Source organism: Aeromonas sp. L_1B5_3 (assembly GCF_963866575.1).
Classification (GTDB): Bacteria; Pseudomonadota; Gammaproteobacteria; order Enterobacterales; family Aeromonadaceae; genus Aeromonas; species Aeromonas jandaei.
In genome coordinates, this window is record NZ_CAWMDN010000131.1 from 1 (window position 1) to 57,671 (window position 57,671).

Genomic DNA, 57,671 nt, shown 5'->3' on the forward strand with positions numbered 1-57,671 from the left:
CGGAGGGGTGGCAGAGCGGCTGAATGCACCGGTCTTGAAAACCGGCGATGGGCGACCATCCGTGGGTTCAAATCCCACCTCCTCCGCCATATTCAAAGAGAAAGCCCAAGCGGTCACCCGCTTGGGCTTTTTCGTATCTGCGATTTCTGGCCTTGAACGAAGGCGCCGACAAAGCGCCCCGGCACTTTTATGTCCTAGACCAGAATGACCTGCACATTTTTGGCTTTGATCTGCTCGATAACCTCTTTATCCGCATCCTTGCCGGTGATCAGAATGTCGATCTTGCTGGCGGCGCAAAACAGCATGCCTGCCCGTTGCCCCACCTTGCTGCTGTCGGCCAGTACCACCAGTCGGCCGACGTGGTTGAGCATCTTCTGCTCTGCCATGGCGGTCAGCATATCCATCTTGTAGAGACCATCTGCGGTGACACCCTTGCCGCTGGTAAACATCCAGTGCCCGGCATAGAGGGAGGAGATCTCGTCCTGCGGTGCCAGGGTGATGGATTGCGACTTGTTGTATTGACCGCCGATGATCACCACGCCGTCATGGTCATTCTCGATCAGGTAGTTGGCGAGCGGGAAGTAGTTGGTGATGACCTGAACATCCTGTCCGCAGATCTCCTGACCCAGCACGAAGGCGGTGGAGCCACAGTTGATGACCGCGCTTTCCCCCGGTTTGATCAGGGCTGCTGCCGCCTGGGCGATGCGCACCTTTTCGCTGTGATTGAGGCTTTCATTGCTGTCGAGAGGAGACCAGTGGGCCTTTCTGGCCTGCATCAGGGCTTCGGCCCCGTTGCGCACCTTGCGCAGCTTGCCGGAATCATTGAGCTTGTTGATATCGCGGCGCGCAGTGGCCGGAGAAATATCAAAGGCTTGCATTATGCTGTTGACCGACAGATGACGTTTCTGATTGAGCAATTCCAAAATGGCGTTATGGCGATGTGCTTCTGTCATATCATGCCTGATGATGATTGAATCTGATTGGGTGGTGATTATATCGCGCATGGGTGTCGATGACAGCAACCTTGTTAACTCTTCTGATAACGGGCGTTCAGGCGATCGCCAGACCGGCTTGCCGAGCGTGTTCGACCAGTCGCCCCTTGGCCGTTTTCAGGTTGCTTGCCCACGCTTCATCCTTGGCCCACATCTCCAGCACCAGGGGGCCGTTGTAACCGATTTTTGCCAGAGTGTTGAAAATGGCGGCAAAGTCGACCTCTCCTTCGCCAATGACCAGATCACGGAACTGCCCGCTGCAACTGGCCGTTACCTTGCGGGTGTCTTTGAGGTGGATCTGCACGATATGGTCTGCACTCAATTGCAGCTCGGTGCAGGTGTCATAGTTCCAGCCGGTGATATTGCCGACATCCGGATAGGCCATGAAGTAGGGGGAGGGGATCTGCTTTTTCAGCACCTCGAATTTGCTGAGGGAGTTGAGATAGGGGGTATCCATGATCTCCACACCCAGCATGATGCCTGCCCGTTCCGCCATTTTGGCAGCCGCCTTCATCCCGTTGATGAAGTGGCGGTGGGTCTCATCGCTTTGCGGTTCGTAATAGACGTCGTAGCCTGCCAGCTGGATGCAGCGAATGCCGAGCTTGTACGCCAGATTGATCGCTTTTTCCATGATGATGGCCGCCTGTGCGCGGATGGCCGGATCCTGCGAACCAAACGGAAAGCGGCGATGGGCGCTCAGGCACATGGAGTGCAACGGCAAGCTGTGCTGCTCGCACAGGCGTCTGAGCCGATAGATTTCGCTATCTGACCAATCGAGCCGTTGCAGTTTTTCATCTGATTCATCAATGGATATCTCGATGAAATCAAAGCCAAGCTCCTTGGCCGACAGAATTTTCTCTTGCCACTCCAGTGCAGAGGGCATCGCTTTTTCATAAAGGCCGAGGCGTAAGGCATGGTCAAAGTGGTGCATACAAGCTCCTGCATTCAGATAGGGAAATAGCGGTTCAATACCTCGAGGATCCCGCCCTCGTCGTTGCTCTCGCAGGTGACCCGGTTGGCCATCTGCTTGACCTCCTGCTCGGCATTGGCCATGGCGATCCCCATCCCTGCGAGGCAGAGCATGGAGGTGTCGTTGTGGTTGTCGCCGATGGCGACCAGTCGCGCCGGGCTGATCCCTTGCTGGTCCAGATAATCCTGCAGTCGCGCTCCCTTGCTGTTGCCGCGGCGGGCAAAATCGACCCGATTGGCCCATGACTGCTCGCCACTGAAGTGTTCGCGTACCCAGGGGTGATGTGAGAAGGCCTGAATGGCGGTGATCTCTCCCTCGGCCACGAACTTCCAGACATGGCTGCTGTTGGCCAGCTCCTCTTCAAACGAGTCAACACTGGCTACCTGCGGCTGGATCGGCGGCGCAAAGCCGCTGGCCCACTGCTGCAGGGTCGCCACGTAGCGCACCGGCTGATGAGCGGAGTAGACCATGCGGTCAGTGACATACATGACGAGGTTGAGCCGGTGCTCCCTTGCCAGCGCGATAAAGCGTTGTGCCAGTTCATGGGGAATGGCGTTCTCTGCCAGCACGGCGCGCCGGTCGTAGTCGTAAACGTAGGTGCCGTTGCAGCAGATGATGGGAGTGGTCAGCCCCAGTTCGTGGTGATAGGGGTGGGCGGCTGTGTGGTGTCTGCCGGTGACCAGCATGACGGTGGCCTGCTCCTTGATCCTCATGATGGCCTCTTTGACGGCCGGCATGATGGTGTGAGCACTGGTCAGGGTGGTGCCATCGAGATCGAGGGCCAGGGCGTGATAGCGCATCGTCTGATCTTCTTGTTATCCGGTGAGGTGGGGGCAGTAGAGGGGGTGATTGAGATGACGCCTTGCTGGCCCATCTCCATCACCCTCCCTCGTATTACCCGACGTCTGACAGGGCGTGCTTACAGGAAGGATTTGTAAGGCAGCTCCGGCTCGTCGATGAAGATGTCATCGAACCCGCGCGGGTGCTGATAGTGCAGCTTGCTCTGGTCGGTCGGGAAGGTGTATTTGCCACCGACTTGCCAGAAGAAGGGGCTGAAGCGATAGCCGAGGCGATCCTTTTTCATGTTCCAGAGCACTTCGATCTCGCGGGGGTCGCTTTGGAAGTTGGCCCAGATATCGTGGTGGAACGGGATCACCACCTTGGTGTTGAGGGACTCCCCGGCCCGCAAGATGTCTGATGAGGTCATCTTGTCGGTCACGCCGCGGGGGTTCTCGCCATAAGAGAGCAGCGCCACATCGATCTGGTAGTCATTGCCATGCTTGGCGTAGTAGTTGGAGTAGTGAGAATCACCCGAGTGGTAGAGGTTGCCCCCGGATGTCTTGACCAGATAGTTCACCGCCCGATCATCCATGCCATCCAGAATGCTCTTGTCGGTGGAGGAGACCCCCGCCGGCAGGGTGACCAGCGCGGTACGGTCAAAGGCATCGAGTACCTGGATCACGATATCGCCCACCGGGATCTCGTCACCTACGCGGGCCACCACGCAACGCTCGGCAGGCACCCCCCAGCGCAACCAGAGGTCGACACAGGCTTTCGGGCCGATGAATTTCACATGCTCCCCACAGTTTTGCAGCACGGCAGCCGCCACATTGACGTCGATATGGTCGGCATGATCGTGGGTAGCGAGCACTGCATCGATATCTTTAATCCCGAAAGGATCGAGCACGAAAGGTGAGGTTCTCAGGTTGGGTTGCAGCTTGCGCACGCCCCCCATCCGCATCATCTGGTGCTGCTTGTTCATGTAGGGATTGCCATGGGTTCGCTTGCCCGTGCCGCACCAGAAGTCGATGGAGATGTTGGTATTGCCGGCAGACTTCAGCCAGATACCGGTGCAACCCAGCCACCACATGGCGAAGGTATTCGGTTTGACCTCTTCATGCTCAATCTCTTCATTCAGCCAGGTGCCCCACTCGGGGAAGGTGCTGAGGATCCATGATTCACGGGTGATTTCTTCAATCTTGCTCATCTCACATACCTTTCTGATTTGGATGGTTCACACAGTGGTGATTCATCGGGTGATGACATGACTTGCATGGTTGCGAGTCAGTGATTTGCTTTGATTGGTTGTGACTATATTACCCGTCCTTGTGATTATCAATGATTGCGGTGATTGTTTTGTGAGATTAATTGCGGCACATCACAATCAAGAGATGAGTATGTTTTTAAGTGGTTGTATTTATTGTGTTTACTTATTTTCCGCCTATTTATAGGGATTCTTTGAATCCTTTCATGCAGCTTTGAATACCCTTTTAACCGAAATTTCACATCCAGATGGTGGAAAAAAGAGATTCTCCCGACCTCGATCTTCATCACAATAAATCATGATGTGATTATGTATGATTATTTTGGATTTAATAGTGAGTGGTGGCAGTTGAATCTGCTCGCGGGGCGTCAGGTAAAGCAATGCCCATATGAATGGTGAGATGTCCGCACCAATCCAATAGCCATGAGTTGTCCTCATCTGGACGGAGCATAAATATGGAAACCCTCTACAACGCTTTTTACATCTTTTACAGTCAGGTGATGACCAAGGCACCCCTGCTGTTGGGGCTGGTGACCTGTATTGGCTACCTGTTGCTCAAGCAGGATGGCACGACGGTCGTCAAGGGCACCGTGAAGACCATCGTCGGTTTCATGCTGGTGCAGGTGGGCGCCAGTACGCTGGTGGCAGGCTTCAAGCCGGTGGTGGACAAAATTGCGGAATATCATCACCTCACCGGTTCAGTGATTGATCCCTACACCACCATGATGGCGACCATGGAAACCATGGGAGAGAACTACTCATGGGTCGGCTATGCGGTATTGCTGGCTCTTGCCCTCAATATTCTGCTGGTGTTGCTGCGGCGCTATACCGGGATCCGCACCATCATGCTGACCGGCCACATCATGTTTCAGCAGGTAGGCCTCATCGCGGTCTTCTATATGGTGATGGGGGCCTCGATGTGGGAAACCATCCTCTATTCCGCCGTTATCATGGCGCTCTATTGGGGGATCTCCTCCAACATCATGTTCAAGCCGACTCAGGAAGTAACCGGTGGAGCGGGGTTCTCCATCGGTCACCAGCAACAGGTCGCCTCCTGGATTGCCACCAAGGTGGCGCCGAAACTGGGCAATAAGGAAGAGAGCGTCGATCACCTGAAGCTGCCAAAGTGGCTGCACATTTTCCACGACAGCATCACGGCGACCGCCATCGTGATGACCATCTTCTTCGGTATCATCCTGCTCTCGTTTGGCCTCGATAATCTGCAACAGATGGCGGGTCAGACTCACTGGTCCATCTACATTCTCGAAACTGGTCTCAAGTTTGCGGTCGCCATTCAGGTCATCGTGGTGGGAGTGCGGATGTTCGTTGCCGAACTCTCCGAGGCCTTCAAGGGGATCTCCGAACGGGTCATTCCCAACGCCGTCCTGGCAATCGATTGCGCCGCTATCTACGCCTACTCGCCGAATGCCATGGTCTTTGGCTTCATGTGGGGGGCTATCGGTCAGTTCCTTGCTGTGCTTGCCCTGCTGGCATTCCAGGCGCCCATCATGATTATCCCAGGCTTCATTCCCATGTTCTTCTCCAACGCCACCATAGGGGTGTTCGCCAACCACTTTGGCGGCTGGCGCGCAGTGATGAAGATCTGCTTCGTCATGGGGATCATCGAGGTGCTTGGCTCTGCCTGGGCTATCCACCTGTTCGCGGTCAATGGCACCAGCTTCAACGGCTGGATGGGGATGGCTGACTGGGCGCTGGTATTCCCGGTGATCATGCAGGGCCTCTCGCTATCTTCCCTGTTCTTCGTGGTGTTACTGGCTGGGGCCGGGCTCTATATGTACTTCGCTTCCCGCACCCTGCGGATGGAGGAGGATATGGCTGTCCCGAGTGCTGACGTGGCAGAAGAAGCGGCCGATCAGCCAGCCTCGCCAGTCGAGAGTGCCAAAGGGGGACATGCAGTGCGGATCCTGGCGGTATGCGGTAACGGTCAGGGCTCATCCATGATGATGAAGATGAAGATCGGCAAGTTTCTCGAGCAGCGTGGCGTGCCCCATATCATGGACTCCTGCGCCGTGGCCGATTACAAAACCAAGCTGCAGACCACCGACATCATCGTCTCTTCCAAGCATCTGGCCGGCGAGATGAGCCCCGGTGAGGGCAAATTCGTGCTGGGCGTACAGAACATGCTCAACCCCAATTCGTTTGGTGATGAACTGCTGGGCATCATCAAGAACAACTTTGCAAATTAAGCCGATGAGCCTCGCTGCATGTGGCCGCGGGCAAGGAGAACAAGATGAAATTCAAACAATCTCTGATGGAAAACAACTCTGTATTGCTCAACGCGGCCGCCAGCGACTGGCGCAACGCCATCAAGCTGGGCACCGACATGCTGATCCGCTCCGGCGCCGTGGAGCCGCGTTACCACGATGCGATCATCGGCAGCATTGAAAAGATGGGGCCCTATATCGTGATTGCCCCCCAGTTCGCGATGCCCCATGCAAGGCCAGAGGATGGAGTCAATCGCACGGCGTTTGCACTGGTCACCCTGACCACGCCGGTGAAGTTTGAGGGGGAAGAGGAGCCGGTGGACGTGCTGGTGACGCTGGCGGGCAGCACCTCGGATGAACACATGGAGGGGCTGATGGAGGTGACTCAGGTGCTGGAGGATGAAAACAGCGAGAGCGGGATCAACCTCGACAAGCTGCGAGCGTGCCAGAGCACCGCAGATGTATTCAACGTCATTGATCAGGCGCTGGCGCAATTGGTCTGAGGCACCCAACGCGGCCCCGCAAGGGGCCCAGGAGAACGAAATGTACAACTCATTGAAAGAGGCGGTACTGGAGGCCAACCTGCTGTTGCCCCGATACGGTCTGGTTACCCTGACATGGGGCAACGTATCCCAGATAGATCGCAGCTTGGGCGTGGTGGCCATCAAGCCGTCGGGGGTTTCTTACGACAATATGACCGTTGACGATATCGTGGTGGTTGATTTGGCTGGCCAGATCGTCGATGGGCATTTATCCCCGTCCAGTGATACCGCAACCCATCTGGTTTTATATAAAGCGTTTAAAGGCATTTCCGGTATTGTGCACACCCACTCCCGTCATGGCACTATTTGGGCGCAAGCGGGAATGGATATTCCCGCCTTGGGTACCACACATGCCGATTATTTCTATGGCGATATTCCCTGCACCCGTCCGCTGACCGAAGATGAAATTCGCGTTGATTATGAAAAAAATACCGGCAAGGTCATTGTCGAAGAATTTCAGCGACGGGCGCTGGATCCGCAGGCCTTGCCAGGCGTGGTCATCACCGGTCATGCCCCCTTCTGCTGGGGCAAGAGTGCGGTGGATGCGGTGCACAATGCGCTGGTGCTGGAGGAGGTCGCCACCATGGCGCTGGCAACCAGAGCGTTGAATCCTGCCATCCATATTGCGCAGGAGTTGTCTGACAAACACTATTTCAGAAAACATGGTGAGAATGCCTATTACGGCCAGCGCTAATTAGTTGACCCGTTATTTAAATTGCCCATCTATTTATATTAGTGACGTCAGGTTACGGCCCTTTATCGACTTTAAATCAATGGGCCAATTCATTCTGCCAAGGTTTTAAATTGAGGAAATATAGTATGACCAAACCCATGTTACAGATTGCTCTGGATTCTACCGATCTTGCTACCGCCGTGGATATTGCCGATCGCGTCGCCAGTTATGTCGAAGTGATCGAGGTCGGCACTATTCTGGCTTTTGCAGAAGGGATGTCTGCGGTACGCACCATGCGCGAGCGTCATCCTGATCACATAATCGTGTGTGATATGAAGACCACAGACGGTGGTGCCATTCTGGCTCGCATGGCCTTCTCGGCCGGAGCTGACTGGATCACGGTATCGGCCGCCGCACATGTCGCTACCATTGCTGCCTGCAAGAAAGTTGCGGACGAGTTTGGTGGGGAGATCCAGATCGAGATCTATGGCAACTGGACGCTGGATGATGCCAAACAGTGGGCCGATATGGGGATCACCCAGGCTATCTATCACCGCTCGCGGGATGCCGAGCTGGCCGGGGTCAGCTGGACCCAGGCCGATTTGAGCAAGATGCGGGCACTCTCCGAGCTTGGGCTGGAGCTGTCGATCACCGGCGGTATCGTGCCGGAAGATATCCATCTGTTTGAAGGGATCCGGGCCAAGACCTTTATCGCCGGGCGGGCATTGGCATCGGAAAGCGGTCAGGCCACCGCCGAAGCGTTGCGCCGAGAGATAAGCAAATATTGGTAACTGGAGCAGGTTATTAGCGGATAAAGGCCCCGGAAATACTCCGGGGCCTTGTCGCAGCAGGGTTAGATCCGCCCCTGATAGCGCAGGGGGAAGCGGCCCTGACTGTCGGGCTGGCCGAGGAAGGGGAGCCCCTGCTGCATCTGCTCTGGCAGGGCCGGGCCCGGTTTCAGGCTGCCCTGAAACAGGTATTGGCCATTGGGTTGCAGCTCGAGGCGACCGCTGGTCTGTACCGCATCGGAGCCCTGCTTGAGCTCGGCAACCAGTCTGGAGTCGAGGCAGGTGAGTTTCACCTCGGGATCGGCCAGCTCCAGCTTGCCCGCCGGGGTATCGGCGCTGGCGTTATACCAGTCGAGGTTGCCGTAGAGGTTGTCACACCAGGGGTTGCCTTGGGCAAACTGATCCACCTTGAGTTGCAGCTGACCGGTGAGGGTGGCCGGGAAGGGGAGTGGCAGCGGGATGCGCGCCATTACCCAGGGGGCCGGGGCATTGAGGGTCAGGTCGCGGCCGAAGGCGGCACCATTCCAGCCGACAACGCCCTGACCGTTGAGGCCGTTACGCTCGCCAAAGCGAATGGCCACTTCGGGGGCGAAGCGTAGCAGTGACCAGCCATTGAGATCCCAGCGCAGCTGGCTGATAGATTCGCTGGCATATTGCAGCCGGGCGATCTGGCCGCTCCACAGGGTGCCGCTCACTCCTTCCATCTTCAGCAGGCTGGCAACGTTGGCTGGCAGCGGCAGATAGCGCACCACCTGCGCCGCAGGCAGGGTCGCCAGCAGGAAGATGAAGTAGGCTGCCAGAAACAGGCTGGCAATCAGGATGCGTTTTTTCATTGGGGGCGACTCAACTGCAAACGTCTGACCTTGACCAGACCCGGGGCCAGCTCCTCGCGGGCCAGCTCGATGATTTGAACCTGAATGCCGTGCTGCTCCACCAGGGTGGCGAGCCAGAGCAGCAGATCATCGAACGGAACCGTATCGATCCACACCTGCAGCTCCTGCCCCTGTGGTTGCAGGCGGGCAATCTTGATCTTGTGGTTGAAGGCGGTACGGTTGACGACCCCCTCCAGGGTGCCGCTGGTGTCTATCTGGCGACCCTGCCCCCCCTGCATGGCCAGCACCTCCTCCCCCTTCTCCTTGAGCCAGGCGAGGGTCTGTTGCTGGTTTTGCACCTGACGTTCGCGCTCGGCGATGCGGTTGTCGAGAGGATGCCAGACGCTCCAGTAGAAGAGGCCGACCAGCAGCAGGATGCTGCCTGCCACCACCAGTCGCTGTTCCCGTGCGGTGATGCCCTGCCACCAGCTCTGCAATTTTTCCATCATGATGATTTACCCTTGAGCACCAGCGCCCCTTCAACCTTGCCCTCGGTGCTGCGCACCTCGCCCTGCTGCACCTCGAAGCGCTTGCCCGCCAGCTCGCGGAACCGCTCTATCTCGGCAAAGCCGGGGGCGGTCACCTGCAGCCGCAGCTCGCGGCGGCTGGCATCAAAGCGCATTACCTGCGGCTTGAGGCCGGGCACTTCGGCAAAGGTGGGGGCCAGTTCGGTGAGCATCAGCAGCATGCCGTTTTGCGGTGCCTGACCCATCAGCCGCAGGTGCTGGGTCATCTGGCTGCGCACATTAACAATGCGGCTTTCGTTAGGGAAGATGCGGCTGTAGACCTGACGGATCTCCAGCTTGAGCGCCTTGTCCTGCTCTGCCAGCTGATGCAGCTGGACACCACGCTGGACGAGTGCCACCAGCAGCGAGAGGGCAGCGGTAATGGCCACCTTGCGCCACTGCAACCAGTAGCGGGCATATTCGGTCTGTGGCCGGTAGGGGCCGGTAAGCAGGTTGGCGCGGCAGGTGAGGGCCCCCTTGGCCAGCAGCAGCATGGGGAGCTCGGGCTCGGCCGGCTGCCAGTTGGCCGCCGTAATGGCGGGCGCCGGGGTATGGCTGTGAATGGTGACGGGTTCGGCTTCGGCGGCCAGCAAGATGGCCAGCAGCGACTCGTCGGCCACAATTCCCTGACAGCCGTTCTGGCGGATCAGCCACTCGGTACCGAGCTGCAGGGCAGACCAGCCCTCTGCAGCCTGCGGCAGTGCCAGCACATCGGGCAGCAGTTGCTGACTTCTAAGGCCGGCAGCGTCGAGCCAGCCGAGCCACTCGGCCATCTTCTGGCGATCCACCGCCATCAGATCGACCTGCGGGCCGTCGTGGGCCAGCACCACCAGATGCAGCTCATCCACGTCGGAGGCGATCTGCTCTTCAAGCAGATAGGGCAGGGCCGCCGCCGACTGGCGGTTGTAGCGTCCCGGCAGGGTGACGCGGCGGAAGATCAGATCGCTGCCCGGCACCAGGGTGACCACGGGGCGGCCGCCAGCGCGCTCCTGCAGCTCGCCCAGCGCGTCAGCTGAAGGGAGCTCGCCGGAGGCGATGATCTCCTGCTCCTGACTCGACCAGACCAGCCAGGCGACCGGTTGTTGTTTGGTGGTCCCCAGACGGATGACCAGACTCTCGCTCACGCATCTCTCTCCTGCGATACCGGTTCGCGCGGGCCAGGCCAACGCAACCGGTGCGCAGCCCGCAGGCTGCATCCAATGTTTGCCCTGCCGGGAGTCGCTCCCGTCAGCGCTTGTTTATTCGGCGCCGCTATTGAGGCGGCGCAGCATGACCAGCTTGTTATCCTTGCCCCGCTGGAAGATGCTCTCCAGCCAGGCACGACTGTCGCCGATTTCGGCGACCACGCGGGCCTCGAAAAAGTCGCTCTTGACCACCAGCGCCTCCTTGAGCCCCTTGACGGTTTCAAGAGGTATGGGCAGCTGATCCGTCATCAGCTTGCTATCTTTCCACCCCTTTTTTGGCCGCTCGGTCAGTACCCGCTTGGCGTCATCGCTGCCAATCTTGCCCAGATAGAGCGCAGCCAGCAGCTCGGGGCGTTCCGGCAGCAGGGTGTTGATATTGATCTTCAGTTTGTCATTGGGCAGCGTGCAGACATAGGGGGCCAGTTTGGCATAGACCCTGGCCGTTACGCCGCGCACCGCCCGCAATTCATCCTTGCCCAGCATCCACTGGTTGGCGGTGAGGTAGGGAGGCTTGAGCCCCTCGTAGTAGGCATCCTCGGCGCCGAGGCTGGAGACCAGCACCGTATCCTTGTCTGTCCAGTCGCGAATGGCGTCGGTGAGCTGGGCCGCCTCGTAATCATCCATCGCCAGCTCCTTGAGCAGGGCGCGAAACACCTGCACCGGATAGGGCTGCTGTTCCAGCTCTTCCCCGTTGTTGCCCGCCTGATTGGGTACGCTCAGGCTGTTGAGGTTGAAGCAGGATTGCAGGTCGGTCACCTCGCCCTTGAGCTGGCCATCATCGACCGGAAACACCGTGTTCTTGCTGGCCCACTTCTGGCCGAGGCTCACCACCTCGGGGTCATCCTTGAAATCCTGCGCCAGCACCTTGCTCACCAGCGCTTCCGCCGAGAGGGCATACCACCAGGCTTGCTTGCCGGCGGTGACATTGCTGGTGCGGCGCAGCTCGAGCTGCAGACGGCCGCTCATGTTGCTGGCGATGATCACCATCACCGAGAGGATCAGCAGCACCACCAGCAGGGCCATGCCGCTCTGGCGACCGGGGCGTACAGGGTTAGTTCGCATTGGCGCTCCCCCCGTTCTGGTTGCTGCCATTGCTGTTGCTGCCGCTGTTATTGCCGTTATTGCTGTCGCCGCCCGGATTGGGATTGCTGCTCTGGCTGTTCTCTTCGGCGCGCTGGCCGCCGGCACCAATCAGAAATTGCCGGCGAATGGTGCCGTAATCTTCCAGATCCAGCTCGACCGCGAGCCCGTAAGGGAGCACGCTGCGCTGGGTCCACTCCTCCTTCCAACTTCCCTTGTCGTAGAAGTAGAGGCGAAAGGCGGTGACGCCGGTCAGAAGCGGCTGGGTGCGCGGCTCGGTGCCGATCACCGGATCCGGATAGAGGTAGCTGAGGCGCTCCAGCTTCTGATCCTTGAGTCGCCAGCCGACCCGCTGCAGATGGGAGCGGGGCAGCATGCCGTCCGGGTTGAGCCAGCCGCTGCGCATAAAGGCCATGCCCCAGTCATCGCTCTGCTGGCCAAAACGGGAGGCGGCCAGCAGCACCTTGTTGTTCTCTCCCTCGATGCGGCCGCTGCGCGGCACCATCTGGGTGACATCCCGCTCCAGCAGGGTGAAGGCGAGCTGCAACTCGGAGAGGCGGGCCTCCTTGCGCTTGGCTACCTCGTCGCTGGTGAGCACCCCCTGCAGCACCTGATAGGCGCCCATGCTGAGAGTGGCGAAGATGGCGATGGCCACCAGCATCTCCAGCAGGGTAAAACCACGGTGACGGGAAGGGCGGGTGTTGCTCGGGCTCATCGGTTGATATAGGTCCGCATCATGGCGATCGGGTTTTCGGCCTTGGCCTCGGTGCGTACTTCCATCTCAAGCGCCTTGAAGTTGCTGTCGCTGGTCGCGACGCCGCGATAGCGCCAGTACCAGGTCTGCCCGGCCATCTGCTCATCCCCTTCTACCCAGCTGTCGCCGGGCCACTTGTTCTCGAGCTTCTGCTGTACCAGCTGGTTCTCCACCACCCAGGTGGCGAGGGTCTTCTCTTCCAGATAGTTGAGGGCCGAGAGGTGCTCGCTGGCGGTCTTCATCACCGCGAGACCCGCGATGGCAAAGACGGCCAGCGCCACCATCACTTCGAGTAGTGTCATACCGCGGGCGTTCACTCTGTCACCTCTTCATCCTCATCGCCGGTGAGCAGGGTCAGGCGGCCGAACTCGTCCCCCTTGACGATGCGGGTGTAGCGCACCTCGTCATCCTGCTGGCTGAAGGTGAGGGTAAAGGGAGTCAGCTCGCCACCGGGGAAGATAAGGAGCTGCGGGGTGCGCTCCTTGTCATCCCGCTTCTTCTCGCGCTCTTCATCGGGATCGGGCTGCCAGCCAAATCCCTCCAGCTCCAGGGTCAGCACCATGTTCTCCGGCAGTTGCACCTGACCCAGCTGCTTGTCACCGGTCAGGGCCAGCCACTTGCGATCCTTGGCCTGACGCTGCATGAACTGCCAGCCATTCTCCTCGACGCGAATGCCCACCAACCGGCCATCCATCACCGCGTACTCCTGCGCCAGCTGCAGGGTTGCCATCAGGCGGCGCGCCTGCTTGTCGATCTCCCTGTCACCTTTTGCGCCACCCATGCTGAGGGTGACGGCGGTGGCCACCAGCCCCATCAGCATGGCGACCAGCAACACTTCCAGCAGGGTAAAGCCGGATTGGCGGTGAGAGGAGAAAGCGGACTTCATGCAGTCAGCTCACAATGAGTGCGGTGAGGAAGCATCACTTATTGGAAATCCTTCAGGTTCCAGTTGCCGATGTCGTCATCGGTACCGGCTTCGCCATCCTGACCCATGGAGAAGATGTCGATCTTGCCGTACTGGCCCGGGCTTAGCAGCTGATACTGGTTGCCCCAGGGATCTTGCGGCAGGCGCTTGATGTAGCCGCCATCGCGGTAGCTGCGCGGCGCCGGGTCGATGGAGGGTTTGGTCACCAGTGCTTCCAGACCCTGTTCGGTGGTCGGGTAGCGGTTGTTGTCCAGCTTGTACATGTCGAGGGCATTTTCCAGCGCCACGATATCGGAGACCGCTTTCTGCTGGTCAGCTTTCTCCTTGTTGCCCATCAGGTTGGGCACCACCAGACTGGCCAGAATGCCGAGGATCACGATGACCACCATGACTTCCAGCAGGGTAAAACCGGATTGACGACGCTTTTGCATTACTTTGACTCCCTCACAGATGAGATGGCATAAACCATCGACGATTGATTGTTAAACCGCGATCGTTCGATTACGCCTGTCGGCTAATCGAACCTACGAGGTCGATTGGATTGGTAGATTCGAATAGGGTCGCGTATTCGGACATCCGAACCTTACATATTCACCATATTGTTCAGTTCCAGGATCGGCTGCAGGATCGACATCACGATAAACAGCACCACCCCGGCCATGGAGACCACCAGCATGGGTTCGAACACCCCGAGGGCGATGTTGACCTGGGATTCAAACTCCCGATCCTGGTTGTCTGCCGCCCGCTCCAGCATGCTGTCGAGCTCGCCGCTCTGTTCGCCGGAGGCGATCATGTGCAGCATCATGGGCGGGAAAATCTTGGTCTCGGTCAGCGACTTGCGCAGACTGGTCCCCTCGCGCACCCGTTCGGCAGCCTCGAGAATGCGCATTCTGGCAAAGTCGTTGGAGAGCACTTCGCCGGAGATCTTCATCCCCTCCAGCAGCGGCACCGCACTGGCGTTGAGGATGCTTAAAGTACGGGCGAAGCGGGCGGTGTTAAGACCGCGGCTGACCCGGCCAATCACCGGCAGGCCGAGCAGCACCTGATGCCAGCGCCGACGGCGCTTCTCATCGGTGAGCCACCAGCGCCAGACAAAGCTGGCGATAAAGAGCAGCAGCAGGAACCAGAGGCCATAGGCCTGCATCAGCTCGCTGGTACCGATGAGAAAACGGGTGGTGCCCGGCAGCTGCTGGCCCATGTGTTCAAACTGGGCCACCACCTTGGGCACCACGGCGGTGAGCAGGATCGATATAACCCCGATGGCGACGCAGGTGAGCACGATGGGGTAGATCATCGCCTGCAACAACTTGGTGCGCATATGCTGGCGCTGCTCGGTGTAGTCGGCGAGGCGGTTGAGCACCTTCTCCAGATGACCCGACTTTTCACCGGCCGCCACCATGGAGCGAAACAGCTGGTCGAACACATGGGGAAAAGCCCCCAGCGAGTCGGCCAGCGAATACCCTTCCACCACCTTGCTGCGCACGGTCGCCACCAGACTGCGCAGGTGAGCTTTTTCGCACTGCTCGGCCACCGCCTTGAGCGCCTCTTCGATGGTGAGACCGGCCCCCACCAGGGTCGCCAGCTGACGGGTGATCAGGGCCAGCTCGGCAGTGGAGGCGCCACGCCGGAACAGGGCGAAGCGGGTCGCCTCCCGTTTCGCCTTCTCGGTGGTCTCGTTTACCTCGAGCGGGGTGAGCCCCTGCTCGCGCAGCAGCTGGCGAACCTGACGGGCCGAGTCGCCCTCCATCACGCCGCTCTTGCTGTGTCCCTTGCCGTCGAGGGCTTTGTATTCGAATGCCGCCATCTCAATCTTCCCGGGTCACGCGCAGCACCTCTTCGAGGCTGGTCTGCCCCTTGAGTACCTTGTCGATGCCATCGCGGCGGATGCTGGGGGTGTGGCCGCGGATCAGCCGCTCGATGGCCATCTCGCCGCTGGCGCCATGGATCGCCTCGCGCACCGCCTCATCGACCACCACCAGTTCATGGATGCCGGTCCGACCGCGATAACCGGTGTGGTTGCACTGCTCGCAGCCCACCGCATGCCAGATATGCTGATCCGGCTCCAGTTTGATCCCCATGGAGAGGCGCTCCTGCTCGGTGGCCGGACGCGATGCGCGGCAATCGGGGCAGAGGGTGCGCACCAGCCGCTGGGCCAGTACCGCCAGTAGCGATGAGGAGAGCAGGAAGGGCTCGATCCCCATGTCCCGCATCCGGGTGATGGCGCCGATGGCGGTGTTGGTGTGCAGGGTCGACATCACCAGGTGACCGGTGAGCGATGCCTGCACCGCGATCTGGGCGGTCTCCAGATCTCGAATTTCCCCCACCATCACCACATCCGGGTCTTGACGTAAAATGGCGCGCAGGCCGCGGGCGAAGGTCATGTCCACCTTGCTGTTGACCTGGGTCTGCCCCACCCCTTCGAGGTCATATTCGATGGGATCTTCCACCGTCAAAATGTTGCGATCCCGCGAGTTGATCTCGGAGAGCGCCGCATAGAGGGTGGTGGATTTACCGGAACCGGTCGGGCCGGTGACCAGAATGATGCCGTGGGGCTTGCGGATAAGCTCGCTGATGATGCTGCGGTTGCGCGCCGTCATGCCGAGCTGCTTGAGCTCGAGGCGAATGGTGTTCTTGTCGAGCAGACGCAGTACCACCCGCTCGCCGTAACTGGAAGGCATGGTGGAGACCCGCACATCGACGGCGCGACCGCCGATGCGCAACGAGATGCGGCCATCCTGTGGCACCCGCTTCTCGGCGATATCCATCCGCGACATGACTTTGATCCGCGAGACCAGGAGCGAGGCCAGCTTGCGATGGGGACGCAGGATCTCCCGCAGCACTCCATCGATGCGAAACCGGATCACCAGCGCCCGCTCGAAGGTCTCGATATGGATATCGGAGGCCTCCTCCTTGATCGCCTCGCTCAACATGGCGTTGATAAGGCGAATGATGGGGGCATCGTCATCGGCATCCAGCAGGTCTTCGCTCTGGGGCAGCTCTTCGGCCAGGGCAAAGAAGTCCATCTCGTTGCCGAGATCTTCCATCAGCTGGCGCGCCTCGGAGGAGTCACGCTGATAGTGGGCCATCAGCAGCTCTTCGAAGGCGTCGTTGTCAAGTTGCTCCACCGCAAAGGCACAGCCCGCCACCCGGCGAACTTCCAGCAGGGTCTGCGGGGTGACGCCGGTACGGCACTGCAGCACAGGTGCGCCGTCACGCTCGCTGAGGATCACCCCGAAGTTGCGGGCAAACGCAAAGGGGAGCTCGGGCAGCGGGGGAGGCAGGTTGCTCCCGTCGAGATGATAGGCACTCATCAGGGGCGGCTCTGCACAAAGGGTGTGGTGCTTTCTACAGCGCTCTGCTGGCGAACCTTCATCTGTTCAACCTGCTTTTGTACTTCCTTTTGCAGCTCGGGCGACATCATTACATCCTGACCATAAGCCGGCAGTACCTGGCGTTTGGGCGAGGTGAGATAACCCTCCTGGGCGGCCGCATCCAGCTGTTCGGCCCGGAACAGGGAGTACTTGTTGCTGGAGATGCCGGAGTAGACGTCGGCATCGCGCAAGATGGTGGGCCGGATAAAGACCATCAGGTTGCGTTTCGAGGTGCTGTTGGAGGTGGAGCGGAACAGGTAACCCAGCACCGGAATATCACCGAGCAGCGGTACCTTGGAGACCTCTTCCTTGGTCTGCTCATCCATCAGGCCACCCAGCACCACGGTTTCACCACTCTTCACCAGCACGGCATTCTTCACGGTGCGGGTATCAAAGGTTGGACCGAGATCGGCCGTGCCCGAGGCTTGGGTTTTGGCTACGCTGGAGACCTCCTGCTCGATGGTGAGCAGCACCGAATCCCCTTCGTTGATTTGCGGAGTAACGGTTAGCTTGGTACCGACCGTCTTGCGCTCGATGGTGTTGAAGATGTTGTCGCCGGAAGTGGAGCTCTGTGAACCGGTCTGGACTGGTACCTCCTGGCCCACGTTGAACGATGCCTCCTTGTTGTCCATGGTGACTATGCTCGGCGTGGAGAGAATATCGTTCTTGGTATTGGAGGCGAGCGCCGTAGCCAGCATGACCCAGTCGCCGTGATAGAAACCGGCGGCCATCCCGTTGAAGCCTTTGAGCAGTTCTTTGGCTCCGTCAGAATTGCCATTCTGGTAATCCTTGCCTGCCGCAATGGCGCCGCCAAGTGGCAGGTTGGTGTTGTTAAACTGGGTACCACCACCATTGGCATTACCCCACTGAACGCCGAGGTTGAGGCCATCGCCATCCTGCATCTCGACGATGATCGCCTCTACCAACACCTGGGCACGGCGAATATCGAGCTTGGCGATCACCTGCTCCAGTTCTGCCATCACATCGGGCTGGGCGGTGATGACCAACGCGTTGGTGGTTTCATCGGCAGAGATGGCCAGCTTGCCACCGCCGATACTGCCGCCACCGCCCATGGAGGCCGCGTTGCCGCCCCCCTTCTTGTCCGCTTCGATGCTGGAGCTGACCCCCTTGAGGACATCCACCAGATCCTTGGCCTTACCATATTTGAGGTAGAAGACCCGGGTATTGCCCTGGCTCTGCAGGTCGCGGTCGAGCTGGCGTACCATCTGGATGATGCGGGCGCGTGCTTTCGGTTCACCACTGACCACCACCGAGTTGGTGCGCTCGTCGGCGACCACCTTGGGGGCCAGCAGCAGGCTGGTGGTGCCCCCTTGCGGGTTGTTATCCTTGTTGAGATTGGTCACCAGCCGCACGATTTCGCCAGCCGAGGCGAACTTGAGCTTGATGATGTCCACATCCTGATCGCCAGCACGGTCGACCCGGTTGACTACCTCCACCAGCCGGTTTACCACGGCGGCGCGGCCGGTGATGAGCAACACGTTGGAGGGCTCGTAGTGCACCACGTTGCCGCCACCGGCGTTATCGTTGAGCTGACGCAGCAGAGGGGCCAGTTCGCGCACCGAGACGTTGCGCACCGGTACTACCCGGGTCACCATCTCATCGCCGGAGCCCGGGTTACTGCCATCCACCACAGGAATGGCAGAGGTCTTGGCATCGCGCGAGCGCAATACCTTGAGCACGCCGTTATCCATCGGCACCACGGCAAAACCGTAGACGTCGAGCACGCTCAGGAAGAACTGGTAGTACTGCTCCTCGTTGAGCAGGTCGTAGCTGCGGACGTTGATCTTGCCGCGCACCGAGGGCTCGATGATGATGGTCTTGTTGAGATTCTTGCCCACCGTGTTGATGAACTCTTCGATATCGGCGTTCTTGAAGCTGGCCGAATACTCGGTGGCCCAGGCTGATCCTGCCATCATCAGTGCCGCCGCTATGGTGGCCAGACGCCAGCCTTTCCCTTTATTGGTCATTCTTGGTACGACTCCAAAATCATTATTCTGACAAGCGAACATAGACATCGAACTGTTCACCCTGCCGCTCGACGGTCACTGTCAATTCGGTAGCACCAGCCAGCTGCTGCATCGCCTGCATGGCCTGCATGTTGTCACGCAGATCCAGGCCGTTGATGCTGATGGCCAGATCATTGGCCTGCAGCCCGCTCTGGTTGAAGAGTTCCGGATTGTTGCCCGGATTGAGGCGATAGCCCGCCAGGCGGCCATCCACCTGAACCGGTGAAATATTGAGGTAATCGGTGATCTTGCCGGGATCGCTCATCAGCTCGTTGCGCACGGAGGAGAGCGGAGCGTTACCGCCTTGTTGGGGCAGGGGCTTGCCGTACTCTTCGCCATCGAGCATCAGGGTTTCGTCCCGGCCATCGCGCTCTATGATGACCCGGTCGGGGTAGACCTGACGGATCCGAGCCTGGGTGCCGTCGATGAGATCCCCCACGCTGTAGGAGTTCTGGATCCCCGACATGGCGATGATGGCGATCGATTTGGCCGGATCGGAGCTGGCTAGCACGCCGTTGAGCTGGGCATTGAGCTGGGTTCGCGGTGCGTTGGCGGCGACCTCCTTGATCTGTTGCACCTTGGGGATTGCCTTGCCAAACAGGGAGAGGCGGCTTACTTCACCAAGTTCAAGACGGGGAGCACTTTGGCCCACAGTTGCAATGACGGAGGGCTGCCACGGCTGACTGCTCTGGGGCGTGGCCAGGGCGAGCAGACGCCAGGTGAGGTTGGCACACTGCTGGGCCAGCAGGATCAGCAATAGCAGAAAGACCGCCTGAGTGATGCGGGCCATGGGCAGCCGCCGGCACTGGGCCAGCAGCTTGATCAAGATCTCATCCCTGGATGGTCGGGTCATGTTCGTCAACATTGTTTCGGGCTTTGGTGCAGCTGGCTATTGTGTACGGCGAGCCGTTTGGACACAACGTTCGAGCGGTTGCAATCGGCAAAACTTGATATTTCATCACACCTTGAGCGTTCCATTGCTTATTAAAGAGGCAACCAAGTGCCTGTCAGCACCCTGGTTGTGGCGAATCTCAACCCTGCCAATCCTGCAGCGCCTTGAGGGTGACACTCTGGCCACCCACATCCAGCACCATGTACTCCTGAGCGATGGAGGCCAGGCGCACCCCGGGGGCAATCTCGCTCCCCTCCCGGTATTCACGGCCATTGAGCACTACCGCCCGTTTGGCAGGGTTGGATGAAAACACATGGGAGCCATAGCTGAATGCAGGCACCTGTTGGCGGATCGAAAGCGGCGCGGCATTAAGCGGCATCAGCTGGGCCGGCTGCACGCTTTGGGGCACAGTACCTGACTCCTGTTGCAGCGGTGTTTCGTTGAGGGCGCGCATCAGCTGCTCGGCCAGAGTTGGTCGATTGGCGGCCGGGTTACTGGTGGCGGCTACAACCTTGGGCTGCTGCACCACCGGCTCCGGCAGGGGAGGCGGCAGCGGCCGTGTCACCATCGCCTTGGGCTCTACTCGCACAAAGGGCGGGGTGACCACCTCTTTCACTTCGACCTTCTCCTCGATGGGGCGCAGGTGGATCAGGTGCCAGCCATAGTTGGCGCCAGCGCCGAGCAGCAGGGCGAGCGGAGCGAGCAGCCAGACGAGGCGGCGGGATGTCCGCGCCTCTTCGCGGGGCATGGCAAGCCCCATGGCGGGGATATAGGTTTGTGGCTGCGGTTGCTGTGCGCGGTGCAGCGCCTTGAGCAGGGTAGACATCAGGAGGCCTCCTCCAGTCTGGGCATGGGTTCACCGGAGAGGGCGTTGAGGCGCAGCAGGGTATTGCTGCCGGCGATGCCGTCAGGGTTGAGCCCCTGATCCCGCTGGAACTGCTGCAGTTTGTTCTTGAGCTCGCCATCGAAGCGGCGCACCTTGCGCTCGGGCTGTTGCAGCGCGCGGCTCAGGGCATTGTCGAGCCACTGGATCTGGGCCTGCCCCGCATTGTTACCGATCAGGCTGGCGCCCCCCTTGGGCATGCGCCAGAGCAGGGTGTAACTGCCGCCCCAGTTGTCGCTGAGCCACTGTCTCTCAACCTGCCAGCTCTGGTTGCCGATCATCAGACGCGCCTGCTTGGGGCCGAGAGTGACCAAGGTGGCGTAGTAGATGCCGCCCGTCTCGTCGGTAAGACTGACCATGGCGGGGTATTGCAGATTGCGCAGCTCGTCGAGGCTCGCTTCCCCCTCCTGACAGCGCAGGCCGGCGCGGGGGGCGTTGTCGCAGGTAGCATCCTCCAGCTCGGGCTCGTAGCCCCAGACCCGGTAGAGATTCTGCATTGCGCCCTCGGGGTCGAGCGCCTGATTGATCGCCTCGGTAAGCTGCTCCTGCTGCTCGGCGGTCTCATCGACGGTAACTGGTACCTCGACCTTGACCACCGGCCGGGTGGGGAAGACGCCGAAGAACTGCCAGCCCCACCAGCCCGCAGCTACCAGCAGGGCGCCAGCCAGCGAGACCGCAAGGCCCGAGAGCCAGCTCCCCTCGTCGCGGATCCCGCTCACCTCAAAGGCGGCCTGACTGATGTCGCCATGGACAATTTTGTAGCTGCCACGGGCGAAGGCGGCGATCAGGGCGCGGTCGCAGATGAGGTTGATAAGACGGGGGATGCCACCGCTCAGGCGGTGGAGGGTCTGGATAGCTTTTGGGGTAAAAATGGGCTGCACGCAGCCGGCGACCTGCAGCCGGAAGCGAACATAGGCATCGACATCGCCAGCACCCAGGGGCAGCAGGTGGTAGCGAGCGGTAATGCGCTGGGCCAGCTGGCGCAGCAGGGGCTGGCGCAACATCTGCTGCAGCTCTGGCTGACCGATCAGCACCACCTGCAGTAGCTTCTTCTCGTCGGTTTCGAGGTTGGTCAGCAGACGCAGCTGCTCCAGCACCTCTGGCAGCAGATGCTGGGCCTCATCCACCAGCACCACGCTGCGCTTGCCTGCCGCCAGATTGGCCAGCAGGTGGTCGCGAATAAGGTCGAACAACAGCTTGATCCCCGCCTCGGTCGGGTAGGCAAGCTGAAACTCGTCACAGATGGCCGCCAGCAGATCCCGCTCGGTCAGCGAGGGGTTGAGGATATAGGCGATCTCGGTCTCGGCGGGCAGCTGTTGCAGAAGGCAGCGGGAGACGGTGGTCTTGCCGGTGCCGACTTCGCCGGTCAGTAGCACAAAGCCGCCGCCATCCTGCAATCCATAGCTGAGATGGGCCAGAGCCTCCCCGTGCCGCTCGCTCATATAGAGATATTTGGGATTGGGCGAGATGGAGAACGGGTGTTCCGAGAGGCCAAAGAACTGTGTGTACATGAGGGATTCTTTTGTGACCAATTACAGGTAAAAAATGTCTCCGGATGATAGCAAACCTCGCACTCATTGGAAGCTATCCGAGTGGACAAGAGACAAATGACGGCACTTTCCCTTCATCTTGTGATCCAGAGTCGGGATTGTGCCGCTCAAATGGTCAAAAAATAGCGGTGATTTGCAAAAATAAGTTTATTGTCAACAGCTTGGGGAGGCGAAGTTTTCACCTGTCGGTTCGTTAACGGGTTTGCCGACTCAGCGATGATCCTGAAATTTGGCCGCTATCTCCTTGAACTGCGCCTCGCAGGCGAGAAACGCCTTGACTATGTTCGGGTCGAAGTGACTGCCGCTTCCTTTCACGATGATCTCCTTCGCTTCCTCATGGCTGAAGGCGGGTTTGTAGACCCGCTTCGAGATGAGGGCATCGTAGACATCCGCCACCGCCATCAGCCGCCCGGAGAGGGGAATAGCCTCACCCGCCAGCCCTGCCGGATAGCCGCTGCCATCCCACTTTTCGTGGTGGGTGAGGGAGATCTCCCGCGCCAGCCGCAGGAAGGAGTTGGAGCCCAGCTGCGCCTCGGCGCTCGCCAGCGCATCAGCACCGATCTGCGGGTGGCGCTGCATGATGGCGAACTCCTCATCGGTCAGCTTGCCCGGCTTGAGCAGGATGGCGTCGGGAATGCCCACCTTGCCCACATCGTGCAGCGGGGCTGATTTGAACAAAAGATCGATGGTGGCATCATCCAGTGGATAGCTATCCCAGTTGCTGAAGCTCAGATGCTCCGCCAGCGCCTTGACGTAGTGTTGGGTACGGATGATATGGGCGCCGGTCTCGTTGTCGCGGGTCTCCGCCAGCGAGGCGAGGCCGAGGATGGCCACATCACGGGTGAGGTTGAGCTCGTCGCTGCGGGATTTCAGCTCGCCGATCATCTGATTGGTGCTGGCGGCGATAAGGCCAAACTCGTCATCCCGGGTGACCGGCACCCGGGCATCGAAGTCACCGCATTGCACTCTGGCCATGGTGCTGGTCTGGTGGCGCAGGGAGAGGCCAAGGTTGCGGCCGTAGCCGTGAATGATGAGGGCGAGATAGCTGAAGGTCACCGTCATCACGAAGGCGATCTCCCACAGGATGTAGTGCTGGGCCTCGACTCTCGGCAGGCTGCGCTCCACCGTCACCAGCCACTCCAGATCTTTGTTGAACAGCAAGAAGAATACGCACCCCAATAAGGTGAGGGTTGCCAGGGTAAAGAGGGTGAACTTGCGTGGCAGCGGCATGGCCAGCGGATGGCTCAGTGCCAGGCTCTGCTCGGCTTGCCGTGCTCTGGCCCGATGCCAATCCCGCTCCAGAGTGAGGTCGGCCGCCACCAGAAAGCCGAGGGTGGTCATCCCCAGCAATACCTTGAGGTGACTCTCCAGCGGAAAGTCGTGTGCCAGGGCGTTGTAGCCCGAGAGCAGCAGTGCTCCCAGCAGGTAGAAACCTACCTCCAGTCCGAACCCGTCCAGCCCGTTACGCGGCAGGGGCCGCCTTGAGAGCAGCCGGTTGCGCACGGCGAACATGATGGCGAACGTCACCAGGGTCGGCCCCAGCAGCTGGGGCAGGGTGAGGCTCTCAAGAAACGGGCAGACCTGCCAGCCATAGAGACAAAAGAGTGACAGGGTTACCCCGTAGTGCAGGGCGCAGCGCCCCGAGATTCTCATCATGATTTCACCTGAACAGCGTTTTTGTTGTTATGCCCGCCGCGACAGGCGCACCATCCTCAGCACCGTTGCAGCAGCAGGCTACCGATGGAGTAGCCGGCTCCAAACGAGCAGAGGACGCCGCGCGCCCCGACAGGGAGGTCGCGATTGTACAGATGAAACGCGATGATGGAACCCGCCGAGCTGGTATTGCCATAGCTGTCGAGAATGACCGGCGCCTCCTGCTGGCTGGCATCGTGGCCCAGCAGCTTGCGGCCGATGAACTGGTTCATGGTGAGGTTGGCCTGATGGAGCCAGAGCCGGCTCAGGCTCTCGGCGGGCCAGCCCTGCTCGTCGAGCTGGCCGGCAATCTGGTCGCACACCAGTGGTAACACCTCCTTGAACACCTTGCGACCCTGCTGGCGAAACAGCTTGTCGTCGCCGTAGCGGGTACGCGGGCTCAGCCGGTTCAAAAAGCCGAAGTTGTTGCGGATGTTGTTGGAGTACTGGGTCACCAGCTTGCTGGTTACCAGTTGCCACGGATTGGCCACCTTGCAATCTTCCGCTCGTTCCAAAAGTACCGCGGTACAGGCATCACCGAAGATAAAGTGGCTATCCCGATCGCGAAAATTGAGGTGGCCCGAGCAGATCTCGGGATTGACCACCAGCGCCAGTTTGGCGCTGCCTGCCGCCAGCATGTCGGCGGCTGTTTTGATACCGAAGGTGGCAGACGAGCAGGCCACGTTCATGTCAAAGGCCATGCCGCTCGCCCCCAGATAGTGCTGCAGCTCGATGGCCAGCGCCGGATAGGGGCGCGGCATGTTGGAGGCGGCGACGATGACCAGATCGATCTCCCCCGGCTCGCGGCCGGCGGCGATCAACGCCTGTTCGGCGGCGGCCACCGCCATCTCCACCATGATGGAAGGCATCTCATCGGGCCGCTCAGCCAGCAGCGGCTGCATGATGTCGGGGTTGAGCACCCCCTCGCGGCTCACCAGATAACGGCTCTTGATGCCGGAGGCCTTCTCGATGAACTCGCAGCTGGAGTGCTGCTTGGCGGGGAGCTGGCCGGCGTCGATGGCGGAGGCGTTCTCCTCGTTATAGAGATCCACATACTGGTTGAAGGCGGCCACCAGCTCTTCATTGCTGACGGCAAAGGGTGGGGTATAGAGGCCTGAGCCACTGATCACGATAGAGGTCATCTTTGCTCCTCGCCGGGTGCGTTCCCGGCTTGTCGGTTTATAGGGTAGAGAGGGTTACAGCTGGTCGATCGCCGCAGCGAGACCCGCCAGAGTCAGCGGATGCATCCGCCCGCCAACCACGTCATTCATCAGTTTGATGGAGGGATGCCAGAGCCACTCCCGCCGCGGGGTGGGGTTGATCCACACCAGTTTGGGAAAGTGCTGCTGCAAGCGGGTAAGCCACACCTGACCCGACTCCTCGTTCCACTGCTCGACACTGCCACCCGGCCAGGTGATTTCGTAGGGGCCCATGGTGGCATCCCCCACCAGGATCACCCGGTAGTCGCTGCCGTAGGTGCGCAGCAGCCGCAGGGTATCGAACCGCTCCTCAAAGCGGCGGGCGTTATCCTTCCAGACGAAGTCGTAGAGGCAGTTGTGAAAATAGAAGTACTCCAGATGCTTGAACTCGTGGCGCAGGGCGGAGAAGAGGCGCTGTACCTCGGCCACGTGGGCATCCATGGAGCCTCCCACATCGAAGAAAACCAATAGCTTGACCCCGTTGTGGCGCTCGGGCCGCAGCTTCACATCGAGCCAGCCCTGGCGGGCAGAACTTTTTATGGTGTCGTCGAGATCCAGCTCGTCGGGATTGCCTTTGCGCACCCAGCGCCTGAGTTTGCGCAGCGCGAGCTGAATGGCGCGCTGGCCGAGCGGCGAGTCGTCGCTGAAGTTGCGATAGTGACGGGCCTCCCACACCTTGGTTGCCTTGCCGTGCTGCCCCTCTCCCCCCATGCGGATGCCCTCGGGGTGAAAACCGCCGTGGCGCTCTTTCTGCTCGCTTAACCGCTGGTTGAGGGTCTCCAGCAGCTTGTCGAGTCCGCCGAGGGATTTGAGCAGCGCCTTCTCCTCTGGGCTCAACAGCCGTTCGAACTCCTTGCGCAGCCACTCCTCGGGCAGGCTCTCCGGCAGCAGGGGAATGGCTTCCAGCCCCTCGTAGTATTCGGCGAAGGCGCGATCGAAGCGATCGTAGTGAGCCTCGTCTTTTACCAGCAGGCAGCGGGAGAGTTGGTAGAACTCGTCCATATCGATGGTGACCAGCCTGGCAGCCAGTGCGGCGTGCAAGTCCAGCAGTTCGCGCAGGCTGCAGGGGAGGTTGTGGCGGCGCAGGTGGGTAAAAAAGTCGATCAGCATGAGTCAGCTGCCGCGCCGGGCCAAAAAGGCGAGTTTCTCGAAGAGATGCAGATCCTGCTCGGTCTTGAGCAGAGCGCCATATAGCGCGGGCACCAGCTTGCCGGGCTCGCGGGCGCGCATCGCCTCGGGGGCGATATCGTCGGCCAAGAGCAGGCGGATCCAGTCCAGCAGCTCCGAGGTGGAGGGCTTCTTGCGCAGCCCCTCTACCTCGCGCAGCTCGAAGAAGAGATCCATTGCCTCGCCAAGCAGGCTCTCCTTGAGGTCGGGGTAGTGGAGTTTGACGATGGCCTGCATCTCGGCCTTGTCGGGGAAGCGGATGTAGTGGAAGAAACAGCGGCGCAGGAAGGCATCCGGCAGCTCTTTTTCGTTGTTGGAGGTGATGATGACCACCGGCCGCTGGCGCGCCTTGACTCGCTCGCCGGTCTCGTAGACATCGAACTCCATCCGATCCAGCTCCAGCAGCAGATCGTTGGGGAATTCGATGTCGGCCTTGTCGATCTCGTCGATCAGCAGCACCGGTCGCTGCTCGGCGCTGAAAGCCTGCCACAGCTTGCCCTGGCGAATGTAGTGGCTGATATCGGCCACTCTGGGGTCGCCGAGCTGGGAGTCGCGCAGCCGGGCCACCGCATCATATTCGTAGAGTCCCTGCTGGGCTTTGGTGGTGGACTTGATATGCCAGGCAATGAGATCGGTGCCAAGATGGTCGGCGACCGCTTCCGCCAGCACCGTCTTGCCGGTGCCCGGCTCCCCTTTGATCAGCAGCGGTTTTTCGAGGGTGATGGCGGCATTGACCGCCATCTTCAATGCATCGGAGGCGAGATACTGGCTGCTTCCTGAAAATCCCATAACGTCGGTTCCTTTGACGATTGGCTCCCGGAGTCAGGGGCCAGAGAGAATAAGCTCTATATGTTGTAATACCATATGGTTATAACGAATAGTCACTTCTCATTCAGAAACCACAGGGTAATCTTGTTTCATCGTCGTAACAAACACAGGGATAGCACCATGAGCAAAATTTTTGAGGACAATAGCCAGACTATCGGTCACACCCCGCTGGTTCGTCTCAACCGTGTTACCAAAGGCCGCGTGCTGGCCAAGATCGAGAGCCGCAACCCCAGCTTCAGCGTCAAGTGCCGTATCGGTGCCAACCTGATTTGGGATGCCGAGAAGCGCGGCATCCTGACCAAGGGTAAGGAGATCATTGAGCCCACCAGCGGCAACACGGGTATTGCTCTGGCCTTTGTTGCGGCTGCTCGTGGCTATCCCATCACCCTGACCATGCCGGCCACCATGAGTCTGGAGCGCCGCAAGCTGCTCAAGGCGCTCGGTGCCAATCTGGTGCTGACCGAAGGGCCGCTCGGCATGAAGGGGGCCATTGCCAAAGCCAACGAGATCCTCGAGTCCGAGCCGGGCAAGTATGTGTTGTTGCAACAGTTTGAAAACCCGGCCAACCCGGAGATCCACGAAAAGACCACCGGCCCCGAGATTTGGGATGCCACTGACGGTGAGGTGGATGTGTTCGTGGCCGGGGTCGGTACCGGTGGCACCATTACCGGTGTCTCCCGCTACCTGAAAAAGACTCAGGGCAAGGCGGTGGTCTCTGTCGCCGTTGAGCCTGCCGAGTCGCCGGTCATCAGCCAGAAGCTGGCCGGTGAAGAGATCAAACCGGGCCCCCACAAGATCCAGGGGATTGGCGCCGGCTTTATTCCGGGCAACCTGGACCTCTCTCTGATTGACCGGGTCGAGCAGGTGACCAGCGATGAAGCCATCGAGATGGCTCGTCGCTTGATGGAGGAGGAGGGGATCCTGGCAGGTATCAGCTCCGGTGCTGCCGTGGTGGCTGCCAGCCGTCTGGCCGAGCTGCCGGAGTTTGAAGGAAAAACGATTGTCGTCATCCTGCCGAGCGCCGCGGAGCGCTACCTCTCCAGTGCCCTGTTTGCCGGCGTATTCAGCGAACAAGAACTGCAGCAGTAAACCACAAGATTGCACTGACCAGACGGCGCTCCCAGGAGCGCCGTTTCTTTATGGGCTAGACTCTGCATCGCCCAGCGCCACTCGGGCCCTTATTTTTTGGGGTAAAATAACAAGCTCCGGAGCGAGAAAAAAAGCAGACATTCTGTGATAAATCTCATATCCTGTGCGGCGTCACGCGGTGTCTTATGGTCAGGTATCACAAAGTAACAAAGTGTTATTTTTCGTTATAAAATAATTTCAGGCCAGTCCTGATGCGGCTTGTAGCCCAATAACGGAAAAATCCCGACCAAGACACCGAAATACTGCACAGAAAATTGACCTGGATTAAACCATTGCGGGTCTGCTTTCGTTACTTTACAACATATCCATACTGACACGGTGGGTCAGGTTGTCTGAAAAGCGACCAGCTCACTAAAAAATATCAATAATATGGGGTGAAACCATGTACGAGAAGTCTGTTGTTATTACTGCTGAAAACGGCCTGCACACCCGTCCGGCAGCTCAGTTCGTGAAAGAAGCCAAAGAATTCCAAAGCGAGATCACTGTGGTCTCCGGTGGCAAATCTGCCAGCGCCAAGAGCCTGTTCAAGCTGCAGACTCTGGGTCTGACCAAAGGCACCAACGTGACCATCCAGGCCGACGGCCCGGACGCTCAGAAAGCCGTTGAGAAGCTGGTTGCCCTGATGGACGAGCTGGAGTAATCCAGCTTTATTCCTCCCCCACAGTCGTTTTAATAGGAAGGATTATGATATCTGGCATTCTTGCGTCCCCCGGTATCGCATTCGGTAAGGCGCTTCTTCTGAAAGAAGATGAAATCGTTATCAATCAGGGCAAGATCTCTGCTGACCAGATTGATGCCGAGATCAACCGCTTCCTCGAAGCCCGCACCAAGTCAGCTGCACAGCTGGAAGCCATCAAAGAGATGGCCGGTCGCACCTTCGGCGAAGAAAAAGAGGCCATCTTCGAAGGCCACATCATGTTGCTCGAAGATGAAGAGCTGGAAGGGGATATCAAATCCTTCATCAAAGATAACAAGGCATCCGCCGACAAAGCCATCTACGAGGTGATCGAACAGTACGCCAAGATGATGGCCGAGCTGGACGACCCCTATCTGCGCGAGCGCGCAACCGACTTCCGTGACATCGGTACCCGTCTGGTCAAGAACGTACTGGGCATCGCCGTTGTCAACCTGAGCACCATCGACGAAGAGGTGATTCTGGTCGCCAAAGACCTGACCCCGTCCGAAACTGCTCAGATCAACCTGAAATATGTGCTGGGTTTCGTTACCGACATCGGTGGCCGTACTTCCCACACCTCCATCATGGCCCGCTCTCTGGAGCTGCCGGCCATCGTGGGCACCAACGACATCACCGATCGCGTCAAGAACGGTGAGATGATCCTGCTCGACGCCATCCACAACAAAGTTGTGATCAACCCGAGCGAAGCCGAGCTGACCCAGTTCAAAGAGACTCAGGCCCGTTATCAGGCTGAGAAAGACGAGCTGGCCAAGCTGAAAGATCTGCCTGCCATCACTCTGGATGGTCATCAGGTCGAAGTGTGCGCCAACATCGGTACCGTCAAGGATACCGAAGGTGCCATTCGCAATGGCGCCGAAGGCGTGGGTCTGTACCGTACCGAGTTCCTGTTCATGGACCGTGACGCGCTGCCGACCGAAGACGAGCAGTTCAAAGCCTACAAAGAAGTGGCCGAAGCGATGCCGGATCAGCCGATCATCGTGCGTACCATGGACATTGGCGGCGACAAAGAGCTGCCGTACATGAATTTCCCGAAAGAGATGAACCCCTTCTTGGGCTGGCGTGCCGTGCGTATTTTCTTCGACCGCGAAGACATCATGCACGCTCAACTGCGGGCCATCCTGCGTGCGTCTGCCTTTGGCAAACTGCGCATCATGTTCCCGATGATCATCTCTGTCGAAGAGTTCCGTAGCCTGAAAGCTACCGTAGAGACGCTGAAAGCCGAACTGCGTGCCGAAGGCAAAGCCTTTGATGAATCCATCGAAGTGGGTATCATGATCGAGACCCCGGCTGCTGCCGTCATGGCTCATCATCTTGCCAAGGAAGTGGATTTCTTCAGTATCGGTACCAACGACCTGACCCAGTACACCCTGGCTGTCGACCGTGGTAACGAGATGATCTCCGCGATGTACAACCCGCTGTCACCCTCCGTCCTGACCCTGATCAAGATGGTTATCGATGCATCCCATGCCGAAGGCAAGTGGACCGGTATGTGTGGTGAACTGGCTGGTGACGAGCGTGCCACCCTGCTGCTGCTGGGTATGGGTCTGGATGAGTTCTCCATGAGCGCCATCTCTGTACCGCGTATCAAGAAGCTTATCCGCAACACCAACTTCGAAGATGTGAAGGCAATGGCTGATCAAGCACTGAGCTTTGCCACCGCTGCTGAAATCGAAGCATGCGTAGATAACTTTATTAAGCAGAAGGCAGTCTGCTAAGATCGGCTGCAAACAGCGAAAAATCATCTCTAGGAGCTTTATATGGGTCTGTTCGACAAACTGAAGAAACTGGTTTCCGACGATAGTTCTGACACCGGTGGCATCGAAATCTTTGCTCCGCTGTCTGGCGAAATCGTGCCGATCGAAGATGTGCCTGATGTCGTCTTCGCCGAGAAAATCGTTGGTGACGGTATCGCCATCAAGCCGGCTGGCAACAAGATGGTTGCTCCGTGCGACGGCACCATCGGCAAGATTTTCGAGACCAACCACGCGTTCTCTCTGGAATCTGACTCTGGCATCGAGCTGTTCGTTCACTTCGGTATCGACACCGTTGAACTGAAAGGCGAAGGCTTCAAGCGTATCGCTCAGGAAGGCCAGCAGGTCAAGCGCGGCGACACCATCATCGAGTTCGATCTGGCCGTTCTGGAAGCGAAAGCCAAATCTACCCTGACTCCGGTGGTCATCTCCAACATGGACGAGATCAAAGAGCTGGTGAAGATGACTGGTGCCGTGACTGTGGGCGAGACCCCGGTGATCCGCATCAAGAAATAAGCCGTGACAGGCCAAGAGCCTGTTACTGCAACAAAAAACCGAAGCCTTGTGCTTCGGTTTTTTTATGGCTGCGATCCGGCCCAGAACCCCTTTCCTCTCCTCCCTTACTCTTTCGCAACCACCACCCGGTTACGCCCCTGCTCCTTGGCGAGATAAAGCGCCCGATCCGCCATCATCAGCAGGTAGTCGATGCTCTGATCGCCCCGGGTTGCGGCGCAGCCAAGGCTGATGGTGAGAGTGATAGTCTGTCCCTGCCATGGCATGGCCAGCTCGCTGACCTGCTGGCGCAGCCGTTCGGCCCGGCAGGCGGCCTGTTCCAGCGTGTGATCCGGCAAGATCAGCAGAAACTCCTCGCCGCCCCAGCGGGCCAGACACTCCCCCGGTTGCAGCAGCTCAGTCATGGTTTCGGCAACGGCGCAGAGTGCCGCATCCCCCGCAGGGTGACCGTAACGGTCGTTGATTTGCTTGAAGTGGTCGATATCGCCCAGCACCAGGGCAAAGGCATCGCCCTGCATCCGGTGGGATTGCAGCTGCTGCTCGGCACCACGACGGTTGCACAGCTCGGTGAGGGGGTCGGTGCAGGAGAGGCGGCTGACCTCTTCCACCATGCACTGCAGGTCGTGAATGTCGCGGAAGGTGACGATATGGCCATTCGGGATGGCATCGGCCCCCAGCTGAGCCGTCACCACGAACCAGCGGTGCTGGCCATTCTTGCAGCGGATCAGGGCGGGCATCTCTGCCACTTCCAGACCCTGTTGCAGTGACTGTTCTACCTCGGTGTGCCAGGCCTGAATGATCGCGCTGCGGTAGGTTGCATCCGGATAGGCGAGGCGAAACCAGCTGTCCATATCGGGCAGATCGGCCAGGTCATACCCGAGCTGTTCGCGAAAGGCGCGGTTGAGAAAGCGATGGCGACGCACAGGGATGTTGTCACCGGTATCGGGCAGACCCTCGCGGCGCGCCACCGATTCTGACACCAGAATGGGGAGCGGTATCACGTCAAAGGAGCGAAACAGGATCTGCTGCAGTTCTCTCTCTTCCATCGTCACGTGGTGCTCCCTGATCCTTTTGTCACTTTCTCTAACATAGGTTAGCCAGCTCAGGTGGTAAATGGATTTCTGGGGCGCAGCGGGGGCGGGCTATCGTCTCATCTGAAAGCAGGGGAAAAGTGGGCTGGAGCAGCATGTTGCACCGTTTCGGAGGGGCCTGCTGGGTGTCTGCCGATGTCACCAGCGCGGCGTGCGGCAATGATTCAACGCGTTTAGCGGCTTATTTTATAAACCTTTTTGTTTATAAAATAACGCTGTTCTGGCGCCAGAGAGGGCAACACTTGCTGAGTGGCCATCTCCCCAGGGCTTGCCGAGCCTTCTCCGATCCGCTGACCGATCATGTGAACGCAATAAAAAAGCCGCTCACACAGGTGAGCGGCTTTGCTGGTTTCTCTTCCCTTAAGCGGGCTGCTTGCCCTCTTCGGCAGGAGGTGGCGGCAGGGCGCCGGAGTTGGATTCGACCTTCTGCTCCTCCCCCTGCATGTTTTTGATGTGAATCGTCTTAATGGTCTAACTGCTTTGTTTTATAAGGAAAATTAATTTCAACCAGATAATTAGGGTCACGCTTGGGGTCACGTTGTAGCATGGCGCCAGTCGTAAGAGACTGGCGCCATGGTATATCACGGAGTTTCGAGCCAAGCGTTCTCTGCCATCTGTTCCGGTGTCATCGGGTTCTGGTTGTGCATATGAACCTCTCCGATGTGCAGCGCTTTGGATGGCTTCTGGTTGGCTATGGTGGCTGCAGCATTTGCCTGGATCAACTGCTGACCAAGGCCACCCGATGGGATGCTGTTCTGGCCACCTTGGCGATAGCGAGCAAGGGGAGCATTAATGTTCTCTGCGCTTGGCATACTCAGCTCAGGAATTGAACCCACATCGAGGTTTACGCCAGGCAATTTGGCGAACATCTCCAGCACCCATTTAATGGCTTTGCCGATCGCCCAGATGGGTGAGTACAGCACCTTGAATATGGACCCAAGGATCGTGCCGGCTGATTTGCCCATCTCTGTCATGTTGCTGAATGCACCGGTTGCCTCATTCGTTGCGCCAAAGAACTCGCCTATCTTTGAGATGACACTCGAAATGCCGCCCCAGATAACAGGAAGGATCTCGGCCCAAGGTTCAAACACCAGCGAGATAGCAGGTCCTAGTGTCGATATCAGTCCCTGAGCAAATGCCTTGATAGGGTCCCACCACAACACCAGTGCGCCAATGGCGGCCCCTACCAGGAACACTGGCCATGCTAGCGCCGCGAATAACCCCCCCAGTGCTGAGAGAATGGCCATGACTCCACCAAGAGCGGCAAACCCCGCCACAGCCAGAACCACGGTGGAGATGGCTTTTGTCAGATTGGGGAATAGCTTCGTCCATCTCAACATTACGCCCCCTGCGTCTACGATATGGGATATCACATCGTTAATCGCAGGGGTGAGCTGGCCAAAAGCACTAGCCCGGATCGCGAACCATACCGCTTCCAGCCTCTGCCATTGATCGGTCATCGATGCCGCCATCTGTTCGGCTTTCCCCATGCCATGCGTATTGGCCAAGGCGTTGATGTTGCTGCCAAGAGCTTTGGTGTTCGTCATAAGCAACTTAATCATGGCGACAGCCTCGTCCGAGCCGAACGCTTTCTTCAGCTCATCTCCCTGGGCGATCGTCAGGGTTTCACCGTACCGCAATTTGAGCTGTTCGAGGATATCCAGTACCGGCATCATTTGCCCGGCGCTGTTTCTGAAATCCATCCCCAAAACTTTTTGGGCGTTCCCGATCCCTGACAAGAAAGCACTGAATTTGGTGCCTGCCTCTCCGCCTCCCATCGTTGATTGCAACATACCAAGCACGGCGAACTGCTCATCCATCGAGACACCAGCGATGTTACCGGCAGCCCCAATAGCCTCGAAAGCGTCAGACATACCCTTACCAGTGGTCTTGAACATCTGTACTGCCGTGGCTGTTTTCCCCGCCAGATCCTCTACCCATTGGGCTCGTCCGATGGCATTAGCCTGTTTCTCAAAGATGCTGTACATCGAACCCATAAAGCTGGTGATCGTGCCTGTGTCCGCTTTGGTCGCTGCTGCCAGAACCCCTGATGCTTTCGTAAATGTGGACAGCTCATACCCTTCAAGGCCAGCAATTGCAGACTGAATCTCATAAGAGGCTCTTACAAAATCTGTGGCCGATTTTCCGTAATCCATGCTGAACGTCAGCGCTGTCATGCCGAGTTTATCCAACGCCTGTTCTGCAATACCCAGTGAGGCGACCTCTCCCAGGGCGCGATCCATCTCAACTGCAGGCTGTAAGACCGCTTGAATACCAAGAACGCCAGAGATCACTGCTCCTGCGCCCCCAGCCATTTTTCCCCAATTCTGCTGAACGCTTTCCCCAACGCTGCCAACGGCAGCATTGATCTTCGCTAGGGGCTTGGTGACCTGATCAATTAAGGCCACCTGCATCATTAACTTTTCCATCCAGGCCATATATTTATTACCTATATATACTTGTTTATACCATCTGACATTTATTAACGGTCAGTATTAATGCAATGGTTGCTAATTTAATATCTAAGGTCAACTTTAAATGGACCTATTAATTTTCAGATGAAAATAGCGGCTATTTGTTTTTTGCAAAATTGCAAAAACACAAAAATAGCCAACATTACTTAACGTGTTGTTTTTATTGCGCATTTTTGATTTTAATCACTGTTGCAGTACGACCCAAGAACATCATGAAAACCCACGGAAAATATGAAATACCATGAAAAAACATGGAGTTATAAATTTTTTATCCGGCCAATTTTCTTGCTAAAACTGCAAAGTAGTGAAATTCCTTTCACTCTTTTCAGTTTTCAAAACATGCGCAGAACCCAGTATTCATGCGGGTTGGCAGTACCAAATTGCACGAATCCATTTCTGCAAAAAATTATATTGATGCACCGCGCAGGCGGGAGCGGAAGAGCGCGGATTCCGTGACGTGTGCGCGTCCGTGGCCTTCTCTACCGTTCTACCTGCGGTCAGCACTCAGTGCTGCCAGTATGGCTGGGATGTGTAGCCTGGGCACCGGTATAGCGCTGTGCTGGCGTCCTGGTGCATCACTATAGGGATGGGAGCGAGTCATGGTGAACGGTCACCGTGGCTGTTTGAAGGAGTCAGAACAGGCCAGCCAGATGGACGGCTCTCTCCCCCAACGGGTGAACCGGTGGAACAGTTACATCTGCGCATCAATTCGAGCCATTCGCCCGCTCAAAACTGCGGTGAAAAACTTTTATGGGCACTACTGTCTACCTCTCTACCCAATGGCTCAATCCCTTATGCTGAAAGGCTTTGAGAGGGGTGGGATTGATTTTTCATTCTCACCCCACTCACTACCCAATAGCCTCCCACTCTCCCCCTATGGAATTTTTGTACTGCTGGAACTCATCAGACCAGAAACAAAAAAATTACATTAAGGAGGTAGACAAGGTAGACAGTGGGTAGATAGTAAAAAGTTATTATCTACCTGTCTTTAATCCTTATATATCAAGTGTTTTTGTGTGTTTGGTAGAGAGGGGGAGAAGGATTTGAAAAAGTCTCATATCCAATGGGGTTGGGATGAAAAAAAGGGCCGCATCGTGCGACCCTGGTATTCCTTCTGGCTGGCCTTATTGGTTCTCAACGAAGAGCGGCTGTGGCATGAAGACTTCCGCCGCCTCGGTCAACCCTGCGTTGGTTTGGGTGTACCCCTTGATCTTGCGAGTGCGGTACTCCCTTCCCAGCTCTCTAGCAGCGCTCTTTGCCGCCTGGCTAAACTTCTGGACTGATAGCGGTCGCCCCAGTCCGTGGTATTCCATGTAGGCCAGATAGAGGTGATAGAGGTAGCGTTTCGGCTCCTGCTTGATGCTCGAGTTCCCCCCCATGAACAGGCCCATCGGCTCATCCATAAACGCCAACGTTGAGCACAGGTCGATGACAGGATCCGTTGCTCGCTTGATGGTGAGAGCATCGCTTGAGTTACGTTGTTCCAGCAGCAAACGCCGGGCCTGCTCTGGTTCTGCGAACCTCTCCAGCAGATGGCGGATGACGATGGGCAGTTCTGCCGCGATCTTGTCGCCGAGCAGCGGATCTTTGTCCTCCTCCGATACCACTCTGTCAAAGGTGAAGATGACCCGTCTACGTGCCACACCACCATTGCGTTCAGTGATGACCATGGGCTCATTATTGGTCGCCAGAACGACAGCCCTGATCACGGTGGCAAATTGCTTCTCGTATTTGCCATCCACCTCAACGAGGTCACCACCAGTAATCGCCTTGATACCACTGCCATCGCCGATGTACTTGGGTTGGTCAGGGAGCACAATCAGGCGCTTGTCTACGAACTGGGCGCGGCCCCTGGCGTTATCGAGCGCGATCATGTTGCCGGATCCTGTGTTCCGGAGTCCGCCAGCCAGTAGGGTCGCAATGTTGGCAAACACACTCTTGCCGCTACCACCTTCCCCTGTTACCTCAAGGAATAACTGCCAGTCATAGCGATTGGCCAGCACCATGAACAAGGCCGCCTTGATCCGCTCCATCTTGGCGATATCACTATTTGCTGCATGGGTCAGCCACTTGGTGAAGTTGGGGGCGTGTTGCTCGATGTTCTCACCTGGTTGATGAGCCCCATATTCAATGCCGTTATGGTTGAGTAGCCCATCAGCTGCTGCATGCGGCCTGAACTGGTGAGTTGCCATGTCGTATACCCCGTTGGCAAACCCGATCAGATCATCAGGGGTATTGCCGAGCGGCGAGATCATCAGCTTCATGGTGGCCACCGCTTTCGATACCGCGGAGTCACTGAACGGCACATCATGGTCTGTGAAAATGACCGCCATTTCACGGCGCAGCTCGATATCTGCCAGCGGCCCCCACAGCCTGCCATCGTAACGGTACACCCGCTCAGCCTCGATGTTGATAGCCACATCACCCAGGCGTTCGATCAGCAGGCTGGCACGTTGGCTTGCGCTCATCTTCTCGATCGGCACGATGGGCTTTTTCATTTTCTCATTGGCTGCCCCAGTTAGCTCCGCTGCGGCCAGCTCTACCTGTCCGGGTTCCTTCTGGCTGGCTTCCTTGGGTTTGTCGGTTGTCTTGGTTGGATGATCCCCTATGATCGCCGCCTTGGTCGCATCCAGCCCATGAGCCTGGTGATAGTCGTTCCAGTCGCCAGCCTCTGGCGGAATGGCTACTTGGGCACCGATAGCAGCGGCTGCTTGCTCCGCCTTGGCCTTGCCCGGGTTGCCCTTGGTCTTGGCATCGTTGTCCGCACAGATGATCGCTCTGCATGGCTGCAGTGGGTTATCGGCTCCCCGAACCATGTTGGCGACGGCCAGCAGATTACCCGCATCCATGGCACAGTAGACGGTTGCTCCGGTTGCCTGATGAATGCTCAAGCCGGTGGCGTAGCCTTCGCATATTGCCACCAGAGCATTGCCCGGGATCCGGTGGCATGCCCCGGCCTTTTGCCCGCCCGCCAGATAGCTTTTGCTGCCCTGGTCGTCGATCAGCTGAACGTTCACCAGCTGTCCACCAAAGTCGGCATAAAGCGGCACCACCAAGGAACCAGGTGCAAAGGTCATCTCCCCCACAGCGATCACGTGCTGGGATACGTTGACCTGAACACCCTGCAGCCCTTTTCCTTCAAGGTAGGGGCTGGCCCCTTGCTGACAGTCTTGCATGATGTCTGCAGCACGGCGGGCTGCCTTCTTGCGCTGTTGTTCGACTCGCTTGCGCTCTTGCTCGGCTTTGTCCTGTAACAGCCGGTGAATTCGTTCCCGCTCAGCAGGGTCTAGCCCTTCACCAGACAAACCAACCAGGGGGGCGAGCAACTCGGCCGCCTCTTTGAGCGGCTTCCTGATGGTCTTCGCCACCAGATCAAGCCCATCACCAGCCCCACACTGACTGCAGATGAAGGTGCCACGCCCCTCCTTGTCATCCATCCGAAAGCGGTCTTTGCCACCACAGGCAGGGCAGGGGCCGTGTTTACCTCTGCCCGGGATATCAATCCCCACCTCAGCCAACAGCGCTGGCCAGCGGCCACAAGCTGCGGCAGCCACATCAGAAACCAATGTCATCGACTGACTCACTGATCACCCCCTTGCAGAAAAACAACCAGGGTTTTGAAATCCTGTTTACCTAACCCCATCAAATGGCGGGCTTGATCAGGTGTTACCGCGATTGAGTTGCCTTGCATTTGCTCAATGAACTTTGCCCGCTCTTCATCGCTGTCAAACACACTCAGAAAGCCGAGCTCCTTATTGCTTGCCAAGACTTTCAGAATGCCGCTCTCGATGGAGGGGGAATCCTCGCGCACGGCATCAGTGGGCGCAGGGCACTTTGTCCATGCTAAATAGATCATGAGTGCAGCTCCTGTCTGGCTCCCGTGCCCATGACGTTGACCTGACGAATCTGCACCTCTACGGCATCCAGGCTGGTCATGATCGGGATAAGCAGGTCGGCCATCATGCAGGGCTCAACCATGGACTGGTTACCGGCTATCACTTTGAGCATGGCGGCAAGGTATCTGCTGTTGCGCTGGGTCATCGCGGCCAGTTCGGTGCCTGCGCACATCTCTTCGAGCTGATCGAGCAGGTCGGCCAGTGGGTTCAGCAGATCGATCAGCAACTGGCTATCCAGCAGCTCAACATTGCGAAAGCAGGTGTGGTGTAACGCGCTGGTCAGAGCATCGACATGGGCCAGTTTGGTTTTGATGTGGGAGTTCATACTGCACCCCCTTTGCGCGGAGTGCGGGACATAAACACCAGTGGCAAACCGGCCAGTGCGGCGCGCGCTTGGGCTTCGTTCTGGCCAAATGCGGAAATGGTGCGGATACGGCGCAGGTCTGCCAGGCGGCAGACGCTCGGGGTGATCAAGAAGGTATAAATCATGGGGTAAAACCTCTGTGTATTTAACAGAGGCGGATCGGGTAGCCGCAAAGCAGCGCCACACAGAAAAGGCGCAGCCGGGGCGTTTTCTTTGGCTCCCGACCCATGCCCCGAAACTGGATAGATCCCCGGCGCAGTGGCCGAAGTTTCGGGAAATGAGGGCTGATTGTCTCTGTGTGATCTCTGCTTGCGGGTGCTTAATCCGCCAGCTATGTAACCACTTGCTTAAGGTGGTAACAGGAAAGATCTTACCGTCTCGATCAGTCTCAAGCAAGCTTATGCGTCTGGTTAACAGTGCTTTGGGCGGATCTTGGTCTTTGATAGACTGCATATTGTTCAATCTCGCGCTGGAATAGGGTGTGGTGATGAGGGATGAACGCAACGAATGGGAGCCCTGGCAGGCTCCCATTTTTCTTAGGCATTCAGTTCCTTCATCAAGCGTTGGCGTTTGCCCGGGCTGTCACACTGTGTCAGCAGGTCAGAAGAGCGTGGAATAGTCGGCATGGTCAGTGCCTGATAGGCGGCGGATTGATTCTCCTCCGCCGATACTTGGTGATTTACCATGGCCTGATCCAGTGCTTTGAGCAGTTCGGCACGTGCCCAACCCAGCGCGGCCTGCCGGTCCGTGGTGCACGCCTTGGCATGGGTGATAGCCGCCAAGTCTGCCAGTTTTGGCTTGAGTGCCTTGATGATGGCCGGTAATTCGTCCTCGAGTTCCTTGGCATAGCTGCCGACGACGAATGCTCTGCTCATTGAGACCGCCTTATGAGCATCATCCAGCGGCAGGATCAGCTGTTTTTCCTGCAGCTCCGATTGGCTGATGGCTGCCTGCGCCGCTTCGATCAGTTCACCCAGTTCACGATACTCATCAGATGACTCAAGATCCGGTTCACCGTGAACCAACTGGTTAACCCGCTCTTGGCGAAGAGCTTCCCGGCGATCAGTGGCCTGCTGGATGCGCTCTGTCAGGTTCTTGCGCTGCTCACGCAGTGCCTGAAGCTCGTTATCAATCGCCATCATCTTGTCGTGCTCAGCACGGAACTGGGCAATCCGTTGATCCAGATAGCTGGCGGTTACTTCCTTGGCTCCCTGGCGCTTTGTTGTTTGCTTCATGGGTTACTCCTGATGGGTGGTGATAGTGATGTTGTCGAAGGCGGCATATGCGGTGTCGTCACCCAGCGCATAGGACTGTGCCCGGTAGTAACGAACGCCCCAACTGGCCAGGTCATCAAGGCTGTCAGCGCTAAGACGATGGGTGTTGTTTACGCTGATGATTTGCAGATTTTCGGCAAAGGTGACGGCCAGCAAGGTGCCGGTCATATGCTGGTGTGACAGTACCGGCATGTCGGCAATTTTCAGTTGTTGCTCTTTGCTGCGGACTTGCCCTGGTTGCAGATAGGCTTGCTTGTGTGCACGCAGCAGGTCACCACCGACCAGTACGCGCAAGCGCGGATCGTTGCGGTATCCTTCGGGCAGTTTGGCGACCAGCTCATAGGCCATCGTATCGAGGTCGGCATAATTGCCACCGTTCCGGGTGTCGAAGGTCACGGCATCACGCAGCACTCGCAGACCATCCTCGTCAGCGGCCTTGGCCAAGGCATGCCACCCTGGCATCACATCTTCACCATTTGGGTTAGCTACAGGGTCGGTGCTGGCGGCAGCGTATTTGCCATGAAAACCGACTCGCAGAAGGTCATCACCAAATGCAGCCAGTGCCAATGATTCAAGCACTTGGTTAGCCTGTTCCTGAGTCATCCCCTCCAACATTTGGCTCAGCTGTCGCCACGTCCAGATCACACTGCTGTCCACATCTTTGAACGTGGGGTTGCGGGTACTGGGGTTTGCTGGCACCAAGAAACGACTGCGTTCCTTGCGACCTGTGCGTAGTCCAGACTTGATAGGGTCGAACAGTGGTGAATGGGGATCGCTCACGTCCAGGAACGTCAACAACTCAAGAAAGGGCGTCGCTTGCACGATGGCTGAACGCAAGGCCCCGCTGGCGCTTGGGTCAAGGTTGCCGAAGGTGGATTGCTTGCCAGGAGCAAAGCTCATACTCATGTTGGCTAAGAGCTCTGAGAGGGTCGGTTTGTTCTTATTCATGTCGCTGTTCCCTGTGGTGTTGGCCCAAAGTTGGGATTGACCAATAACGGTCTGGCTATTGCTGAATTTCATGTGGGTAGTACCGGTACTCGCTGGCTCATCGGTGACCCCGAGCGCCCCTAGGTACCAAAGGCCTTTCCCTGCGAAATTCTCTTTCGGCTCAATAGAGCAGAATGCATAACGGCCAGTTTTATTCAGTTCGATTAATGCAAGAGAGGGGTTCAGGATGGCAAATAGCTTAATAACGTTGCCCTCATGCTGTGTTTTTAATGCCTCGATATGTCCGAGTGGTGTAACTCGTTTATGGTCTGGCCACAAACAAGCGGTGTAATATTCGGGGTCGTATGATTCAGCCATCTGAGTTAACCATTCCGGCTTTATCTCTCTGCCGTCTACAGTTTTTCCAGATGTGCCGATGCACACCCATCCTGTTTTTAAAGTTGATGCGGTCATATTCACTCTTTATTTAATTAGTGGTCTAAAGCGTAACTTATTCTCTGCGTTTTATTTATTGCTCTTGTTTATTTCGTCCAGAATGCTTTGCCGTGCACTGGGCGACAATGCATTGATAAGGTCAATGACGACGGTGCTGGCCTTATCAGTGGATGGCCTAAGAGTATGCTTGTATGCAAGGGTTGAAACCCAAGCATGGCAGCACACGGTGCATTCGCAATACAGGTCGGTGACGTTCTCGGAAAGGTGATTGGATTTTGTCACTCGGCCAAGGCTTTGGCACTGGTTACAAACTACGCGCACATATTCCCCCCTTAATGATTACTTCTTGTTGTTCGCTCTGATATTTTGGCTGTCAGCCAATCATTAATTTCATGCTCCACCCATGCCACCGATTTTGGACCGATAGAAACAGGGCGGGGGAATGTACCTTCTTTCATTCTTAAATAAATGGTTGGCTTTGATAATCCAACCTTTGAAATAACATCCTTTATCCGCAATAAGCGAATGTTTTGCTCTGGCATAAGCAGGCCCTTTAAATAGTTTTAGTAGTAGCGGCAATCGTATTGCTTGAGGCAGATATTACTGCCTGAGACCAAGATAACCAATATAAGCCAAGACGTGACATTGCTGTTTTGCCTTGTTTTTCATGCAAAAAAAGTCAATAAAATTGAATTTTAAAACGTGTCAATAGAGCAATATGGCTCAATATGGCGCTATATGATTTTTTTTAGTCGGGGCATCTGGGTGAAATTTTTTTTATGAATTTTTGGAATATAAATTCAATTTAGCATGCCAGATTGGAATTGGTCGTGGCGCTGTGCTGGCATGCTTGTTGATTAAGTTTATGAATATAAAGGTTTATTTACTGATGATCTAAGAGGGATGTGATTAGGTCAGCCCATTTTGTAAGTGCTGCTTTGCGCTCGTCAAAGAAGTCGTGATGGTTGTAGACCGCCACAATGCCCTGTGACTTGAGGGTATGGTTCAGGATCAGTTCCGCTACCTCCTGCTGCACCCCGAGCGCGGCCAGGTGCGTTCTGGCGGTATGGCGCAGAGCATGCACGTTAAGTTGCTCGATCCCATCAACCTTGGCCCGTAGCTTCTGGATGGCGGCATTCAGGGTGGTTTGCCCCATATGTGGCTTGGTCTGCCTTGAGATGGCGGGGAACACGTAGTCACTGCCACACCCAAGATACTTGGCCTCTTTAAGCCAGATGATGGCTTGCTCTGGCAAAGGGATCACGATGCCACGGCCGGTCTTGGCCCGTTCTGGCTGCAGTGTCCAGGTCTGCTGCTGCAAGTCGAACTCGTCCCAGGTGGCAGAAAGCAGCTCCATCTTTCGGCCACCCAGTAGCAGCAGCAGGCGAAAGGCCAGATCGCAACTACGGCTAAACCCCCTGCAGGTAGGGATCGCCCCCAGCACCTCCGCCAACTTTTCCCTAGTCAGATAAAATTCCCGGCTTTTCAGTTGGCCACCGGCATCAGCCAGGGTAAAGGCGGAGGCTGGGTTGCTCTCTACGATGTGCCGTTTGATGGCGTAGTCGAACAGTCGCTTGAGCCAGCCAAGGATGTTGTTGGCCATGGTCGGGCTACCCCGGTCGAGAATAGATTGCAGGAGTGCATCAATATGCCTTGGTTTGACATCCTCTGGCCCCAGCTTGCCCAGACTGGCGATGATGTCCTTCTCGAATCGCTGCCGGATCACGTGAGCATCCTTGCGGCGCCCTTCGACCTGTCTGGAAAGGAACTCATCAGCCAGGGAAGCCACCGTGACACGGTTTGCGATGGCTGTATGCCGAGCGATGGATTCGCGCTTGCGCTCCTGTTTCTCGCTGGCTACATCAGTACCAAGGGTGACCATGGCCATCAACCGCTTCGCCTCGTCCATGGCTTGCTTGAGCGCCATGTTATCGACATGACCGATCAGCATCTTGCGTTGCTTGCCGCCGAAGCGATACCGCAACCGCCAGAACGGGCGCTTATAGTTGGCTGGCCAGCAGAGTGCGAGGTTGTCACACACTGACCGGTTATCAAAACGCGCCCCCTGTTCACCTTCCCGCATGAGTGCCTTGAAGGTGATTTCAGCCTGCTTTCTTGGCGCCATAATGCCCCCTGTGTGACCCTAAAGTTTTTCGTAAGCAAAAAAAAGTGCGACCCCATTCTAATTAGGGTCACACTTGGGGTCACACAATTTTTAGTATCTGATGGTATTGCTTAGTTAAATATGGCTCTAAGTATCAGATTTTTCAGGTTTTGATACTTCTACAGCCTGCTCTGAACCATCAGACATGTTTTTGATGTAGACATCCATCTGGTTGAAGGCGATCTCGATGCCGTTCTCGCGGAACAGCTGGTCGATCTTGCGGTTCAACTCGTCCACCGCCGGGTTGCGATCCCCCAGCTCGCTCACGAAGAAGCGCAGCTCGTGATCCAGGGTGCTGGCACCGAAGGTGAGGAAGTAAACGATGGGCGCCGGGTCTTTCAGCACGCGGCTGTTCTCGTCCGCCGCCTGTTTGAGCAGGGTGCGGGTCAGCTCCAGATCGGAACCGTAGGCCACGCCCACCCGCACGATCACCCGGGTCACGGTGTCACTCAGCGACCAGTTGATCAGACGCTCGGTCATCAGCTGCTGGTTGGGGATGATCACTTCCTTGCGGTCGAAGTCGGTCAGGGTGGTGGCGCGAATGCGGATCCGCGAGACGGTACCGGAGAAGGAGCCGATGGTGACGGTGTCACCGATCCGTACCGGACGCTCGAACAGGATGATGATGCCGGAGACGAAGTTGGAGAGGATCTCCTTCATGCCAAAACCGATACCGACTGACAGACCACCCGCTACCCACTGCAGCTTGTCCCACTGCACGCCCATCATGGAGAGGGCGGTCAGGGAGCCGAAGCCGATCAGTACGTAGTTGAGCATGGTGGTGATGGCGTAGGCCGTCCCCTGAGCCAGATTGAGCTTGGAGAGCACCAGCACCTCCAGCAAGCCCGGCAGGTTGCGGGCCAGCGACCAGGCGCCGCCGAGCATCAGGAGGCCGATCAGCACGTCACTCAGGCTGATGGGGAAGAGCACGGCATTGGCACCGGTGCCTTCAGTGCGGTGCCACAGCACCATGCTGTCGAGGTAGGAGAATACCGCGACCAGATCGGACCAGAGCCAGTAGAAGGCGACGCCGAAGATCAGCAGCAGTACGGTGCGAGTCAGACGCAGGGACTGCTGGCTGACATCCTCCAGATCCATCGGTTGCTCTTCGATGGACTCGCCACCTTCCGCATCTTCCGAAGATTTGTGCTCACGTTTGGCCACCGCGCGGCGGTAGGCGAGACGACGGGCCGCCAGCTCCAGCCCGCGCAGGGCGGTGCGGTAGACCAGACTCCAGATGATCAGCAGATAGAAGGATTCGATCAGGCGACCGGTCAGCTTCAGTGCGGTGTAGTAGTAGCCGAGTACCGCCAGCACGATCAGCGCCACCGGGGCCAGTGCCAGCGCAATGGCAGTCATGGTCTGGGCCATGCTCGCCTCGCCCTTGATGCGGGCGCGGGAGATGGGGAACACCAGATAGGCGGCCAGCGCCAGCAGGATCAGAGTGAGAGCCTGACCGATCACGTCATTGCCCAGGGAGGAGGGTTCTACCACCGCCTTGGTCGACAGCATGATAAGGGGCAGCAGCGGCAACCAGAGGTAGCGCATGCTGTTGCGCTTGGCCTGCAACTCGGCGCGCGGGATGCGGAAGTGGGATTCACCGAGTCCGCCCGGGCGCATCACCGCCATGTAGATGCTGAAGACCAGATAGCTGAGGGCCAGGTTCAGAGTGATCTGGAAAATGAGCTTGGGGCTCAGCAGACCACAGTAGGTGAGCAGCAGGCCGCCCGCCAGAATGAACAGGCTGCCCGGCAGGCGCTGCAACAGGGTAAAGAAGAGTGCGCGCGGGGTGTGCCACTGGCTGTCCTGACGGAAGCGGCCCAGATCCTTGGCAATCTTTTTCTGGCGTTCGGCCAGTGCCGGACGCTTCCACATCAGCAGGCCGCCGATCAGCAGCAGCGGGAAGGCGAGCAGGGAGATCCCCAGCAGCTCTTCGCGCCACTGGCTCCAGTCCGGTTTCAGCACCCAGTCGGAGGCCTGTTTGTAGGCCTGGGCGGGCCAGCTGATAAACCATTTGAAGTCGATCGGTTTGTTGCTGCTTACCCAGAAGATGTGTTGTTGCAGGGTAAATTCGATAGAGGCATAGACCCGCGCCAGCTGCTGCTGGGTCAGCTGCAGGCTGATGGCGTTGGTGAGCTGGCTGTCGAGCTGGCGGTTGAGCTGATCGAGCAGGTTGATGCGGGTATCGATGAGCTTGGCCAGGCTCTCCTTGTCTTCCTCGCTGACCGGCTCTTTGCTGCTCGCGATCAGGTTGTCCAGATAGAGGTTCTTCTGGAACAGCTGGTCACGCTGCTGACTCAGCTCGAACTGGGCCAGATGCAGATCGGCGATCTGCTCTTCCAGGTTTTTCACGGCGATGGTGGGCGCCGCTTCCAGCTGTTGATAGAGCTGATAGAGGATGCGTGACAGCAGCAGATTGCCCTTAAGCATCTGCACCTGTTCGTTGAGGTTGCGCTCGGTCTGGGTGCCGCGCTCCAGCCAGCTCTTGGCCTGCAGGTTTTTCTGTACCAGCGAGTTGAGGTTGGTGGTGGCGCTGATGAGTTGCTGGCTGAGCTGGTGGTTGAGAACCTGCTCTTTTTGTACCAGCGGGCTGTCTTCGGTCGCTACCAGCTCGCCGGTCTGTTCAGCGGTCTTCTCGGTGTCGCCGAGGCGCTTGGCGCTGCTCTGCTCCTGCAGCAGTTGCAGCTTCTGCTCTTCACTGGTGAGGCGAGCATTCTGGTAGTCGCGCTGTTTGACCGCCAGATCCTGCATGCTGGTACGGTTGTCCAGATCCTTTTGCAGCTGGGAAAGTTGCAGATCGAGCAGTGCCAGCTCGGTGTTGAGCTTCATCTTCTCGGCGCTGCTGACGCTCTCGCCGGCATTGAGGCGGCTGCGGATCTCCTGACTGCGTTGATAGGCGCGGCTCATGCTGCTCTGGGCGCGCTCCGGCAGGGTCTGCAGGTTGGTGAGCTGGCTGCCGATGGCGCCGAGCGCCTCCTGGGCGGCCTGCATGTTGGCCAGCACATCGGGCTGGCGGTTGTCGAGCTCGGCCAGACTCATGCTGGCGTATTCGCTCTTGATCTGCTCCGGGCTCTTGCCCTGGGTCAGGTCGTTGAGCTTGGCGCTGATGTCGCGCAGCTCACCCGGCAGATTGCGAATGCGCTGGGCCTGCGCCTTGGCTTTCGCCTCCTCCTTGTCGATGCTGTCGAGCAGGGTGAGGGTTTCAGTCAGAAACTTCTGGTCGGCCTGCTGGCTGACGGTCAGGGTCTCGGATTTGCCCAGATTGTCCAGCGCCCGCTGGACGGATGCGCGGGATGGAACATCCTGCGCCATGGCTTGCGGGGCACCGCAGAGGCTGACGAGTAGGCAGAGCAGCGGCAACAGGATGGCCGATGCTCTCTTGAAGGGTGTTGATTGCATATAACTTCCGGGTTATTGCGCGGTAATTGGGAAATTTCCCACCTAGATTAAATCCGCGGGGATTCTAACACCGGCACTCTTTGCGAAGCAGGGGGGAGGGATAAAAAAAACGGCGCCCGCAGGCGCCGTTTTCAGCTTGTTCAGTTCCGATTAAAGAACGTGAACAGAAGCGGTGTTGGTGGTGCCGCTCGGTACCAGAGCACCGGAGACCATCACAACCACGTCACCTTTCTGGCCCATGCCGATTTCCAGCGCGGCTTCTTTACCGATGCGATAGAAATCGTCGGTAGAGGCGATGCTGTCAACCACGTGAGCAACCACACCCTTGGTCAGAACCAGCTGGGCAGCGGTCTTCTTGTTGGTGGTGATCGCCAGGATCCAAGCTTTCGGGAAGTACTTGCGGATAGCCTTGGCAGACTTGCCGCCTTCGGTGGCAACCACGATCAGCGGGGCATCCAGCTTCTCGGAGGTCTCTACCGCACCTTTACATACGGCTTCGGTGATGCGCAGCTTGTTGCTGTCGTTAGAAGCAGACAGGTTGGACGGCATCACGGCATCGGTACGCTCGCAGATGGTGGCCATGATGGTCACGGCTTCCAGCGGGTACTTACCCTTGGCGGACTCACCGGACAGCATGACTGCGTCGGTACCGTCCAGGATGGCGTTGGCCACGTCGCCGGCTTCGGCGCGGGTCGGACGCGGGTTCTTGATCATGGAGTCCAGCATCTGGGTGGCGGTGATAACCACTTTGCGGGCCTTGTTGCACTTGGCGATGATCATCTTCTGGGCGAAGATAACCTCTTCAACCGGGATCTCTACACCCATGTCGCCACGAGCAACCATGATGCCGTCGGAAACAGCCAGGATCTCGTCGAAGTTGTCCAGACCTTCCTGGTTTTCGATCTTGGAGATGATCTGGATGTTCTCGCCACCGTGGGCTTTCAGGTGCTCACGGATTTCCAGTACGTCTTCTTTCTTGCGGATGAAGGAAGCAGCAACGAAATCAACGCTCTGCTCGCAACCGAAGATCAGGTCGCGCTTGTCTTTCTCGGCCAGGGCCGGCAGCTTGATGGAGACGCCCGGCAGGTTGACGCCCTTGTTCTCGCCCAGATCGCCGTTGTTCAGTACTTTACAAACAACTTCGCGCTCGGTGATTTCGATGACGTCCAGACCGATCAGGCCGTCGTCAACCAGGATGCGGTTGCCGACGCGCAGATCGTTGGCGAAACCTGCATAGGTCACGGCCACTTTGTCTTTGTTGCCAACCACGGTCTGGTCGGTGGTGAAGGTGAAGGTCTGGCCAGCAACCAGTGCTACGTCATTGCCACCTTCCAGCTTCATGGTACGGATTTCCGGACCCTTGGTATCCAGCAGGATAGCTGCGCGCTTGCCGGTCTCGGCCATCACTTCGCGCAGGTTGCGGATACGGGTGCCGTGCTCTTCGTAATCACCGTGAGAGAAGTTCAGGCGCATGACGTTCATGCCGGCGTCCAGCATTTTTGCCAGCATTTCTTTGGATTCGGTCTTGGGACCGATGGTGCAGACGATTTTGGTCTTTTTCATGTCAGTCTTCATGGTTAAGGAGTTTCCGCCGAGCAATATACACCAGTTTTTGGATTCTTTTTATGATCCAGAAACAACGTTTTGACCAGATAACGTTTTCTTTTCAGGGATAACGTTTTCCTGTTGGTCACTTTTTAGAGCATGCATCCACTGGTCTGAGCTGATTGACGACAAATGTTGCCATCTGTGTCTTATTGGCGGAGAGAAGGTTCAGATGTTGTAAAATGACCACCTGCTCACTGTCACCGTCTTGTCACCAGCTTGCGCAAAGATGTTAGCCCATTGGCGCGCTTGTGAAGGGGAAATAGATGGAAAACAGCCCATGGGGTGGCCCGGTGCTGCTTTTACTGGCGGGGGCACTGCTGCTGGCCCATGCCATGCCTGACGCCAGCTGGCCGGGCAATCACCACTGGCGCTCAGCTTTTACCGGCAACCACTCGGCCGAAGGTGCTGCTCCGGTCTCGGCAGAGGTGGCCGCAGAGCGACTGCTGTTACAGGAGTGGCAGGCGCAGAGGGCGGCGACCCGCATAGCCCTTGCCAGCGAGGGTCATTGAACGGTCATCAGGTTGCAGGCGGAGCCGCAAAGCGGGCTAACCAGTCGGGCTGCCCTCTTTTGACAGTGGTGGTGATGGTCATCTGATTATCAAAAATAGGTTGATAGTGCTTATCCATTTAGCCTGATTGTTAACCTGTTTAGGCGGGCTGATAATGAGTTCAGCGGCGTTGCCTTGCGGCAAAAATCGCCATCCAAACCCTTGCTGGAGTCACTGTTATGTCCCTCGCCCCTGTCTGGTTTATCTCCCACGGCGCACCGGATCTGGTGTTGCGTGATCAACCTGCCACCCGATTTCTGAGCACCCTGCGGCTGGGGGAGCTCAAGGGATTGGTGGTCATCTCCGCTCACTGGTTCAGTCGCGAGCTGCAGATCAACGTCGAACCCAAACCGGCGCTGATGTACGACTTCTATGGCTTCCCCGAGCCGCTCTACCGGATGCGCTGGCCAGCCAGCAGCCCTGAATGGTTACAGCAGGCGGTGGGCGATCAGCTGACGCTGGCGGGTCTGGCAGCCACCCCGGTGCGGCGCGAGCTGGACCACGGGGTCTGGTCGCCGCTCTCCCTGATCGACCCGGACAGCGAGATCCCGCTGGTGCAGATCTCCATCCCTGCCAGCTTCACCCCGAGCCAGCTCTGGCAGCTGGGGGAGGCACTTGCCGAATTGCGCAGTCAGGGGATTGGTATCCTCGCCTCCGGCGCTATCACCCATAACCTGCGGGCCTTGGGGCCCGAGGGGTCGCCGGTGCCGCGCTGGGCGAGCCAGTTTGTCGACTGGCTGGAAGGGGCGATGGCGGCAGGGGAACGGGAGGCGCTGCTCGACTATCGTCGGTTGGCCCCCGGAGCGGTGGAGTCCCACCCCCATGACGATCACCTGCGCCCGCTCTTTGTGGCGCTGGGAGCCGCGCAGGGCAAAGCACCGACCCTGCTGCACGAGAGCTGGGATGGCGGCAGCCTCTACATGGGGGCTTACCGCTTCGATTAACGAGCGCCGTGCAAGCAAGAGCCCGCCAATTGGCGGGCTCTTGTCGTTTTGGGGATTGGCTATGGTCAGGGGACGATTACCCGACTCTCGCCGCCACCGAGGGCTTCAACCCTGACTTGGACGCCAATCCGTTCCACCAGGGTCTGGACGTGGGAGATAACCCCGATCTGGCGGCCGGCGGCCTGCAGGGAGTCGAGGCTGGCGAGCGCCAGATCCAGGCTGTCCGGATCCAGGGTGCCGAACCCTTCATCGATAAACAGCGACTCGACCTGGGTCTGCCGCGACGAGAGGCTGGAGAGGGCCAGCGCCAGCGCCAGCGACACCAGAAAACTCTCGCCGCCGGAGAGGGAGTCCACCGAGCGCACCTCGTCCCCCATATCGAGATCCACCACCTGCAGCGCCAGATCGGTGCCGGGCACCCGCTCCAGCCGGTAGCGGGGCGAGAGCTCGGCGAGCTGGGCGTTGGCCTCCAGCAACAGGCGCTCGAGGGTGAGGCTCTGGGCAAAGGTGCGGAACTTGGCGCCGTTGGCCTGCCCGATCAGATCGCACAGCTGCTGCCAGTGGTCGGCCACCGCCTGCTGGGCGGCCAGCTCCTGTTGCAGGCTGCCCGCCTTGAGGGCGGCCGCTTCGGCCTGCGCCAGCGTGCTCTTGCACTCGAACAGTTGCTCGTCGAGCTCGCGGCAGTGGGTTTCCAGCGCCGTGAGCCGCAGCAGCAGCTCCTCCTGCGGCAGGGCGGCCAGCTCGGGGTGATGTTCGCGATAGCGTTCCCGCTTGCTCTCCTCCAGCGCCAGTGCCCGCTGCCGCTCGGCAAGGCGGGTGCGCGCCTCGCCAACCGCATCCTCCAGCCCTTGCAAGGCGGCGCGGCGCGCCTTGAGTTCATCGGGGCTGATGGCAAGCAGGCGGCGCAGGTCATATTCGGCGATGCCGAGGGTACTGGCGTGGGCAGCCCAGCGGCCCAGCACCTCCCGTTTGCGGCGGCTGCTCACCTGCTTCTCCTGCTCCACATGGCTGAGGCGGGTCTTGAGCTCGGTCTGCCGCTCGCGCAGGGTGCGGGCGCTCTGTTGCATCGCCTCCAGTTCGCTGGCGAGCTGCTGCAGTCGTTGCTGCCAGCGGTTCTCGACCAGTGCGATCTCCTCGCCACCCAGACAGGCGGCGCGGCTGGTGAGCAGTCCCTGCCGCTGCTGCTCGTGCTCCTTGTAGTCTCGCTCCAGCTTGTGCAGCAGTTCGCGCTGGGTCTGCAGACGTGCTTCCTGCGCGCTCAGGGCCGGGGTGAGACTGGCGATCTCGCTGGCCAGCCGCTCCCACTCGCTCTGGCCGTGCAGCCAGGCCTCGCAGGCCCGCTGCCACTCGCGCCACTGCTGGCTGCCGAGCCACTGGCGCCAGGGTTGGCCAGCCATCTGTTCATCGAGACGGTTGCCCCCCTGTTCGATGCGCTGGCGCAGGGTCGCTTCCTGCTCGCCCATCGCCTTCACTTCCCCTTCCAGCGCGATGCGATGGCGGTCGGCCTCCTGCCACTGCTGCTCGAATTGCTGGTGCTGGGTGCCCAGCTGGCTCAGCTGCTGACGCACTCCCTGCAACTGCTGCTGGCCTAGCTGGGCCTGACGCAGCAGCTGCTGGCTCTGGGCCAGCCCCTGCTCCAGCGTCTGGCCATGGCCGAGCAGGGTGCTCATCAGTTCGTTCCACTCGATGGGGCTCTGGCGCAGCGGCAGCGGATGGCCCAGCAGGGTATCGCCTCCCAGCTGCAGCCAGCGCTGGGTCAGCTGCTCGGCGCGCGCTTCCAGCTCCGGCAGGTGCTGCTGGCGCACTGCCAGCTGGCGAGCCAGCTCCTGACGCTCGCTCTCGCACTGAATGTATTGGTGGTTGAGCCGCTCCCATTCCAGCTCCAGGCTGCGGGCCCGCTCCGCCAGTTGACCGAGAATACCCGCCACCTGCGGCTGGCTCTGGCTGTAGGGGTGCTCCTCGGCGCCACAGAGCGGGCAGGGGGTGCCATCGCTAAGGATATGGCGATACTGCTCGAACGTGGCCACCGCCCGGGACTGCTCCAGCGCGTGGCGCGCCTCGTCCCGCTGCAGGGCGAGCCGCTCGCGGGCTGGCGCCAGCTCGTCGCCAAGGGTGGCGAGTTTGCTAAGCGCCTGCTCCAGCTGGGCAATCTCCTGTTGCAAGCGGGTATGCTGCTCGCCGTGATTGCGGCCATAGTCGGCCAGCTCCAGCAGCTGGCGCAGCTGGCCCAGCTGTTCGGTCTGTTGCTGCCACTGCTCCTGCGCTTTGGCGAGGCGGCTCTCCCACTGCTGCTCCTGCAGCTCGTTCTGTTGCTGCTGCAGCCGCTCCTGCTCGCGCTGCCAGTAGTCGCGCTCCTGCTGGCCCTGTTCCAGCTGGCGTTGCAGCTGCTGCAGAGCGCGCAGCTTGTGGTCGCGCAGGGTGAGCAGTTGCTGCAGCTTGTCGGCATCCTCGGCCCAATCCTGCATGGCAGTGAGCAGGGGCTGCCACTGGCGGGCGACCGGTGCCAGCTCCTTGTTCTCTTCCAGCCAGAGGCTCCACTGCTGGTGCTGGCGCCTGAGCTGTTCCACCTGCTGACTCTGTTCGCGCCACCCCTGCTCGAGGGTGAGCTGCACTTCCCGCTCCTGGGTTCCCTCCTGCTGGATCTTCTGCAACAGCTGCTGCTTTTCCCGAATGCGGGTGTCCAGCTCCTGTGCCCGCTTGAGTTCGGGCTGCAGGGCGCCCCATTCCCGCTCGGCGGCAATTTTCTCGGCCAGCAGCTGCTGTTCGGTGAGGGCGCTCTGCTGGGTCTGCTCCTCGAGTTTGGCCAGCTCCGGCCCCAGCTCGGCGATCACCTTCTCCTGCTGCTGCACCTCAAGAGTGAGGCGGGCCAGCTCGTCGTGATCGGCGCGGGCCACTTGCGCCTGCTCGGCGCGGGCGAACTCCTCTCGCTCGGGCGCGGCGGCGCCGTGGGCCTGCATGGCGGCCTCCAGCGCAGCTTCACCCTCACTGCAACCTTGCTGCTGGGTGGCGATGCGACCGTTGAGGTCACGCAGATCCTGCATCAGCTGCTGCTGTTGCTGCTCATGCTTGAGAGTGGTGGCGAGGCTCACCTGCCGGCTTACCCACTGTTCGCGGGTCGCCTCGTCCATCAGCGCCACGTCGCCGAGGCGTTGAGTGATGGCGGCCAGCTTCTGCTGCTCCTCCCGCGCCCGCTCATAGGTCTGGATGGAGATGGCGGAGTAAAGTTCGGTACCGGTCATCCGTTCGAGCAGGGCGGAGCGCTCGTTGGCGTCCGACTTGAGGAAGGCGGCAAACTCCCCCTGTGGCAGGATCACCGCACGGCGGAACTGCTCCCAGGAGAGACCCACCAGCTCGTCGATGCGATCCTGCAGATCCCGCTTGCTGCCGGAGAAAACCTGACCCGACTCGACATCGGTCAGGGTGCGCTCCTGTGCCTGAAAGCGCCCTTCGGCGCGGTTGCGGGCACGGCGCACCGCCCAGCGGGCCAGCCAGATGCGGCCATCGCAGCCACGAAATTGCACCTCGGCAAAGCCGCTGGCGTGACCGCGACTGAGGATGCCGCGCACGTCGTTGGCCTTGAGCTTCTCCTCGTCATCCATGCGGCCTACTTCGGCCACGTTCTTGCGATTGGCGATAAAGCGCGGCATCTCGTCGTAGAGGGCGAGACAAATGGCGTCGAGCAAGGTGCTCTTGCCGGCGCCGGTATTGCCGGTGATGGCAAACAGCCCCGCGGCGCCGAGTGCCCCGCGGGTAAAGTCGATGGTGAAGGCGCCGGTCAGACTGGCCAGATTCTCACCTGACAGAGACAAGATTTTCATTGGTTAGACTCCTTCACCTGCTCCAGGATCTCTTCAAACGAGGCGACCAGCTCGGCTTCGGGCTCCCCCTCAAACTGGCGCTGATAGCAGAGGCGAAAAACTTCGGTGGGGGAGAGCTCATCGAGCCTGCGCCGCTCGCGACCATCGGCCAGTCCTTCGCCCGAACCCTGATACTGGGTGCTGATACGGGCCAGCCGCACCGGTTTGTCGGCGATGGCAGCGAGGATTCGCTCGCGGATGCGGGCCTCTGGCTTGGGCAGCAGCAACCGCACTTCGAGGAAGGGCTGTGCTTCTTGTGGACAAGGGGGGAGCGTCAGTGCCTCGATGGCTTTCAATGCGTCGTCGAGAGGGCACTGGGGCAGACGGATCATCTCCACTGCGCGGGGCACCGGGATCCGCTCCAGCCCGGCCAGCTTGCCCTCTGCAAAGGTCACTTCCAGCACCTGATGGTTGTAGTTGGCTTCGGCAAGCGATAGCGGCAGCGGTGAGCCGCTGTAGTGCACCCCCTCGGCCGGGCTCTGGGCCAGATGGAGGTGACCGAGCGCCGTGTAGTCGGCACCGGCAAAGAGTTCGGCAGGCAGGGCGTGCTGGTTGCCGCCGAGCACCCGCCGCTCCGACAACTCGGAGAGTTGGCCCGCCGCCAGATAGGCGTGGCCCATGGCGATGAGCGGCAGATCCTCCCCGCAGCGAGCGCGCCCTTCGGCCAACACCTCGGCATAGACCTGTCGTACCCCTTCGATCAGCCTGTCCTGCCCCTCTGCCAACTGTTCCACCCGCAGATCGCTGCTGCGCAGGAACGGCACGGCGGCGCACCAGGCGGCAATCTTGCCCTCCCGGTCTTGCAGCGGTACCAGCAGACGGTCGGTCTCGAGCTTGCCCTCACTGTCGCGGCTGATGCTGCCCACCAGATGCAGATCAAAGGCGCGCAGCAGCTCGTGGGGGGCATCCAGCTTGGAGGGGGAGTCGTGGTTGCCGCCGATCAGCACCATGTTGAGGTGAGGCAGCTCGGCGCGCAGCCGCGCCAGAAAGCGGTAGAGCTGTTGCCAGGCGCTGGCGGGGGGATTGGCGGTATCAAACAGATCGCCCGCCACCAGCAGCGCGTCGATCTCGCGCGCCTTGAGGGTGTCGGTCAGCCAGTCGAGGAAGGCATCGTGTTCAAAACGGCGGTCGTGACCATGGAGTTGATGGCCAAGATGCCAGTCGGCGGTATGGAGGATTTTCATGAGAAAGCAACCCGGATCCAGGGATGGTGCCGGTGGCACCCGATGGTGACAAGATGAGGATGCCCCATGCTTTTTTCAAGTAAAACAGGGGGCTGCCGTCAGTTCATGCGGGTTCGCAGCACATCTTGTACTGGGGGTGGCCGGTAAGGGGATCGGACTCTTCTGCCTCGATGACAAAGCCGTGGCGACGGTAGAAGCGAACCGCCTGGGAATTTTCCACGAAGACTCTGGCGTGGAGCGACGCACCCTGACGCTTCGCCTCCTGCAAGAGGGCATGGCCGACCCCGCGTCCCTGTCTGTCGGGGCGCACAAAGAGGGCGGCGAGGTAGTTGTCTACCAGCGCCATAAATCCGAGCAGGTCACCGCGCTCCTCGAACACCCAGATATGGGCGTGATCGAGGTAGCGGGTACGCAGATCCTCCTGAGCCTGCCACCAGCAGGAGGCATCGACGAAATCGTGGGCCTGCAGGGAGGCCAGCAACCAGATTTCGACGATCTCGTCCATGTCTTCGGGGCGACTGGGCCGCAACATATCTTCATCCTTGTTAACAACTTCACCTTCGCAGTCTAGGGGAACTTGATGACAGTTCCGGTAACCGGGATGGCACCCTGTGAAGTCGATCGCCCTTTATTTAGCAAGAATGATTGGCTGATCACAAAGCGCCTCTCTAGTACAATGCCCGCCGGACAATCTATCGAGACCGAGGACGCCATGTGGTTTAAAAACCTGCAGATTTATCGCTTTACCCGCCCCTTCGACCTGACCGTTGAGCAGCTGGAAACCCAGCTGGAGGCCTGTGCCTTCACCCCTTGCGGCAGTCAGGACATCTCCCGGTTCGGGTGGGTCAAGCCCCTTGGCAAATTCGGCTCAACCCTGACCCACAGCGCCTCCGGCCATATCCTCATCTGCGCCCGCAAGGAGGAGAAGATGCTGCCCGGTACCGTGGTCAAGGAGATGCTGGCGGAGAAGGTAGAGGCGATCGAGTTTGAGCAGGGCCGTGCCCTCAAGAAGAAAGAGAAGGAAGCGCTGAAAGAGGAGATCCTCCATACCCTGCTGCCGCGCGCCTTCAGCCGTACCAGCCAGACCTTCGCCTGGATCAATCCGGCCGACAACCTGATGGTGGTGGATGCGGGCTCTGCCAAGAAAGCGGATGACCTGCTGGCACTGTTGCGCAAATCCATCGGCTCCCTGCCGGTAGTGCCGGTGGCCCTCAAGAACCCGCCCGAAATCACCATGACCGAGTGGCTGAACGAGGGCAACCTGCCAGCCTCCTTCACCCTGGAAGATGAAGCCGAGCTGCGCAGTGCCATGGAGCACGGTGGCATCATCCGCTGCAAGCAGCAGGATCTGATGACGGATGAAATCAAGAACCATCTGGCCAACGACAAGCTGGTGACCAAGCTGGCCCTCAACTGGGGCGAGACCGTCAGCTTCGTGCTGGGGGATGATCTCTCCATCAAGCGCCTGAAGTTCAGCGAAGAGCTGCGCGAGCAGAACGACGACGTGACCAGCGAAGATCCGGCCGCCCGTCTGGATGCCGACTTCGCGCTGGTGACCGCCGAGCTCTCCCAGTTCATTCCTGCCCTGTTTGCCGCCCTGGGTGGCGAAGAGCAGTCCATCTAAGTTGGCTGACTCTGCCTGATTGCAAAAAACCGCCTTCGGGCGGTTTTTTGTGGGCGCTGATGGCCAGAGTTCATTCCAAACAGAGAGGGCCGACTGATGGTCGGCCGCTCTCCGAGCTGCGGTTGACTGGATACCCGGCAGCGCCACGTCGAAGATCAGCTCGGGCGTGGGGTTTCGCCACAGGGGATTATTTGATACCCAGCAGCTCCACATCAAAGATCAGCACGGATCCCGGCGGAATTTTGCCGGCTGCGCGGTCACCGTAGGCGAGGTTGGCCGGGATATAGAAGCGGGTCTTCTCCCCTTCCACCATCAGCTGAACTCCTTCAGTCCACCCCTTGATCACCTGGTTGAGGCCAAACTCGATGGGTTCGCCACGGGCGACCGAGCTGTCAAAGACGGTACCGTCCAGCAGCTTGCCCTCGTAGTGCACCTTCACCTTGCTGGTGGCGGTGGGGTGAACGGTGCCGGTACCCGGAGTCAGCACTTCGTACTGCAGGCCGGAGGCGGTGGTGGTCACCAGCGGTTTCTCCTTGTTGCTGGCGAGGAACTCGGCCCCCTTGCGAACATTATCTTCGGCCAGCTTC

50 protein-coding genes and 1 tRNA gene (1 of these 51 running past the window's edge) are annotated in these 57,671 nt (G+C 58.8%); 12 read left to right on the plus strand and 39 right to left on the minus strand.

Annotated elements, in window-relative coordinates:
* Position 1: 1 nt before the first annotated feature.
* Positions 2–89 (plus strand) — tRNA-Ser (locus AACR93_RS16325).
* A gap of 105 nt (positions 90–194) precedes the next feature.
* Here AACR93_RS16325 and ulaR read toward each other — a convergent pair.
* The 4 genes from ulaR to ulaG form a co-directional block, all read right to left on the minus strand.
* Complete coding sequence (ulaR, locus tag AACR93_RS16330; RefSeq protein WP_021229102.1) at positions 195–953, minus strand: HTH-type transcriptional regulator UlaR; 759 nt, start codon at positions 951–953, stop codon at positions 195–197.
* A gap of 97 nt (positions 954–1,050) precedes the next feature.
* Positions 1,051–1,923, minus strand: coding sequence for an L-ribulose-5-phosphate 3-epimerase (locus AACR93_RS16335; protein ID WP_043851365.1), 873 nt, complete (start codon positions 1,921–1,923; stop codon positions 1,051–1,053).
* A 14-nt stretch (positions 1,924–1,937) separates the two neighbouring features.
* Positions 1,938–2,762: a Cof-type HAD-IIB family hydrolase gene (locus AACR93_RS16340; RefSeq protein ID WP_043851366.1), complete on the minus strand. Its 825-nt coding sequence runs from the start codon at positions 2,760–2,762 to the stop codon at positions 1,938–1,940.
* A gap of 119 nt (positions 2,763–2,881) precedes the next feature.
* The gene (gene ulaG / locus AACR93_RS16345; protein ID WP_043851367.1) at positions 2,882–3,949 is read right to left on the minus strand and encodes an L-ascorbate 6-phosphate lactonase; all 1,068 of its coding nucleotides are present in this window, start codon (positions 3,947–3,949) and stop codon (positions 2,882–2,884) included.
* A 512-nt stretch (positions 3,950–4,461) separates the two neighbouring features.
* Here ulaG and AACR93_RS16350 point away from each other — a divergent pair.
* The 4 genes from AACR93_RS16350 (at position 4,462) to AACR93_RS16365 (ending at position 8,237) form a co-directional block, all read left to right on the plus strand.
* On the plus strand, positions 4,462–6,213 hold the full coding sequence (locus AACR93_RS16350) for a PTS ascorbate-specific subunit IIBC (RefSeq protein WP_043851368.1): 1,752 nt from the start codon (positions 4,462–4,464) through the stop codon (positions 6,211–6,213).
* A 44-nt stretch (positions 6,214–6,257) separates the two neighbouring features.
* Positions 6,258–6,734, plus strand: coding sequence for a PTS sugar transporter subunit IIA (locus AACR93_RS16355; RefSeq protein ID WP_043851369.1), 477 nt, complete (start codon positions 6,258–6,260; stop codon positions 6,732–6,734).
* 40 nt (positions 6,735–6,774) lie between these two features.
* Positions 6,775–7,467 carry an L-ribulose-5-phosphate 4-epimerase gene (locus AACR93_RS16360; protein WP_042033037.1) on the plus strand — a complete coding sequence of 231 codons (693 nt, stop codon included), beginning with the start codon at positions 6,775–6,777 and terminating at the stop codon, positions 7,465–7,467.
* Positions 7,468–7,592: 125 nt separating this feature from the next.
* Positions 7,593–8,237: a 3-keto-L-gulonate-6-phosphate decarboxylase UlaD gene (locus AACR93_RS16365; protein WP_043851370.1), complete on the plus strand. Its 645-nt coding sequence runs from the start codon at positions 7,593–7,595 to the stop codon at positions 8,235–8,237.
* Between the two features lie 62 nt (positions 8,238–8,299).
* Here the strand turns inward: AACR93_RS16365 and exeN are convergent, their stop codons facing one another.
* The 18 genes from exeN to AACR93_RS16455 form a co-directional block, all read right to left on the minus strand.
* Positions 8,300–9,067 carry a GspN family type II secretion system protein ExeN gene (gene exeN, locus AACR93_RS16370; RefSeq protein ID WP_043851371.1) on the minus strand — a complete coding sequence of 256 codons (768 nt, stop codon included), beginning with the start codon at positions 9,065–9,067 and terminating at the stop codon, positions 8,300–8,302.
* Positions 9,064–9,555, minus strand: coding sequence for a GspM family type II secretion system protein ExeM (gene exeM / locus AACR93_RS16375; RefSeq protein ID WP_041208225.1), 492 nt, complete (start codon positions 9,553–9,555; stop codon positions 9,064–9,066). The genes exeN and exeM overlap by 4 nt, the downstream gene beginning before the upstream one ends.
* A complete protein-coding gene (gene exeL, locus AACR93_RS16380; RefSeq protein ID WP_156152988.1) occupies positions 9,552–10,736 on the minus strand; it encodes a GspL family type II secretion system protein ExeL in 1,185 nt (394 codons plus the stop codon). Before exeL ends, exeM begins: the two co-directional genes overlap by 4 nt.
* Before the next feature lie 114 nt (positions 10,737–10,850).
* Entirely contained in the window at positions 10,851–11,858 is a 1,008-nt protein-coding gene (gene exeK / locus AACR93_RS16385) for a GspK family T2SS minor pseudopilin variant ExeK (RefSeq protein WP_082044136.1), read from the minus strand.
* The gene (gene gspJ, locus AACR93_RS16390) at positions 11,848–12,591 is read right to left on the minus strand and encodes a type II secretion system minor pseudopilin GspJ (RefSeq protein ID WP_043851373.1); all 744 of its coding nucleotides are present in this window, start codon (positions 12,589–12,591) and stop codon (positions 11,848–11,850) included. The genes exeK and gspJ overlap by 11 nt, the downstream gene beginning before the upstream one ends.
* On the minus strand, positions 12,588–12,947 hold the full coding sequence (gene exeI / locus AACR93_RS16395) for a GspI family T2SS minor pseudopilin variant ExeI (RefSeq protein ID WP_033113033.1): 360 nt from the start codon (positions 12,945–12,947) through the stop codon (positions 12,588–12,590). Before exeI ends, gspJ begins: the two co-directional genes overlap by 4 nt.
* The gene (gene exeH, locus AACR93_RS16400; RefSeq protein WP_043851374.1) at positions 12,944–13,516 is read right to left on the minus strand and encodes a GspH family T2SS minor pseudopilin variant ExeH; all 573 of its coding nucleotides are present in this window, start codon (positions 13,514–13,516) and stop codon (positions 12,944–12,946) included. Before exeH ends, exeI begins: the two co-directional genes overlap by 4 nt.
* Before the next feature lie 38 nt (positions 13,517–13,554).
* Positions 13,555–13,986: a GspG family T2SS major pseudopilin variant ExeG gene (gene exeG / locus AACR93_RS16405; protein ID WP_041208232.1), complete on the minus strand. Its 432-nt coding sequence runs from the start codon at positions 13,984–13,986 to the stop codon at positions 13,555–13,557.
* Between the two features lie 152 nt (positions 13,987–14,138).
* The gene (gene exeF, locus AACR93_RS16410; RefSeq protein WP_043851375.1) at positions 14,139–15,359 is read right to left on the minus strand and encodes a GspF family T2SS innner membrane protein variant ExeF; all 1,221 of its coding nucleotides are present in this window, start codon (positions 15,357–15,359) and stop codon (positions 14,139–14,141) included.
* Position 15,360: 1 nt separating this feature from the next.
* Complete coding sequence (gene gspE, locus AACR93_RS16415; RefSeq protein WP_041208234.1) at positions 15,361–16,866, minus strand: type II secretion system ATPase GspE; 1,506 nt, start codon at positions 16,864–16,866, stop codon at positions 15,361–15,363.
* A complete protein-coding gene (exeD, locus tag AACR93_RS16420; protein ID WP_043851376.1) occupies positions 16,866–18,914 on the minus strand; it encodes a GspD family T2SS secretin variant ExeD in 2,049 nt (682 codons plus the stop codon). Before exeD ends, gspE begins: the two co-directional genes overlap by 1 nt.
* A gap of 22 nt (positions 18,915–18,936) precedes the next feature.
* Positions 18,937–19,779: a GspC family type II secretion system variant ExeC gene (gene exeC / locus AACR93_RS16425; protein ID WP_331428981.1), complete on the minus strand. Its 843-nt coding sequence runs from the start codon at positions 19,777–19,779 to the stop codon at positions 18,937–18,939.
* Between the two features lie 205 nt (positions 19,780–19,984).
* Positions 19,985–20,671: a GspB family T2SS assembly factor variant ExeB gene (gene exeB / locus AACR93_RS16430; RefSeq protein ID WP_043851378.1), complete on the minus strand. Its 687-nt coding sequence runs from the start codon at positions 20,669–20,671 to the stop codon at positions 19,985–19,987.
* A complete protein-coding gene (locus tag AACR93_RS16435; RefSeq protein ID WP_043851379.1) occupies positions 20,671–22,239 on the minus strand; it encodes an ExeA family protein in 1,569 nt (522 codons plus the stop codon). The genes exeB and AACR93_RS16435 overlap by 1 nt, the downstream gene beginning before the upstream one ends.
* Positions 22,240–22,488: 249 nt before the next feature.
* Positions 22,489–23,934, minus strand: a complete 1,446-nt coding sequence (locus AACR93_RS16440) for an HD domain-containing phosphohydrolase (RefSeq protein ID WP_043851380.1) — start codon at positions 23,932–23,934, stop codon at positions 22,489–22,491.
* A 56-nt stretch (positions 23,935–23,990) separates the two neighbouring features.
* The gene (locus AACR93_RS16445; protein WP_043851381.1) at positions 23,991–25,112 is read right to left on the minus strand and encodes a beta-ketoacyl-ACP synthase III; all 1,122 of its coding nucleotides are present in this window, start codon (positions 25,110–25,112) and stop codon (positions 23,991–23,993) included.
* Positions 25,113–25,166: 54 nt separating this feature from the next.
* Positions 25,167–26,279 (minus strand): vWA domain-containing protein, encoded by a 1,113-nt coding sequence (locus AACR93_RS16450; protein ID WP_043851382.1) that lies wholly within the window; start codon positions 26,277–26,279, stop codon positions 25,167–25,169.
* 3 nt (positions 26,280–26,282) lie between these two features.
* Positions 26,283–27,125, minus strand: coding sequence for an AAA family ATPase (locus AACR93_RS16455; protein ID WP_005347493.1), 843 nt, complete (start codon positions 27,123–27,125; stop codon positions 26,283–26,285).
* A gap of 159 nt (positions 27,126–27,284) precedes the next feature.
* Between AACR93_RS16455 and cysK the strand changes: the two genes are divergently transcribed.
* From cysK to crr, 4 genes are all read left to right on the plus strand, one after another.
* On the plus strand, positions 27,285–28,253 hold the full coding sequence (gene cysK, locus AACR93_RS16460; RefSeq protein ID WP_005347490.1) for a cysteine synthase A: 969 nt from the start codon (positions 27,285–27,287) through the stop codon (positions 28,251–28,253).
* Between the two features lie 442 nt (positions 28,254–28,695).
* Positions 28,696–28,953 carry an HPr family phosphocarrier protein gene (locus tag AACR93_RS16465; RefSeq protein WP_005303128.1) on the plus strand — a complete coding sequence of 86 codons (258 nt, stop codon included), beginning with the start codon at positions 28,696–28,698 and terminating at the stop codon, positions 28,951–28,953.
* A gap of 44 nt (positions 28,954–28,997) precedes the next feature.
* The gene (gene ptsI, locus AACR93_RS16470) at positions 28,998–30,725 is read left to right on the plus strand and encodes a phosphoenolpyruvate-protein phosphotransferase PtsI (protein WP_043851383.1); all 1,728 of its coding nucleotides are present in this window, start codon (positions 28,998–29,000) and stop codon (positions 30,723–30,725) included.
* A gap of 42 nt (positions 30,726–30,767) precedes the next feature.
* Positions 30,768–31,277: a PTS glucose transporter subunit IIA gene (gene crr, locus AACR93_RS16475; protein ID WP_005303134.1), complete on the plus strand. Its 510-nt coding sequence runs from the start codon at positions 30,768–30,770 to the stop codon at positions 31,275–31,277.
* 104 nt (positions 31,278–31,381) lie between these two features.
* Here the strand turns inward: crr and AACR93_RS16480 are convergent, their stop codons facing one another.
* From AACR93_RS16480 to pykF, 13 genes are all read right to left on the minus strand, one after another.
* The gene (locus AACR93_RS16480; protein WP_043851384.1) at positions 31,382–32,320 is read right to left on the minus strand and encodes a GGDEF domain-containing protein; all 939 of its coding nucleotides are present in this window, start codon (positions 32,318–32,320) and stop codon (positions 31,382–31,384) included.
* A gap of 626 nt (positions 32,321–32,946) precedes the next feature.
* Entirely contained in the window at positions 32,947–34,803 is a 1,857-nt protein-coding gene (locus AACR93_RS16485; protein WP_043851385.1) for a phage tail tape measure protein, read from the minus strand.
* A gap of 1,160 nt (positions 34,804–35,963) precedes the next feature.
* Positions 35,964–38,411 carry a primase-helicase zinc-binding domain-containing protein gene (locus AACR93_RS16490; RefSeq protein WP_043851386.1) on the minus strand — a complete coding sequence of 816 codons (2,448 nt, stop codon included), beginning with the start codon at positions 38,409–38,411 and terminating at the stop codon, positions 35,964–35,966.
* A gap of 8 nt (positions 38,412–38,419) precedes the next feature.
* Entirely contained in the window at positions 38,420–38,695 is a 276-nt protein-coding gene (locus AACR93_RS16495; RefSeq protein WP_043851387.1) for a hypothetical protein, read from the minus strand.
* On the minus strand, positions 38,692–39,060 hold the full coding sequence (locus AACR93_RS16500) for a hypothetical protein (protein WP_043851388.1): 369 nt from the start codon (positions 39,058–39,060) through the stop codon (positions 38,692–38,694). The genes AACR93_RS16495 and AACR93_RS16500 overlap by 4 nt, the downstream gene beginning before the upstream one ends.
* A complete protein-coding gene (locus AACR93_RS16505; RefSeq protein ID WP_156152989.1) occupies positions 39,057–39,224 on the minus strand; it encodes a hypothetical protein in 168 nt (55 codons plus the stop codon). Before AACR93_RS16505 ends, AACR93_RS16500 begins: the two co-directional genes overlap by 4 nt.
* Positions 39,225–39,635: 411 nt before the next feature.
* A complete protein-coding gene (locus AACR93_RS16510; protein ID WP_043851389.1) occupies positions 39,636–40,334 on the minus strand; it encodes a hypothetical protein in 699 nt (232 codons plus the stop codon).
* Between the two features lie 3 nt (positions 40,335–40,337).
* Entirely contained in the window at positions 40,338–41,774 is a 1,437-nt protein-coding gene (locus AACR93_RS16515; protein ID WP_082044137.1) for a GPO family capsid scaffolding protein, read from the minus strand.
* Positions 41,775–41,825: 51 nt separating this feature from the next.
* The gene (locus AACR93_RS16520) at positions 41,826–42,077 is read right to left on the minus strand and encodes an ogr/Delta-like zinc finger family protein (RefSeq protein WP_082044138.1); all 252 of its coding nucleotides are present in this window, start codon (positions 42,075–42,077) and stop codon (positions 41,826–41,828) included.
* Positions 42,078–42,088: 11 nt separating this feature from the next.
* Complete coding sequence (locus tag AACR93_RS16525) at positions 42,089–42,298, minus strand: helix-turn-helix transcriptional regulator (protein WP_081318831.1); 210 nt, start codon at positions 42,296–42,298, stop codon at positions 42,089–42,091.
* A gap of 341 nt (positions 42,299–42,639) precedes the next feature.
* A complete protein-coding gene (locus tag AACR93_RS16530) occupies positions 42,640–43,881 on the minus strand; it encodes a tyrosine-type recombinase/integrase (protein ID WP_043851391.1) in 1,242 nt (413 codons plus the stop codon).
* A 126-nt stretch (positions 43,882–44,007) separates the two neighbouring features.
* On the minus strand, positions 44,008–47,319 hold the full coding sequence (mscK, locus tag AACR93_RS16535; protein ID WP_043851392.1) for a mechanosensitive channel MscK: 3,312 nt from the start codon (positions 47,317–47,319) through the stop codon (positions 44,008–44,010).
* Positions 47,320–47,469: 150 nt separating this feature from the next.
* Complete coding sequence (gene pykF, locus AACR93_RS16540; protein WP_042033075.1) at positions 47,470–48,882, minus strand: pyruvate kinase PykF; 1,413 nt, start codon at positions 48,880–48,882, stop codon at positions 47,470–47,472.
* 308 nt (positions 48,883–49,190) lie between these two features.
* Here pykF and AACR93_RS16545 point away from each other — a divergent pair, with 308 nt between their 5' ends.
* On the plus strand, positions 49,191–49,436 hold the full coding sequence (locus AACR93_RS16545) for a hypothetical protein (protein ID WP_043851393.1): 246 nt from the start codon (positions 49,191–49,193) through the stop codon (positions 49,434–49,436).
* A gap of 218 nt (positions 49,437–49,654) precedes the next feature.
* On the plus strand, positions 49,655–50,419 hold the full coding sequence (locus AACR93_RS16550; RefSeq protein ID WP_043851394.1) for a DODA-type extradiol aromatic ring-opening family dioxygenase: 765 nt from the start codon (positions 49,655–49,657) through the stop codon (positions 50,417–50,419).
* Between the two features lie 65 nt (positions 50,420–50,484).
* On the opposite strand, the gene AACR93_RS16555 is transcribed toward AACR93_RS16550, so the two are convergent.
* The 3 genes from AACR93_RS16555 to AACR93_RS16565 form a co-directional block, all read right to left on the minus strand.
* Positions 50,485–54,237 (minus strand): AAA family ATPase, encoded by a 3,753-nt coding sequence (locus AACR93_RS16555; RefSeq protein WP_043851395.1) that lies wholly within the window; start codon positions 54,235–54,237, stop codon positions 50,485–50,487.
* Entirely contained in the window at positions 54,234–55,460 is a 1,227-nt protein-coding gene (locus tag AACR93_RS16560) for an exonuclease SbcCD subunit D C-terminal domain-containing protein (RefSeq protein ID WP_043851396.1), read from the minus strand. The genes AACR93_RS16555 and AACR93_RS16560 overlap by 4 nt, the downstream gene beginning before the upstream one ends.
* A 103-nt stretch (positions 55,461–55,563) precedes the next feature.
* Positions 55,564–55,992: a GNAT family N-acetyltransferase gene (locus AACR93_RS16565; RefSeq protein WP_041208255.1), complete on the minus strand. Its 429-nt coding sequence runs from the start codon at positions 55,990–55,992 to the stop codon at positions 55,564–55,566.
* Positions 55,993–56,172: 180 nt separating this feature from the next.
* Here AACR93_RS16565 and rdgC point away from each other — a divergent pair, with 180 nt between their 5' ends.
* Complete coding sequence (gene rdgC, locus AACR93_RS16570; protein WP_033113354.1) at positions 56,173–57,084, plus strand: recombination-associated protein RdgC; 912 nt, start codon at positions 56,173–56,175, stop codon at positions 57,082–57,084.
* A 187-nt stretch (positions 57,085–57,271) separates the two neighbouring features.
* On the opposite strand, the gene AACR93_RS16575 is transcribed toward rdgC, so the two are convergent.
* Positions 57,272–57,671: the 3' portion of an FKBP-type peptidyl-prolyl cis-trans isomerase gene (locus AACR93_RS16575; protein ID WP_033113327.1), read on the minus strand. 71 nt of this gene lie beyond the right edge of the window; 400 of the gene's 471 nt are visible here — the last part of the coding sequence; its start codon lies beyond the right edge, outside the window; its stop codon occupies positions 57,272–57,274.

Bases quoted from the DNA above. Each gene is read 5' to 3' on its own strand.
- AACR93_RS16360 (WP_042033037.1), top strand. From the start codon at position 6,775: ATGTACAACTCATTGAAAGAGGCGGTACTGGAGGCCAACCTGCTGTTG.
- rdgC (WP_033113354.1), top strand. From the start codon at position 56,173: ATGTGGTTTAAAAACCTGCAGATTTATCGCTTTACCCGCCCCTTCGAC.
- AACR93_RS16495 (WP_043851387.1), bottom strand. From the start codon at position 38,695: ATGATCTATTTAGCATGGACAAAGTGCCCTGCGCCCACTGATGCCGTG.
- ulaG (WP_043851367.1), bottom strand. From the start codon at position 3,949: ATGAGCAAGATTGAAGAAATCACCCGTGAATCATGGATCCTCAGCACC.
- AACR93_RS16440 (WP_043851380.1), bottom strand. From the start codon at position 23,934: ATGATGAGAATCTCGGGGCGCTGCGCCCTGCACTACGGGGTAACCCTG.
- AACR93_RS16510 (WP_043851389.1), bottom strand. From the start codon at position 40,334: ATGAAGCAAACAACAAAGCGCCAGGGAGCCAAGGAAGTAACCGCCAGC.
- exeB (WP_043851378.1), bottom strand. From the start codon at position 20,671: ATGTCTACCCTGCTCAAGGCGCTGCACCGCGCACAGCAACCGCAGCCA.
- exeD (WP_043851376.1), bottom strand. From the start codon at position 18,914: ATGACCAATAAAGGGAAAGGCTGGCGTCTGGCCACCATAGCGGCGGCA.
- AACR93_RS16545 (WP_043851393.1), top strand. From the start codon at position 49,191: ATGGAAAACAGCCCATGGGGTGGCCCGGTGCTGCTTTTACTGGCGGGG.
- cysK (WP_005347490.1), top strand. From the start codon at position 27,285: ATGAGCAAAATTTTTGAGGACAATAGCCAGACTATCGGTCACACCCCG.
- ptsI (WP_043851383.1), top strand. From the start codon at position 28,998: ATGATATCTGGCATTCTTGCGTCCCCCGGTATCGCATTCGGTAAGGCG.
- AACR93_RS16550 (WP_043851394.1), top strand. From the start codon at position 49,655: ATGTCCCTCGCCCCTGTCTGGTTTATCTCCCACGGCGCACCGGATCTG.
- exeK (WP_082044136.1), bottom strand. From the start codon at position 11,858: ATGCGAACTAACCCTGTACGCCCCGGTCGCCAGAGCGGCATGGCCCTG.
- exeH (WP_043851374.1), bottom strand. From the start codon at position 13,516: ATGAAGTCCGCTTTCTCCTCTCACCGCCAATCCGGCTTTACCCTGCTG.
- AACR93_RS16530 (WP_043851391.1), bottom strand. From the start codon at position 43,881: ATGGCGCCAAGAAAGCAGGCTGAAATCACCTTCAAGGCACTCATGCGG.
- AACR93_RS16555 (WP_043851395.1), bottom strand. From the start codon at position 54,237: ATGAAAATCTTGTCTCTGTCAGGTGAGAATCTGGCCAGTCTGACCGGC.
- AACR93_RS16500 (WP_043851388.1), bottom strand. From the start codon at position 39,060: ATGAACTCCCACATCAAAACCAAACTGGCCCATGTCGATGCTCTGACC.
- mscK (WP_043851392.1), bottom strand. From the start codon at position 47,319: ATGCAATCAACACCCTTCAAGAGAGCATCGGCCATCCTGTTGCCGCTG.
- AACR93_RS16485 (WP_043851385.1), bottom strand. From the start codon at position 34,803: ATGGCCTGGATGGAAAAGTTAATGATGCAGGTGGCCTTAATTGATCAG.
- AACR93_RS16365 (WP_043851370.1), top strand. From the start codon at position 7,593: ATGACCAAACCCATGTTACAGATTGCTCTGGATTCTACCGATCTTGCT.
- AACR93_RS16515 (WP_082044137.1), bottom strand. From the start codon at position 41,774: ATGACCGCATCAACTTTAAAAACAGGATGGGTGTGCATCGGCACATCT.
- exeN (WP_043851371.1), bottom strand. From the start codon at position 9,067: ATGAAAAAACGCATCCTGATTGCCAGCCTGTTTCTGGCAGCCTACTTC.
- exeG (WP_041208232.1), bottom strand. From the start codon at position 13,986: ATGCAAAAGCGTCGTCAATCCGGTTTTACCCTGCTGGAAGTCATGGTG.
- gspE (WP_041208234.1), bottom strand. From the start codon at position 16,866: ATGAGTGCCTATCATCTCGACGGGAGCAACCTGCCTCCCCCGCTGCCC.
- exeM (WP_041208225.1), bottom strand. From the start codon at position 9,555: ATGATGGAAAAATTGCAGAGCTGGTGGCAGGGCATCACCGCACGGGAA.
- exeF (WP_043851375.1), bottom strand. From the start codon at position 15,359: ATGGCGGCATTCGAATACAAAGCCCTCGACGGCAAGGGACACAGCAAG.
- crr (WP_005303134.1), top strand. From the start codon at position 30,768: ATGGGTCTGTTCGACAAACTGAAGAAACTGGTTTCCGACGATAGTTCT.
- AACR93_RS16525 (WP_081318831.1), bottom strand. From the start codon at position 42,298: ATGCCAGAGCAAAACATTCGCTTATTGCGGATAAAGGATGTTATTTCA.
- gspJ (WP_043851373.1), bottom strand. From the start codon at position 12,591: ATGAGCCCGAGCAACACCCGCCCTTCCCGTCACCGTGGTTTTACCCTG.
- AACR93_RS16340 (WP_043851366.1), bottom strand. From the start codon at position 2,762: ATGCGCTATCACGCCCTGGCCCTCGATCTCGATGGCACCACCCTGACC.
- AACR93_RS16335 (WP_043851365.1), bottom strand. From the start codon at position 1,923: ATGCACCACTTTGACCATGCCTTACGCCTCGGCCTTTATGAAAAAGCG.
- pykF (WP_042033075.1), bottom strand. From the start codon at position 48,882: ATGAAAAAGACCAAAATCGTCTGCACCATCGGTCCCAAGACCGAATCC.
- AACR93_RS16490 (WP_043851386.1), bottom strand. From the start codon at position 38,411: ATGACATTGGTTTCTGATGTGGCTGCCGCAGCTTGTGGCCGCTGGCCA.
- AACR93_RS16450 (WP_043851382.1), bottom strand. From the start codon at position 26,279: ATGCTGATCGACTTTTTTACCCACCTGCGCCGCCACAACCTCCCCTGC.
- AACR93_RS16465 (WP_005303128.1), top strand. From the start codon at position 28,696: ATGTACGAGAAGTCTGTTGTTATTACTGCTGAAAACGGCCTGCACACC.
- AACR93_RS16455 (WP_005347493.1), bottom strand. From the start codon at position 27,125: ATGGGATTTTCAGGAAGCAGCCAGTATCTCGCCTCCGATGCATTGAAG.
- ulaR (WP_021229102.1), bottom strand. From the start codon at position 953: ATGACAGAAGCACATCGCCATAACGCCATTTTGGAATTGCTCAATCAG.
- AACR93_RS16560 (WP_043851396.1), bottom strand. From the start codon at position 55,460: ATGAAAATCCTCCATACCGCCGACTGGCATCTTGGCCATCAACTCCAT.
- AACR93_RS16505 (WP_156152989.1), bottom strand. From the start codon at position 39,224: ATGATTTATACCTTCTTGATCACCCCGAGCGTCTGCCGCCTGGCAGAC.
- AACR93_RS16350 (WP_043851368.1), top strand. From the start codon at position 4,462: ATGGAAACCCTCTACAACGCTTTTTACATCTTTTACAGTCAGGTGATG.
- AACR93_RS16445 (WP_043851381.1), bottom strand. From the start codon at position 25,112: ATGACCTCTATCGTGATCAGTGGCTCAGGCCTCTATACCCCACCCTTT.
- AACR93_RS16355 (WP_043851369.1), top strand. From the start codon at position 6,258: ATGAAATTCAAACAATCTCTGATGGAAAACAACTCTGTATTGCTCAAC.
- AACR93_RS16480 (WP_043851384.1), bottom strand. From the start codon at position 32,320: ATGGAAGAGAGAGAACTGCAGCAGATCCTGTTTCGCTCCTTTGACGTG.
- AACR93_RS16435 (WP_043851379.1), bottom strand. From the start codon at position 22,239: ATGTACACACAGTTCTTTGGCCTCTCGGAACACCCGTTCTCCATCTCG.
- AACR93_RS16565 (WP_041208255.1), bottom strand. From the start codon at position 55,992: ATGTTGCGGCCCAGTCGCCCCGAAGACATGGACGAGATCGTCGAAATC.